Consider the following 57443-nt stretch of genomic DNA (forward strand, 5'->3'; position numbering starts at 1 on the left):
GCGGATCCAGCGCGGACCAATCGTTTCCGTAATCAACGCCGACAGCTCGGGGTTGGCTTTTAAGAGCCAGCGCCGGTGCGTCACGCCGTTCGTCTTATTGTTGAACTTGTGCGGCGCCCATTCGTAAAACAGGCGCATTTCCCGCTGTTTCAAAATGTCGGTATGCAGTTTCGCCACGCCGTTGACGCTATGGCTTGCCACGACGGCCAAGTGAGCCATTTTCACCATTCCGTGGGCGATGATGGCCATTTGTTCAATCCGCCCCCAATCGCCAGGGTAGCGTTCCCACAGCTCGCGGCAAAACCGTTCGTTGATTTCATCGACGATCATATAAATGCGCGGCAACAGCGGCTGAAACAGACGAATCGGCCATTTCTCGAGCGCTTCCGCCAGAGTCGTATGATTCGTGTACGCGATCGTATGGGTCGTAATGTGCCAAGCCTCTTCCCAGCTCATCCCTTCCTCATCGAGCAAAATGCGCATCAACTCCGGAATCGCAAGCGCGGGGTGCGTGTCGTTGATATGAATGGCGACATATTCATGGAGGCGGCGCAAGCTCCCGTGCTGGCGGCGATGGGCGCGAGTGATGCTGCCGAGGCTGGCGGCGACGAGAAAATACTGCTGCTTCAGCCGCAAAATTTTTCCTTCGTCATGCGTATCGTCCGGGTACAAAAACTCGGAAATGGCTTCGGTCTCCCGTTTGTATTGCATGACATCTTTATGGAGCGGGAAGGTCTTCGCCGGTTCGGCGCTCCAAAGCCGGAGCGTGTTGACCGTGTTCGTCCCGTAGCCGATGACCGGCACGTCGTACGGCACCGCCATCACGTTTTCGCTGTCGACATGGCGGAAGACAAGGCGGCCGTTTTGCTCCGACACCTCAACCCGCCCACAAAACCGGACTTCGACCGCCAGCTCTTCTTTCCGGATTTCCCAAACGTTCCCGTTTCGCAGCCATTGCTCCGGCAGTTCGACTTGATAACCGTCGACGATCTTTTGGTCAAACAGCCCATGCTTGTAGCGGATGCCGTGCCCGTGGCCCGGCAAATTCAATGTGGCGAGCGAGTCAAGAAAACAGGCGGCGAGCCGCCCCAGCCCGCCGTTGCCAAGCCCGGCGTCCGCCTCACATTCCTCGACATCTTCGAGGCGAATGCCGAGCTCGCGCAATCCTTCCTCGACGACCGAGCGGACGCCGAGGTTTAACAAATTGTTGCCGAGCAGGCGACCCAACAAAAACTCAATCGACAAATAATACACTTGCTTCCGCCGCTCCGCCCGGCAGCGCTCGTTCGTCGCGATCCAATGGCGGCTGATATGTTCGCGCACCATATGGCCAAGGACATGATAATGATCGCGCGCCGTCGACTCCGCAAACGGTTTGCCGCACAACTCCTCGACCCGCGTCACAAACGCCCGTTGAAACGTTTCTTTATCCGCGAACAAGCGCGTCTTCCCCCTTTTTGTTCAGCTGTTCGTACGCTTTTCGATACTCCCTCGCCGACCGGCGCCAGCTGTAATCGCCGCGCATCGCCCGCTCCATGAGCCGCTCCCAGACAGACGGCTGGCGGTAAAACGACAGCGCCCGGCGGATCGTGTACAACATGTCGTGGGCGTTAAAGTTCGTAAAGCTGAACCCGTTCCCTTCTCCTGTGAATTCATTGTACGATTGCACCGTATCGTTCAGCCCGCCCGTTTCCCGAACGATCGGAATCGTCCCATACCGAAGCGCGATCATTTGGCTCAGCCCGCACGGTTCAAACAACGACGGCATTAAAAACAAGTCCGCGCCCGCATAGATTTGATGGGCGAGCGGTTCGTGAAAGCCGATGTACACCCCGACTTTGTCCGGATAGGCCGCCGCCATTTGCGAGAAAAACTGTTCAAAGCGCCAATCCCCGGTGCCGAGCACGACGAGCTGCATGTCTTCCTGCATGAGGTCATGAAAGACGCACGTCACCAAATCGAGCCCTTTTTGCGCCGTCATTCGCGTCACCATGGCGACGATGGGCGCATCATCCCGCTCTGGCAGACCGAACCGCCGCTGCAAAGCGCGCTTGTTGAGTTTTTTTCTTTCCCGCGTATGTACGCTATAGGTCGCCGCCAAAAACGGATCGGTTTGCGGGTTGTAAAACTCGTCGTCAATGCCGTTTAAGATGCCGAGCAAATCGGCCCGCCGCGCCCGCAGCAAGCCGTCCAACCGCTCGCCGTAATAGGCGGTTTGAATCTCTTCTTTGTACGTCGGGCTGACCGTCGTGATCAAATCGGAGGCGACAAGCGCCCCTTTCATAAAGCTGACGCTTCCGTAAAACTCGAGCTGGTCGACAGTAAAATACCGTCCGTCCAAATTCAACAAATCCTCTAAAATCCCGCGCGGAAACAGCCCTTGAAACTGCAAGTTGTGAATCGTAAACATCGTGCGGATATCCGCATAAAACGGATCATGGTGGTATTGCTCGCGCAGCAAAAATGGAATCATGCCGGTGTGCCAGTCATGGCAATGAATGATGTCGGGCTGAAACCCGATCTCCGGCAGCGCGTCCAGCACCGCCCGGCAAAAATAAGAAAACCGCTCGCCGTCGTCATCATGGCCGTACAGCTGCGGCCGTTTGAAGTAATACTCGTTGTCGATGAAGTAATAGATGACCCCGTCGTGCTCGAGCTCCTCCACGCCGGCATATTGGCGGCGCCACCCGACCGGCACGGTGAACTCCGCCGTTTTGTTCATCTTCTCTTTCCATTCGCGGGCGATCGTCTCATATTTCGGCAGCATGACACGGGCGTCAACGCCGAGCCGGCGCAGCTCTTTCGGCAGCGCGCCGGCAACGTCGGCCAATCCCCCCGATTTGGCGAACGGGGCGCATTCGGAAACGGCAAATAGCACGTTCATCGGCTGGCGACCTCCCCCTGCACCGTTCCTTTGCGGACGACAAACGGTTGATCAGCCGTTCCTTTCAACACCACGCCCGGTTCGACCTTGGCGTCTTTATCGATAATGACGCCATCGAGGACGCAGCCGTCGCCGATTTGGCACTTTTGCATAATAATGCTGTTTTTCACGACCGCTCCTTTGCCGATCTTCACAGAGCGGAACAAGACGCTGTTTTCCACCGTCCCGTCAATGACGCAGCCGTTGGCGATCATCGAGCGCTTTACGATCCCTTCCCGCCCGTACTTCGTCGGCGGCTCGTCTTTCACTTTCGTATAAATCGGCCGCTCCGCGAGAAAGAGTTGTTCCCAGACGTTCCGATCCAATAGTTCCATGCTTGAGCGGAAATATTGTCCCACCGAATCGATGACCGCCGCATACCCCGTGTATTCGTAATCGCAAATCGACAGTGAATGGCGGTCATCGCGGACGACGTCGACGATGCTTCGGTAGCCGCGGTTTTTGTAATCGGCGATTAAATCAAGCAGCAGCGACGTGTCTAGCAAATACATCTCAAGCGACCGACCGCGATGACGGATTTCGGTCACATCGCAGCCATTTTCGATATGGCGCTTCAAGACGGCGGCAAAATCGATGTTGCACACCGTATAGCTGTTCGCGATGACGGCATATTTTTGCCGGCTCCGCAAAAAATAGTCGATGTGCTGCTCGAAGTGGGCAAATGCCCCGACGCGGCGCTCGCCGGAAAACAGCAAATCCGGCGATGGGAAGAAAAACAGTCCGTCCCGCTTTCGGTTTAAGTCCCAGTTTTTCCCTGACCCTAAATGGTCCATGAGCGAACGGTACTGATATTTCGAAAAAATCGCAACACTCTCAATGCCGGAGTTAACCATGCTTGAGAGCACGAAATCAATGAGCCGATACCGGCCGGCAAACGGCACCGCGGCGATCGAGCGCTGTTCGATAAGCGGCGCTAACGCCTCCATATACATCGTCGCGTCAATGACGCCTAACATCTTGTTGTTCATCACGCTTCATCCTTCCTCGCGGTTTCCTCATTCCATTGCGCAAGCCATTCGGCGGTCACAAGCACCACCTCGCCGTCTTCGTCCGGGGCAATCGAGGCATGCGTCGGGATGACGCAATCCGGCGTGACGATCGCCCGCTCGACATACGCTCCTTCGCTGACTGTCGTTCCTGGCATAATGACCGATTCTTTCACGACCGCCCCTTTGCCGATACGGACGCCTTGAAACAGCACTGAACGCTTGACCGTCCCTTCGACGACGCACCCTTCATTGACGAGTGAGTCCGCCACTTCCGCCTCCTGGGAAATGTATTGCGGCGGCTGATTCGGATTGACGGAATAAATGCGCCATGAGCGGTCGAACAAGTCGAGCTCGTTGTCCTCATCCAACAAGTCCATGTTCGCTTCCCACAAGCTTTTCACCGTGCCAACATCTTTCCAGTAGCCTTGGAACGGGTAGGCAAACAACCGCTTGCGTTCGCGAAGCAAAAGCGGGATGATGTCTTTGCCGAAATCGTGCGACGAATGCGGGTCAGCGTTGTCGATTTTCAAGTATTCTTTCAACAGCGGCCAATTGAAAATGTAAATGCCCATCGACGCCAAATTGCTCTTTGGCTCCGCCGGTTTTTCGGCAAACTCGACAATTTGCATCTCGTCATTCGTATTCATAATGCCAAACCGGCTCGCTTCTTCCCATGGCACTTCAATAACGGAAATCGTCACATCGGCCTGTTTGGCGATATGGTAGTCGAGCATCTGCCGATAGTCCATTTTGTAAATGTGGTCGCCAGACAGCACGAGCACGTAGTCCGGGTCGTACTGTTCAATATAATTCATATTTTGATAAATCGCGTTGGCGGTGCCTTCATACCATTTCACGCCGGACGAGACGGAATAGGGCGGCAGGACGGTGACCCCGCCGTTTCGCCGGTCCAAATCCCACGCGCTTCCGATGCCGATGTACGAGTGAAGAAAGAGCGGCTGGTACTGCGTCAGCACGCCGACCGTATCGATGCCGGAATTCGTGCAGTTGCTCAATGTAAAATCAATGATCCGATACTTCCCGCCGAACGGCACGGCCGGTTTCGCGATGTTTGTCGTCAGCGAGCGAAGCCGGCTTCCTTGCCCGCCGGCCAATAACATGGCGATGCACGTCTTCTTCATTTTGCTTTCTCTCCTCTCGTTTTTGCACTGGGCGCAAGATTGAAATGCCAAATGGCGGAATCGTCATGCGCACATGGTACGGCTTTCCATGAAACGGTTCATTGAACGCCGGAAGCCGCTTCGAATTGACATGCCCTGATCCACCAAAGTCCACCGCATCGCTGTTCAGCACTTCCCGATACGGGGCCAAAAGCGGCACGCCGACTTTGTAGTCGTCGTACGCTTGATTTGTGAAATTGCAAACAATTACCAACAGATCACCGTCTTTTTTCCCGCGGCGGACGAACGAGAAAATGCTTTGTTCGGCATTATGAACGTCGATCCATTCAAACCCCTGCGGGTCGTGGTCGAGCTCGTAAAACGGCTTATACCGCTTGTAGCAGGCGATCAATTGCTTGACATACTCATCCATCTTCCGGTGCAAGTCAAAATCAAACAGCACCCAGTCGAGCTCTCCCTCAAACTTCCATTCGTCAAACTGGGCGAATTCGTTGCCCATAAACAACAACTTTTTCCCGGGGTGGGCCATCATGTAGCCGTACAACAGCCGCAGCTGGGCGAACTTCTCCTCGTACGACCCCGGCATTTTGTTGAGCAGCGACTTTTTGCCATGCACAACTTCATCATGAGAAAACGGCAAAATGAAATTTTCTGAATACGCATAAAGGAGGGAAAAGGTGACTTGATTGTGTGCATGCTTCCGCTCATGCGGCGGCGTTTCCATATACTTCAGCATGTCGTTCATCCAGCCCATGTTCCACTTGTAGTTAAAGCCAAGCCCGCCGTCATACGTCGGCGCCGTCACCCGCGGCCAATCGGTCGAATCTTCAGCGATCATCAAGACGTTGGAGTCATAGGCAAACACCGCTTCGTTTAACTTGCGCAAAAACTCGACCGCATACGGGTTTTCATAGAGCTGGTCGTTGTTCGGCCAATACAGCATGTTCGCGACCGCATCGACGCGGAATCCGTCGACGTGGTAATACTCGAGCCAAAACAAGGCGTTGGAGATGAGAAAACTGCGCACTTCCGGTTTGCCTAAGTCAAAATTCGCCGTCCCCCAGACGTAATTTTCCCGGTCTTTTTCGTTCGCATATTCGTACGTCGGGGCGCCGTCAAATATATATAACCCGTGGGCGTCCTTGCAAAAATGCCCCGGCACCCAATCGAGAATGACCCCGATTCCTGCCTGATGGCAGCGGTCGACGAAATACATGAAATCATGCGGCGCACCGTAGCGGCTTGTCACCGCATAATAGCCGGTCCCTTGATACCCCCACGAACGGTCGAGCGGATGCTCGACAAGCGGAAGCAGCTCAATGTGCGTAAATCCACGCTCTAGCACGTACGGGATAAGTTCATCGGCCATCTCACGGTACGTCAAAAAACGACCTTCCTTTTTCTTCCACGAACCGAAATGGAGCTCATAAATGACCATCGGCTGCTCGTAAATCCGCTTTCGCCGCTTCTTCCGCTGCCAAGACTGATCGTTCCACTGGTATCCTTTCAGATCGTAGACAATCGAGGCGGTGTGGGGGCGCAATTCGGAGCAAAACGCGTACGGGTCCGCTTTCAGCAGCACCCGCCCATCCGGCGTGACGATCTCATACTTATACAAATGCCCTTCCAAGTTTTCCGGGACAACGATCGTCCATACTCCTTCATCGTTCACTTTGGTGAGGCGGAACTTCGCCCCGTCCCAGCCGTTAAAGCTGCCGACCAGGCGCACGTCGCGCGCATGCGGCGCCCAGACGCAAAAGCGGGTGGCGGCCCTTCCGCCCTCATCGATCACGTGGGCGCCAAACAGCTCGTAGCTTTTATGCAAGCTGCCTTCATGAAACAAATACACTTCCAAATCCGTCGGATTCGCCGCAATCAAGTTCGATCGCATCCTTTCTGAAGCAAGATGATGGCCATACACAATATTGACTCCTATTCGCCAGCAGCAGGATTCATTCCTTGAATTGTTCGTCTATATTTTTAGACAAATTCCAACAACCGCTCTTTCTCGCTGTCGAAATTTCATTTGCACACAAGCGGATTTTTATATTATAATATATATAAGTTGATAATTATTATAAATAACGGAGGTGCATTATGGCTCCAACACTGTACGATTTTCACCACCTCCCGCACGTCAAAACGCAACATGAATCAAAAAAAGCGCTCTGGGTGACGCTTTTGTTGACCATGTTTTTCACCGCCGTTGAAATCATTGGCGGACTGATTTCCAACTCACTCGCCCTCTTGTCCGATTCGGTCCATATGGCATCCGATGTATTGGCGCTTGGATTGAGCATGGTCGCCCTCTACATGGCAACGCGCCCGCCGAACCGCCGCTTTACGTTCGGTTTTTTGCGATTTGAAATCATCACATCGTTTTTGAACGGGCTGACGTTGGCCGTCATTGCGCTGTGGATTTTATGGGAAGGCATTCAGCGTTTTCTTCATCCTGAACCGATCAACTTTCGTCTTATGCTCGGAATCGCGGCGATCGGCCTCATCGTTAACTTGACGTTGACCATCGTCTTAAGCCGGAGCACGAAAGAAGAAGACAACTTGAACGTTCAGAGCGCCCTTTGGCATTTCATCGGCGACTTAATCAGCTCGATCGGCGTCATCGTGTCCGCGCTGCTCATTTACTTCACCGGCTGGACGATTTTCGATCCGATCATCAGCCTCGTGATCGCCGCCATCATTTTCACAGGCGGGGCGAAAATTATGCGTGAATCGTATCTCATCTTAATGGAAGCCGTACCTGATGGGTTCGATCTCGAACAAATCCGCACCGACATTCGACAGATCGAAGGGGTCGAAGACGTGCACGACATGCATTTATGGGCCATCTCCACCGACCATTACTCGCTGTCGGCCCATGTGTTTGTCAGCGAGCACATCCAGCCGCTTTGTGTCATTTTGGCGGTGAATGAAATGCTGAAGGAAAAATACGGCATTGAGCATGCCACGATCCAAGTCGAGCACGCCATGCTCCATGACCATGGCCAATATGGCCGGTCGTTTTTGGAGAAAAAAGCTTCCCATGAATAGGAAATGCCGCCTCTGCTTTGAATGGCATGGGCGGCTTTTTCGTTTGTCCATTTTCCCTTTCAAACAAAAAGGAATCAATACGATCCGCGGCGAACATATAGAGTCATCATGCCGAAGGAAGGGATGCCTCATGGGAATCGGAACGATCTTCTCGTTTTTCAGCGTCGCCATATTGCTTACATTGGCGCCGGGCCCGGACATTTTATTCGTCATCGCCCAAAGCGTGTCGCAAGGCAAACACGCAGGCATCGCCACCGCGCTCGGGCTGTGCACCGGCCTGCTTGTCCATATCAGCGCGGCGGTGCTCGGCGTCTCGGCCGTCATTTACCAATCCGCCTTGGCCTTTTCCGTCGTCAAATATGCAGGAGCTGTGTATTTGCTGTACCTGGCCTGGCAGGCGTTCCGTGAACGAGACGAGGGCCTCTCCTTTGGGCGGCAGAAGCCAATGGCATACGCCTCGCTGTACAAAAAAGGCATTGTCATGAACGTGCTCAATCCGAAAGTGTCGCTCTTCTTTTTGGCGCTCCTGCCGCAGTTCGTTGATCCGTCAGCGGGCCAGATCCCGCAGCAAATGCTCGTATTAGGCGTCATCTTTCTCGTTCAAGCTCTCGCTGTCTTCACCTTAGTGAGCATCGGTGCGGAAAAACTGCGCCACTGGCTGCTGTCGAACGAACGAATCGCTCGGCGGATCAACTGGCTAAAAGGGATCCTTTTCGCCGCCATCGGCATCCAAATCGCCTTCAGCGAGCGGTCGTAGCGGAAGAAAAAGAGGGCGGCTGCCCTCTTTTCTGCTCATCTCCACAACAGTGCCGCGCCTCCCAATATGAGGAGCAGGGAGAGAAATAGCACCCATGTTGACCAAAGATCGATCATTTCAAAAAACAAGACTATTCTCCGCTCACGCCCCTCCTTCTTCTTGTATTCTTCCCACTGCTGCTTAATGATCACGATCCCAAACGGAAACACCCCGATTCCCGCCACAAGGAGAATCACCGCTATTCCTTTGTCATCCGTCCCCATTCCTCTAGCCAACCTCCGCACCGAATCACCGCCCGCGCTTTCAGGCAGGTGAGGATCATGCTTTCTGACGCCGTTCGCCCTCGCTCACGACGCTTTCGTTTGCAGCAGCTTCACACCAAGCCCGATAAACACGATCCCTGTCAATCGATTGACAAGAAGCGCCATTTTCGCGTTTTGACGCATCCGTTTCGTCGCCAGCGCGGCGACATAGACGACGCCAAGCCCCCACAGCGTGCTCGTCACCACGAACGAAACGCCGAGCAGCAGAAACGGAAGCGGGCCGTATGGCTGGGCCGTTTCGATGAATTGCGGCAAAAACGAAAGGAAAAACAACGCCACTTTCGGATTCAACACATTCGTCGTCACGCCGTGCCAATAAATCTTGTTCAGCTTTATCGGCGCCAACTCCCCCGACTCCAACGCGGGCGGCGCCGGCTGCCGCATCATTTTGATGCCAAGATACACCAAATACGCCGCGCCAGCGATTTTCACAGCCGTAAATAAGACAACCGACTGCTGCAAAATCACCGCCAAACCAAACGCAGCGAGCAACGTATGAATGAACACCCCCGTCGAAATGCCCAACACCGAATACACGCCCGCTTTTCTCCCTTGCGCCACACTGCGCCCCATAATATACATCGTATCCACTCCCGGAGTGGCATGCATCAAAATCGACGCCAGCAAATACATCCCGTAACTTGTAATGCCTAACACATGTCTCCCTCCTGACCAAGCTAGCAAACAATCATCCATGGACAGCGGCACTGCTTTCGGGCAATGTTACAAAAGGTGGGTGGCTTCACCACCGATACAGTGACAAAATCGTTCCGTTTTCCAAAACGAATGATCCCAAAAACCTCGATGTCCACCGGCCTTCGAAAAAAGCAGATGATGGGTAGCGCCCGGTCGGACAAGCAGCGCTTCCCCAATCGAACATCTTTTTTCCTTCCATGACCGCCCGCTCAACGAAAGCGGCTGTTTTTCACTGTCCTTGTTAGAAGTGAACTGCCCACCACCTACGCTTCGCTTAGAGGCAGGGGCTTCAAGCGACTTGTGCGTGTTCGCTGAACGGTAAGCCACAAACAAGAACCCTTTATTTACGCTTCCCTTCGTTCCAAAGGTGTCGGTTTGAACCCTAGACGATCATATTCATCGGCGATGGCCAACCGAAATTCATCTCCCACCTACTCATTGATCGATCGCTCTTCACATTCCTTGAGGTGGGAGACTTCTTTCGGAAATGACGTTAACGTAAAAGATCTTCTTCTCATCGTCAGTCAAAAAGGCGATATTTTCGAAATGGAAAAAATGGCAGTAGCGCCAGAAATACTTTTAGTCACATTTTCGTGTCACCTAAAAGGCCGGTAAAAAACGGCTGTCACGAGCAAATCAGCGGCATTTCGCCGAAAAAGAAGATTGATTCCGCAAGGTTGTTCTAATTAAGAAACAGCTGGAACTAGCAGTATTTTATACGAAATCACCTGCTATTTTTCCAACCTCTTCTTAACGTCCAGATTTTTCTAGCTCTTTCGAATGGTTTGTTTTCGTTTCTTTCCAAGACAACAGCGTAAGTTCGTATTGGGCAAACCCGTTGGACAATGTCGCCACATAGCGGATGCGGCTGTCTGGCGGCAAATATTTTTGTGCTTCCGGTGACGATTCAAAGGAAACGGTCACCGATGCTTTCCCTTTCACTGGCGCAAAGGTCCAGTTGCCGTCCGCGGACGGGTTGATCGTTCCGTTTTCGCGAATATAATCGATGATCACTTGCCGGTTTTCATCCGGCGCAGCCAAAATCGTGTTTTTCCCGCCCGGATTGATGATCCGGTTCGTCGTCGCCCGATAGTTGTTCGTCGCAACGATAAATTCCATCTTCGGCGTCACCGGTTTGCCTTGGAATCGCAAGTTTTTAATGCGGTTTGCTTTCGGGTTGATCACATTTTGATTTTTGTCGTATTTCGCCGGCTCGGTGACATCGATCTCATACGTCACTCCATCAATAATGTCGAAGTTGTACGTCGGGAAGTCGTTGTTGATAAGCGGCTGAATGCCTGTCTTGTTCGGGTCGATTTGGTTGAATTGCCCCGCCGACCACTCAAGCCATTCTTTCAACTCGGCTCCCGTAATTTTCAGCGCATACACCGTGTTTGGATACAAGTACAAATCGGCGACGTTTTTAATGGCGATTTCCCCTGCCGGAATATCCGTGTAATAGCTCGGTCCACCGCGCCCGCCGGCCTTGAACGGAGCGCCGGCTGACAGCACCGGAAGGCCTTCATACTGCGTCCCTTTTAACATTTTTTCCACATACCACTTTTGGGCGTTCGTGACGATTTGCACGGACGGATCATCTTGAACGAGTGCAAAATAGCTGTTGATCGGGCTCGTAGTTTTTCCAACCGGGCTGCGGACGTACTGGATCGTCGCTTCGTGCTCCGCCTGAATGGCCTGCTCGACGGCCGAATCGCTGTCAACCAACGGCGTTTTCGTCGCCTTGTCATACACTGGACGGAGTTGGGCTTTCGCTTGCGTCACTTTCCATTTTCCGTCGACTTGCTCGACCGTCAAGTCGATCACGCCGAGCGTATCGCCCCATGAACCCGGCATCGTCACCGGAACGCCACTAAAATGCGCAGCTTGACGACGTCCCGCTCCTCCGCGCCTACCGCCGTCGGCCCAAACGAAGGGGCCAGCAGCCCCAACGCCAACACCACGCTCGCCGCCGCGTATTTCTTCCGTTTTTTCAATGTCCATCCCCCACTCATCAAATCATTGTCATCTGTATTATACTATAAAGATACAAAATTTTCGTAAAACGTTTCGCTGAAAATCTAGCAAAGGGGGATATAAATGGTCCGTCAAGGACATATAAATTTTATGCAGAGGGGTGGAGCAAAATGGATCACTTCATCGAGCAGATCCAGACACTATCGAAAAGGGTGAACAGATTAAAAAATACTATAGCGACAGAGGAAGCTACGAAAACATCGATCATTATGCCTTTCTTTCAAGTTCTAGGGTACGATATTTTCAATCCGGAAGAGTTTTTACCGGAGTTTACAGCTGACGTGGGAATCAAAAAAGGGGAAAAAGTCGACTACGCCATTATGATCGATGGAAAACCGGTTATTCTCATTGAAGCTAAGGCCGCCAATCAAAAGCTGGATAAACACGATTCGCAGCTGTTTAGATATTTTGGTGCAACCTCAGCTAAGTTCGCTATTTTGACTAACGGCATCTTATACAGATTTTATACCGATCTCGATGAACAAAACAAAATGGATTCAGTGCCATTTTTCGAGTTTAACCTCGCTGAACCGAGAGAAAATCAAATTGTCGAGCTGGCGAAATTCCGAAAAAGCAGTTTCGATGTCGACAGCATTTTCAGCGCCGCATCCGAATTAAAATACCTAAATGAAATTAAACAGTTCCTGAATAATCAGTGGGAAAACCCGTCCGATGAGTTTGTTGCATTCATCATCAGCGATATTTATCCCGGAAAGAAAACTAAAAACGTGATCGAAAAGTTTCAAGGACTTGTGAAAAAGGCACTGAAACAGTTTCTAAACGACCAAGTCAACGATAAACTTAAGGCTGCCTTAGCCAACAGTGACGAAGAAGAGACCGCCCAAGCGAAAGAAGAGAAAGCGCCAGATGTTCCCGAAGATCCAAAAGAGGAACACAATGCGCCGCAGATCGTCACTACAGAGGAGGAGCTTGAGGGGTATGTATTAGTGCGGCTGCTCCTAAGGGAGATTCTCGATCCCGAACGTATCTATTATCGCGATAACTTGAGCTACTTCAATGTTTTACTGGACAATAACATCCGAAGATGGATTTGCCGTCTCGGACTCAATACAAGCAACAAGTACATTCAGTTCAATGATGAAGGGAGAACAACAGTATATATCGAAACGGTGGCCGATATTGAAAAACATAGGGATAAACTAATAAAAGTAGCACAGAAATTCCTCTAAACATTGGAAATCCTTGCTCCATAACAAAGAAGGAACACCCATGTTTCAAAGGAGGATCTCCAAACCTCCAAGGTGGCTATTTCCACTTTCTGCGCCCGCATAGCGCGCTCGAAGGCCGGGTGCCGGTCGTCATCCCGGAGCTCGCCGAGCTATCGCATATGTCGGCCCAGTGAACGAAGCTGATCGCCATGGCACAAGCGTTTCTCCAACAAGAGACAGCCTGACCTTTTTGTCCTCCCGAGCCCGTCGAAGAGAAAACCTGCCGGGTTCGGCGAAGCGAACCCTTGACCAACCGAACGCCGCCAAAGGTAACATTCGATAAAGGCAAGGGCGGTTTTTCGATTGCCTTCTTTTTGTCCCCGTCGCCCTTGATGACTCTTTCCCACCTTTGGCGGGTGTTGGCCAAAGGCGAATCCAGCCTTGAGCATCCCTTCGATGCTCAATGGGATGGTCTGTGTGGAGTTTTCATAACACTTTTGATGCCACCCCGTCCCCCTATTTGACAAAGCGGGCCATCACGATCAAATCCCAGTACGTGTTGTCATCGATTTTGACGGCGTTTTTCTTCACCCCTTCTTCGACAAACCCAAACATTTGATACAAGCGAAGCGCATTCGTATTGTCAGCCACAACCTCGAGGCACACTTTCTCAATGAACGGATGTTCCGTTGCCCAATCAAGAAGCGCCGCAAGCAGCGCCTTGCCGACCCCTTGGCCCCGAAAATCGCTTTTCACGCTCATGCCGAAGGACCCTTGGTGTCTGGTTCGCTGCTTATGGCCGTTATGAAAATCTAAAAGCCCGATTATTTCCCCGTCATGCTCGGCGACAATCGCCAACTTTCCCGGATCATCCATAATTTGTTGCAGCCATTGTTTTTGCCGCTCGCTCGTAGTCACCACTTCTGCCTCCGTCGTCAGCAAATACGGCGCTTCCGCCGCCACCGCCTTCACAAACGCAACGACACGCTCGGCATCCTCAGGTGATGCCGTCCGTACGACAATCGGCCGGCCGCTTGCCGTCATCAACCGCCTTGGTTGAATGTTCCCCATAGCCATCCTCCCTCTAGAAATGTTGATGTATCAAGGCTTTTCGGCCTCTCAGGGGTGTCCAAAAAATATTTTTCGACAAAACCCCTTACATCCTTTTTCAGTTTTGTGGATATCTTACAGACCTAGGGTGCGCTTCGCGGTCACGGATGGGTATATTTTCATTCCGTGGCGGAAGCATATTCGATGCACCCTTTGGATCTCCGCGTCGCTGATGAGGACGAACCCTCCCATGTCTCCGGGCGTCTTCGCGCCAACATTCCCTCGTTCGGTCTCGTCATCAGGCGGAGGCCGGCCAAGCTCCTTTAGGGACTCAAGGTCGAATGGATGAAATCACGCCAGCTTCTCCGGTGTCATCTCGTTGTCCAACGATTCTTCCGTTCGCAGGGGGGAGGCCTTAGGCCGCCCGTTGCACTTGGGACAAGACGTCCTGTTTCATTCGCTCCGCGTCAAACGCTTGTTTCTTCGTACAAATCGCAAACAGCACATTCAACAGCTTCCGGCACAAGGCGACGATGGACTGCTTTCCGGTCAGCGGGTTGACGGGGCGGGTCGTGTAATATTCATGCAGCTCGCGAAACGCCTCGTTGTGCCGAATCAGCGGAATCATCGCCCGAAACAGCACCGAGCGCAACCGTTTCCGTCCCCGTTTGGAGATGTGCTTTTGCCCTTTGCGCTGGCCGGAGGAGTTCTCCTTGAGCGTCAGGCCCGCCAACTTCACCAATTGGCGCGGGTCCCGATAATGGGCGAAGCTGCCGATCTCCGCCAGCAGATCGATGATCGTGGCGTCTCCCAACCCGTCGACCGTTTTCAACCATTGGTACTCCATCGTCGTTTGAACCAATGCCTTCAACTCGGCGTCCAGTGCAGCGATCTCCGCCTCCAATTGGCGGTATCGGCGGACGAGCGCGGCGATCTCAAACCGGGCCATCGCTGTCCCTTCCGTCACCCCAATCGAGTCCTTCGCGGTGTTGATCAACGCCTGAATTTTGGCCTTCTGCGGGCATTTCATCCCTTCGCTTTGCCGGTACACCTCAAGAAGCTCCTCCACCGTCCGGCCGGCCATATCAGCCGGAAGCGGCGTCCACTCCAACACCGAAAGCGCCGTTTTCCCCAAGTCACGAAACACGGTCCAAAACTCTGGAAAATACCGATCCGTCCAGCGGACGATCGCGTTTTTCACCGCCGTCTGTTCCTTGCGGAGCTTCTCTTTGAGCGTGCTCCCCACGCGCAAATCGGCTTCAATCTCGTACAGCAGCCGGGGAACGAGGAATCGTCCGTCTTTTGCCAGTCTGGCAATGACCAGGGCGTCTTTGGCGTCGTGTTTCGTCGGCAGGTTGTCATCTTTCGACCGGCACACATGCGCCGGGTTGACCATGACCAACGGGATCCCGTGCTCCTCGAGGAAGTAGGCCAGGTTCAACCAGTAGTGCCCGGTCGGCTCCACGGCGACGATCACCTGCGGCTTTCCGAACGTGTTTATTGCAAAATAAAAATGCAGAGATCTGCAGAGAATTTGGCTTAGGCCAACTTTACATGGAGAGGGGGGCGTGATAGCCTTTTTAGGCATAGCCAGCCCTTGATATTGCTGGCTTCCTGGCTTTTTCATCACGCCCCCAGAGGCTCCATGTCAAGTTGTAATTCTCTGCACTTTTCGTTGCGAAACTCTGTATTTTTTCTTTGCAGAAAACACGAACGCTTGCATCGCCTCCTGAATCGCTTCATACAGCTGTTGAAACCCCTCTTTCGACTGGAAGATCGGGAACGATTTGCGAAGCACGCGCCCCCGGTCATCCACGAAGCAGGCGTAGTGGGTTCGTTTCGCGATATCAATACCCACGACAAGCGTTTGTTCGGGTACTTGATCAATTTTATAGTTTTGTGTACAATTCATCTGAAGTCCTCCTTGGTATGGTGAGTGATGTGGTTGACACCCCTGCATCATACCAAGAGGGCTTTTTTTGATCAAGTCCCCGGAAAAGCTCCTAACGGGAATGCTCCTTTGAACAGGATCAGCCATATACCGATTCGTTTTATCCGGCGTGCTTGGCGAAAAATTCGAGAGACCGTTCAATAATCATCGGTTGGTCGTAATCGAGCGTCGCCACATGGTAGCTGTTTCGGAGGCGGACGATCTCTTTCTCCGTCGATGAAATGCCTTGAAAGATGATGTCGGCGTTTCCCGGCGGCACGACGTGATCTTCGTCGGAGACAAAAATCAACGCCGGACAGACGATGCGATCGAGTTTCGCTTTTGTCTGTGCCATCAACCTAGCCAGCTGAAGAAGCGAAGCGGTCGGCGTTTTCTCGTATGCCAGCTCTTTCACATCCGGATTTTTCAAGTCCGAACCGATCGAATCCAGATACCTCGGCAGCTCGCCCCCGCCCGTCATCCCGGCGGCGATGGCCGGGATGTCGACAGCGGCGTTAATCGGCACGATGCCGCAGATGTCTGGGTGATGTTCCGCCAAATAAAGCGTGAGCGTCCCGCCCATCGACAGCCCGGTGACAAAAATGGTTTGGCATCGTTGTTTCAGCCATCCATATCCTTCTTCGACCGAGGCGACCCAATCGTGGAACGTCGTCCGTTCCATGTCTTCGTAATGCGTTCCGTGCCCTTTTAAGCGCGGCAGGCAAACGGTATAGCCGGCTTTCGCATACGCTTCAGCGAGCGGGCGCATGCTGTGGGGCGTGCCGGTGAATCCGTGCACGAGCAGCACCCCGACCGGCCCGTTTTCGGCGTAAAATGGCTCGGCGCCCGAGAGCACCGGATATTGTTCGCTCATCTTCCTCTCCCCCTTATCTAGTCAAATCCGTTCCTCTCACTATATTCGCCGCCGCACCTCTTTTTTCCTCCTTTTTAATGGTTGGTTGCACTTTCATTTTAAGGGGATCCTCATGCAAGGGCTATTTTTATGCTTGTTTGAGTTTATCTAGCACCACGGGTTAATTCATATGTATCTCCCTTTTTATATGGCAAAAGAAGCTATTAGCCTTAGAGGAGCAAAATGATTTTTATCATTTAAGCTGAGACTCTGTTAAATAATGTTGTTGATTTTCTTGTTCGACTAACAGACAGTAATGTTCAAAAAAGGATTTTTTCTACCACTTGCATAATATATAAAAGTAGTTTGTTAATCTAACGACTCGGTAGGGGGAGTATTATGGACATAAAAATACATAGTGATTTTTCTAATGTAAATCTTGATGAAATGAGAGAAGTTTATTGTTCTGTCGGTTGGACAAAGCATACAAACGAGATTATTAAGCAGGTTTTTGAAGCAAGTAATGTTATAGCATTGGCTACTGTAAATGGTCGAATTATTGGATTTGGAAGAGCGATTTCAGATGGTGTTTTTAATGCTGCAATCTATGATGTTGTGGTCCATCGAGATTTTCAAAAGCAAGGGATAGCTAAAAAAATTATGGAGTTTTTATTGGATAAACTAAGTAGTGTTTCTTGTGTGCATTTAATCTCAACAACTGGAAATGAAGAGTTTTATCGGAAACTTGGATTAAAAAGGGTTAAAACAGGAATGGCAAGGTATTTAAATCCTGAGCTAAGTAACGAGTATTTAGAGTAAGAACTGTAGATGAGCAATTTTCATAACAATAATTATGTAAAAAGAAACAAACAGGGTACCCCTTATGCCACGTGGAGCTGTTTTTTCACGGTATCAATGGGAATATTTTGTTTCGCTGCACAGTAAATGAACTCCACGAGGCTATGTCCTTTTCTCTTGCGCAAGAGATCGAGCCCATCAGAAAAATCGCTGTTCGACTCGAACGTAAGCAAGCTGCACCAAGATCCAGCAGCGTTTCACCGCCCGAACCTGACGAACACGGTACCCATCGAGCTTCAGCTGGTCTTTCGCTTGTCGAAAAAAGCATTCGATCGACCAGCGTTGGGCATAGTGGCGCAAGATGTCTTCATCGCTTAGTTCCCGGTCGGTGCTCAAGACGCAGTGAAGATGTTCCGATGTCATCGGCTGATCGGCTTTCCAAGCGAGCAGCACCACCGCATGGTCGAGACCGTTGAGCGCTCCTTCGTAACGATAGACGCGATAATGCTCTTCTCCCACCGTGACGAGGTGAGTGTCATTCGGTTCGATGGAGCGGGCCGACTGCTTCGCTTGGACGGCAACGCCGTTCGGATAGAGAATCCGGTTCGTCTTGAGCATCGCGATGACGTGGAATCCTTTTTTCAGACAAGCTTCCACGAGCGCTTTCGATGGATATCACGAATCCATCAGCACATAAACGGGACGGCGTACATCCAACGAAGAAAGCATCTCGATCGCAAGTTCCCCTTTGCTTTTTCCCGCCGTCTTGTCATAGAGGCGGAAGGCAAAGGGAAACGCCTGGGTTGCAGTATGAACCATGAACCAAACAAGAGAATGGCCCCAAATCGATTTTTTCTCTGAGTGAGAGTAGTGCCAATCACATCCCTGAATCGCGTGTGTTGCCCGTGACGAAGGCTTGGTTTTTTGGCAAATCGTATCATCGATCGAAACAAACAAGGGTTGATTCTCCTGTTTGGCGATGCGTTCGACACAAGGATCCACTGCTGGAGTTTGCGAAGCAGTGTCTCTTCCTCCCACGGACTTTTCGTGAAAAAATGGCTGAGTGTCGTGCGGTGGTTCGGATGAAAGCTCCCATCATGAAGATCGGTCAATGTTCCCGAAAAGCCCTTCGTGATCATCGCATCCACGATATGAACGAGATGCTTCATAACAGGTTTTGAAAAATAAAGGGCCAACCCCAACATCGTGAAAAACTTGTGAATTCCTTGATGATGTGCTAATCTATTCATGAGACATGAACCTCCTTGTGAATAGTTTGGTAGCACATCTATTCTAACCAAGGAATCGGGTTCATGTCTCCTTTTTTGTTTCGATGTAAATTTATGTTAGTGATTTTGCTCATCTACAGTAAATAATAAAGATTTATGGAGGAATTCAATATGAAAGTATTGGATTTAATTATCGATTTTGTTAACCGTCAGGATACATTTATTAGAATAGGATTTTATGTAGGGGCATCTTTTATTATTTTATTAGCAGGGTATTTAGTAGGAGGATTTATTGCTAGAATAACGGGGTAGGGGAAAGAAAGCTGATTTGGGTTGTTGGTTTGATTTTTTTATTGTTACTGTATTAAGTATTATCTTTTATTTTGGCTCTTTTCTAAAAAATTGTTGCTAATAACCTCAATAAATGTTTACCAAATTTTTTCAAAAATAATGGTATAATAAATCTGGGAGTGATGATTATATTAAGGTTAATATCGGTAATCATAACGATACCCTTAGTAGCCATTCATTTCGCCATTCTATACTTTTGGGTTTTCGATTGGCGAAAATTGGTTACACAAGTAGGCTTAATAAGTTGGATTGCCTCAATTATATTGGGTATTCTCGTCTATTTTGCTTATCAAAAGTTCATTAGAAACCAAAAATTTACTGTTTTCAGTAGAAAAGTATTATTCAGTTCAACTTTAATGACCATCGTTTTAGCTGTTCTTACGTTAGTCATTGAAGTAATTACAAGGTCAATGCCTTAGAAGGGGATTGATTTATGCACTCCTTCTAATTGTTTCGACAGTTGTAAAATTTACTTGTTGGCAAGAGGCAAGGAACATTTCTTTCGCTTGTTTGTAAATTAGCACATTATTTCAGAATCCCTTTTTCAAATTATTTCGGACGGATTCGGAAATAATGTGCAAAATTTTTGCGGATTGTTCCGGATTTTGCACATTCTTTCGGAACGTTTGCACGCTCTTTCAGATGAAGATTTCCAGCGCGCCTGATGGACCTATGGAAAAGAGAAAGCACAAAAGAGGCCGATCCGGCCCCTTTCATGCTAATACCCCATTTTCCTCTGCGGCCATGCGCACCATTTCTTCGTCAATGGCGTCCTTTTTCAGCTGATACCCGTATAACAGGCACGTCGTGGCCAACGTGTTGATCACCCGAGGCCATCCCCGCGACTGCAGGGCAATCGCCTCTAACGCCGATGGGGTGAAGATCGGATGCTTCGCCCCGGCCTGTTTCATCCGATGTTCGATGTAGCCCGCCACCTCTTCCTTCTCCAGCGGCCCCATCCGGTATCGCATGATGATCCGCTGGTCGAGAGGGCGGTGCTGATTGAGCCGCAGCTTCCCCTGTAAATGGGGCAGCCCGGCCAAAATCAAGACAAATGGGTTGGTCGAATCCATCTCAAAGTTGAATAAGATCGCGATGTCCTGTAAAAATGCATCCTTCGCTAAATGCATCTCATCCAAAATGAACACCGGCGTGATCCGCCGTTCATGATACAATCGCTCGATCGCCTGCTGGATTTGGCGGAAGAGGTCTACCTTGCGGTACTTCGGTTCCTCTCCTAATCCCAAGGCCAGTCCACGGTAAAAATCCATCACGCCTCCGGTGGATAACGGAAAGTAGACGACATGATACAATGATGGATTCAATGACTCTTTCAGCGCCCGAAGGGCGAACGTCTTGCCCGCCCCCGGCTCTCCGATCAACAGCCCGATCCCCCGGGTTCGTTTCACGTACTCCAGCGCCCGCAACGCTTCCTGAAATGACGCCCCTTGATACGCCTCGGACGGGTCTGTTTCTTTCGCAAACGGCTCCCGCGAAAGGGGGTAAAACGATTTATACACCGTGTTCTCCCTCCTTCGCCGGAATCGCCGCAAACGGGGACCGATGGCGTTTTACATAGGCATTGTCCTCCAAACGCACCCGAATGGCTTCCGCCACCCGTTTGCCATCTTCGTACACATAGACGCCTCGTTCGTCATAGCGGAGCTCAATCGATTGCCCAATGAACCGAGGCGGCACTTCGTATAGCTGTTTATTCAGGGTGATCGTGCCATCGGCTTTCACCTTGATGATACTCCTCTTCAAGCCACTTCCAAAAACGCTCGTTCAACTCGTCAAGCGATTTCGGCGGATTCAGCTCCAACAGTGGATCAGGCGTGTTGATTATCCAATAAAATCCAAAGGGTATAGAAAAAAGAGCACCTTTCCTGTAGAATGTGAGTAGCGACACAAACAAACCCAGGAGGTGCTCTCTATGAACAAGCATACCACACTCCCGAATTTGATGCAAAAACTTGTTTCGGATGAAGAGATTCAACTGATTGCCGAAGCGGTTGGGTATCGTGATTCGTCTCGAACCTTTACGTTGCGCGAGTTGATTCACTTCTTCCTGCTGGCCGCCATGCATCAATGGAAAAGCTTTCGCCACGGAGCCGATGTGGGGCCTCTGTATGGATTGCCGCGATTCCATTATTCCACAGTATCCAAGAAAGCGAAAGAAGTTCCCTATGACATCATGAAACGCTTGTTGGCGTTGATCATTTCCAAGTGCAACCGCCAAACCCGCCGTTCGCTTCGGTTTCCCAAACCGCTTCGGGTGGTGGATTCGACGACCGTCACGGTCGGGAAAAACCGCCTGCCATGGGCACCGTATCACGGCGAACGCGCCGGAGTGAAGCTGCACGTCGCGTATTCGCCGGAATCCTCGTTGCCGGCAGACATGGTGGAAACGACCGGACTGCGTCACGATGGCCCAGTGGGAGAACAGTTGACGAACGCTCAACAAGTGCTGGTGGAAGACCGGGCGTATGTCAAAATCGAACGCCTCGATCGATTTGTAGAGCAGCATCAGCTGTTTGTCATTCGGATGAAGGACAACATCGAACTTCATCAGAAAAAAAGCTTGAACCGCCTTTCCAGCACATCCTCATCGGTTCAAGCCGACTTCACGTGCCAGTTGGGAACGAAACAATACCGCTCCACCAAACGTCACCGGGTGGTGATCTTTCGAGATGCGAATGGCCGCGACATTCGGGTCGTGACGAACCTCTTCCATGCGTCTGCGGAAACCATTGCCGACATGTACCAACAACGTTGGACTGTTGAGGTCTTTTTCCGTTGGGTGAAGCAATATTCTGAATGTCCCGACCTTGTTTGGCACGACGGAAAATGCGGTATACAACCAACTGTTTGCGGCATTCATCGCGTATGTGCTGTTGCGATGGCTGTATGATCAAACCAAAAAACGGACGAACCGCTCTCTTTCCTTCATTTCGTTTGTTCGCCGTTTTTTCTCTGGGCAGCTTCCTCTCGATTGGAAATCGGGGAGGGCCGCTGCTTTGTTTGAGTATGCCCAAATTGATGGAAGGCGTATGTATAATTTTGGATAATCAACACTCGTGATTAGATTCATGATTAACTTCTCAAACTTGCTTACTCCATCGCCTTACGAATATGCTCTGGAATCATCACTACTTCTGTCGTGATCACAGGTTCGTTATATTCCTCATCAATACACTCATACCAGAACGCCAAATGTTTTTTATCAATTTCGTGTTCGGACTCTTCTACGGAAATCCCGCCTTCTCCCTGAACAGAGAACCAGTAAAGAAACTCTCCTTCCTCATTTCGCTCGCGGAAGATCGCTTCGACATGCATTTTTTCATCTTTGAGCGTCAACAGCACCTCGTTCATATGTGTGTTTAATAATTCCATCCATTCATCCACCCGCTTCGATTTTCCTTCCTTTACGCGAAATTTGCTTAATTCTACTTTCATCTCATGCTTCCACCTTTCTATTTATTGATGAGCTTCAAAATATAGAAAGAAAGCAGTATATCTTGTATGCCATGCCGAAAACGGTGGAGATAAGCGTCGCATAATAGTCATCAATGTGACCGTGCGCCACATGCCAGACAACTAACAGAAAAATGATATAGCATACTACATCGAGCAGCATCCCTTGCTTAGACGTTCGTTTTGTAACTATTCACCCCAGTGCTAGTGTATAAAAAAGCCCAGCACAAATAGGGCATTTCGGTCATAGAAAATGCCCTAGGTAGCGGAAAGAACTCGATCGATCGTTTCGCCTGCCAACAGAAGACATAACGAATCCCACACGTTTTTTTCGTGTTTCGTCAGTGTGGAAACGATGCTTCTTGCGATGCAAAACGACTGCGCGAATGTTTCTTCGCGAAACGTACCCGAAATGTTCTCTTTGACTTTGACCATGCGAAGATCGCGTTCGGCTTGGTTGTTGTCAAAGGGAACATGTACTTCACGTAAGAAACGCAGCGCTTCTTCCTTTCGTTTTTGAAGGCGTCGAACAAAAGCGAGTGCTTTTTTCGGAAGAGGCGTCATCGTTTCTAATCGGTGTTGTGCTCTTTCTAGGATGCGATCATACACTCGTTCCCACCGTCTCGCTTCTTCTTCGGAAAGTGCACCGTGATGGGCTTCGACGGCTTGCTTGGCGGCTAACAGAAACGTGGTCATGCGCATCGCCCACGTATGCCCTTGTTCGATGAATCCTTTTAACTCACGCAAATGATGGGCGTGACAAAGGGCATGGGTGGCATGTGTGTATTTCGGATATGTACCGAACGCATCGTGCATCATCGTCCCTTCATATCGGGGAAGAATCCCGATATCATCGGTCGCTTTTTTTCCACGAGAAGCGTGAGGAGCCAAGTATGTATATCTCGATGTACACGCGACATGCACCCATGCGAGTTTCCCATTGATGCGCAAACTCGTTTCATCGACATGCAGGATGTTGGATTCAAGTAAGGCGTCTTCGATGATGTCCATATTTGATTCCAGCGCTTCGCGTCCTCGTTTCACCATATTGGCAAGGGTTCCTGTACTAATCGAGTGTTGATATAACGCTTCGATTGTATCACTTAAACGCTTGTACGGGATCAATTGGATATGATGTAAATAAACAACGAGCGCCGTGAGCCGTGGACCGTATTGCACATGATTCGTGACATGGGATGGGAATTCGGCTTGTTGCACGCATCGACAATGTGGACACGATTTCACTTCACGTTCATGTTGTGTCACCTCGATCGCCACACGAGGGACATCAAACACTTGACGGATATCGACTTTGAACGGTTTGACTTCACACAAAGAAGCTCCACATCCTTGACACGTATGCACACGGTGGACGACACGATGATGTGGATGTTCCACTTGACGGAGCGTCTTCCCCTCATGTCCCTCTTGCCCACCAGGCTTTTTGCCAGACGGCTCGCGGGAGGAACGCTTTTTCTCAAAACGGTCAGAAGATGGGGGCAAATGGCTATTGGAGCTGTTTTTTTTCGTGCGTGCTTCCAGCTCTTGAACACGGTACTTCAGTTGTTCATTTTCTTTGCGTAGTTGTTTGTTTTCGTGACGCAAATGTTCATTTTCTTGAATGAGTTGATGAATGAGCTGTTTTTGTTGTTGAACTTTGCCGATTAAGCTCTCAACTGTAAATACAGCTTGTTGTACCGTCAACATGCGATTCACCTCCTTGTCTATCAGTATTCACATCATAGACAAGGAAAGAAGAAAATATTCAGCTCACTTTATGATGTGGCTGAATAGTTACTTCGTTTTTCACCTTATCTTTCTACTCTATTTCGCTTCCTATCTATATAATTCCTTCTATAATTTTACACTTAACTATATAAATGCACCTTGAAAAGTTAACCTTTGCATCACGCTGCACACCCCAAGCGTCGAAGCACCTCTTCCGGTTGTTGATCTATATATTCCATAAACCGGGCAATGGCTTGGTCAATATCCATTTGATCTTTGTGAAACACATTGGCAATGACCGCATCCTTGAGCCATTTCCACAAGCGTTCGATGGGATTCAGCTGTGGGGAATAAGGAGGTAAAAAGATCAAGTGAAACGATTCCCCTTCTTGGCGCAAGAAATCTCTCACCATTTTGGCATGGTGGATGCGGGCATTGTCGAGCACGAGCACGATCAGCTGGTCTGGATAACGGATCTTCAAGATCTTTAAAAAATCCAAAAACGTCGTCGCATTCGCAGCGACTGCTCGATGAAGAACGGTGTCCCCATTGAGCACATTCAACGCCCCAAATACAGAAACGTGGGCATGATGGCCGCACGTAGGCACTTTCCATTTCACCTCACCGAACACGATTGTACGCACACGATTTTCTTTTCTCGAATCGTATTCGGTAAATAAAAAACAAGGGATTCCACTTACGTGAAACCCCTTGTCTCTAAAACCTTCTCCCTATTTTCGATGCCGATGGTGGGAGTCGAACCCACACGGGGGGCTACCCCACACGATTTTGAGTCGTGCGCGTCTGCCAATTCCGCCACATCGGCGCGACATGCATTATTTTATCACATTACTTCATGTCTGTCAACACTTTTTATATTCATTAGATGGAGGCGGCACCCGGATTCGAACCGGGGGTAAAGGTTTTGCAGACCTCTGCCTTACCACTTGGCTATGCCGCCTTGATCGAGAGCGGAAGACGGGACTCGAACCCGCGACCCCCACCTTGGCAAGGTGGTGTTCTACCACTGAACTACTTCCGCATCATTGGCTGGGGTAGCTGGATTCGAACCAACGCATCACGGAGTCAAAGTCCGTTGCCTTACCGCTTGGCTATACCCCAACGCTGTAAAAGTGAAGGGCGACTAGTGGGAATCGAACCCACGCATGCCAGAGCCACAATCTGGTGCGTTAACCACTTCGCCATAGTCGCCATAATGATAATCAAAATGGCAGGGGCAGTAGGAATCGAACCCACACCGGAGGTTTTGGAGACCTCTGTTCTACCATTAAACTATGCCCCTTCAATCATGGTGGAGGGGGACGGATTCGAACCGCCGAACCCAAAGGGAGCGGATTTACAGTCCGCCGCGTTTAGCCACTTCGCTACCCCTCCAAGGAATGGTGCCGACTGCAGGACTTGAACCCGCAACCTACTGATTACGATTCAGTTGCTCTACCAATTGAGCTAAGTCGGCATAATTATGATATAAATCGCGGCTCATTGTTCATTTGTTGTGTCCCTTCCTCTACCAGCCAACTCGAAGAAGCGGGATGCGTCGGGACAACTCGCAGCCGATTCGAGGAAGCGGATGCTCGTCTCTACCAATTGAGCTAAGTCGGCATACATATGATGCACATTATGTTATATGGTGGCTCGGGACGGAATCGAACCGCCGACACAAGGATTTTCAGTCCTTTGCTCTACCGACTGAGCTACCGAGCCATATTAAGTTTTTCATTACTTTGCTTGTACTGCACCGTGTCTCTTCCTCTACAAGCTGATTCGAGGAAGCCAGAATGCGTTGAGGCAACTCCAACTGAACTGCTGAGCTGTCTCTTTCCATAATTTTGAAACAATGGCGGTCCCGACGGGACTCGAACCCGCGATCTCCTGCGTGACAGGCAGGCATGTTAACCACTACACTACGGGACCAATTTGGTTGCGGGGGCAGGATTTGAACCTGCGACCTTCGGGTTATGAGCCCGACGAGCTACCGGACTGCTCCACCCCGCGACGATAGGAAAGTAAATTAATTTGCACAATGTTCTTAGCGTTGTTATCCGTTACCTCTTCCTCTACAAGCTGATTCAAAGATGCCAGATGCGTCGAGGCAACTCGAAGTGAATTCGATGAAGCAAAGGCTCGTCGCTCCACTCCACAACGATTGAAAATGGTGGAGGATGACGGGATCGAACCGCCGACCCCTTGCTTGTAAGGCAAGTGCTCTCCCAGCTGAGCTAATCCTCCACGAAGAAGTGACCCGTACGGGATTCGAACCCGTGTTACCGCCGTGAAAGGGCGGTGTCTTAACCACTTGACCAACGGGCCATGTTGATGAATCATGGCGGAGAGCAAGGGATTCGAACCCTTGAGGCGCTATTCACGCCTACACGATTTCCAATCGTGCTCCTTCGACCACTCGGACAGCTCTCCACGATGGCTCCGCAGGCAGGATTCGAACCTGCGACCAATCGGTTAACAGCCGATTGCTCTACCACTGAGCTACTGCGGAATGACATCACTTTAGACATTTATTATTATAATGATTCGCGTTGAGCTGTCAAGGACTTTTTTTCATTCCTTCAAAACTAGATAACCGTTTCGGGAAGAAGCCGCGGCGCCTCCACTTTTCATTGTCTAGCTCCGGCTCGCCGCCGCTCGGGGTCAAATAACCTTCCCCCTCGGGGTGCTAGCACCCCTGCGGGTGAAGAACATTTGCCCGTCGCGGCGAACCGCTCGCCTGCGCTTTTCTAGGTTAAGCCCTCGATCGATTAGTATCCGTCAGCTCCACGTGTCGCCACGCTTCCACCTCGGACCTATCGACCTCGTCATCTTCGAGGGATCTTACCCGCCTGACGCGGTGGGAAATCTCATCTTGAGGGGGGCTTCACGCTTAGATGCTTTCAGCGCTTATCCCGTCCGCACATAGCTACCCAGCGGTGCCCCTGGCGGGACAACTGGTACACCAGCGGTGCGTCCATCCCGGTCCTCTCGTACTAAGGACAGCTCCTCTCAAATTTCCTGCGCCCGCGACGGATAGGGACCGAACTGTCTCACGACGTTCTGAACCCAGCTCGCGTACCGCTTTAATGGGCGAACAGCCCAACCCTTGGGACCGACTACAGCCCCAGGATGCGATGAGCCGACATCGAGGTGCCAAACCTCCCCGTCGATGTGGACTCTTGGGGGAGATCAGCCTGTTATCCCCGGGGTAGCTTTTATCCGTTGAGCGATGGCCCTTCCATGCGGAACCACCGGATCACTAAGCCCGACTTTCGTCCCTGCTCGACCTGTCCGTCTCGCAGTCAAGCTCCCTTGTGCCTTTGCACTCTCCGAATGATTTCCAACCATTCTGAGGGAACCTTTGGGCGCCTCCGTTACCTTTTGGGAGGCGACCGCCCCAGTCAAACTGCCCACCTGACACTGTCTCCCACCCCGCTAAGGGGTGCGGGTTAGAATTTCAATATCGCCAGGGTGGTATCCCACCGCCGCCTCCACCGAAGCTGGCGCTCCGGCTTCCCAGGCTCCCACCTATCCTGTACAAGCGATACCAAAATTCCATATCAGGCTGCAGTAAAGCTCCACGGGGTCTTTCCGTCCTGTCGCGGGTAACCTGCATCTTCACAGGTAGTATAATTTCACCGGGTCTCTCGTTGAGACAGCGCCCAAGTCGTTACACCTTTCGTGCGGGTCGGAACTTACCCGACAAGGAATTTCGCTACCTTAGGACCGTTATAGTTACGGCCGCCGTTTACTGGGGCTTCGGTTCGCACCTTCGCTTCCGCTAAGCGCTCCCCTTAACCTTCCAGCACCGGGCAGGTGTCAGCCCCTATACGTCGCCTTTCGGCTTCGCAGAGACCTGTGTTTTTGATAAACAGTCGCTTGGGCCTTTTCACTGCGGCTCGTTCGGGCTCTTCACCCAAACGAGCACCCCTTCTCCCGAAGTTACGGGGTCATTTTGCCGAGTTCCTTAACGAGAGTTCTCCCGCGCGCCTTAGGATTCTCTCCTCGCCTACCTGTGTCGGTTTGCGGTACGGGCACCTCTTCCCTCGCTAGAGGCTTTTCTTGGCAGTGTGAAATCGGGGACTTCCGGATGACTCCGTCGCCATCACCGCTTGGCCTTACAATCCGCGGATTTGCCTACGGATCAGCCTTGCGGCTTGGACAGGCTCTTCCAGCCGCCTGCTCGCCCTATCCTCCTGCGTCCCCCCATCGCTCAAACGGGAAGGAGGTGGTACAGGAATCTCAACCTGTTGTCCATCACCTACGCCTTTCGGCCTCGGCTTAGGTCCCGACTAACCCTGAGCGGACGAACCTTCCTCAGGAACCCTTAGGCTTTCGGCGCAGAGGATTCTCACCTCTGTTTTCGCTACTCATACCGGCATTCTCACTTCTAAGCGCTCCACCAGTCCTTCCGGTCTGGCTTCAACGCCCTTAGAACGCTCCCCTACCGATGACCAACGGTCATCCCGCAGCTTCGGCGGCACGTTTAGCCCCGGTACATTTTCGGCGCAGAGTCACTCGACCAGTGAGCTATTACGCACTCTTTAAATGGTGGCTGCTTCTAAGCCAACATCCTGGTTGTCTTTGCAACTCCACATCCTTTTCCACTGAACGTGCACTTTGGGGCCTTAGCTGGCGATCTGGGCTGTTTCCCTCTCGACCACGGATCTTATCACTCGCAGTCTGACTCCCGGGCATAAGTCGTTGGCATTCGGAGTTTGACTGGGTTCGGTAACCCGATGAGGGCCCCTAGCCCAATCAGTGCTCTACCTCCAACACTCTCCATCCCGAGGCTAGCCCTAAAGCTATTTCGGGGAGAACCAGCTATCTCCAAGTTCGATTGGCATTTCACCCCTACCCACACCTCATCCCCGCACTTTTCAACGTGCGTGGGTTCGGGCCTCCAGCCGGTGTTACCCGGCCTTCACCCTGGACATGGGTAGATCACCTGGTTTCGGGTCGACGACGACGTACTTTTCGCCCTGTTCAGACTCGCTTTCGCTGCGGCTCCGCCTCTTCGGCTTAACCTCGCACGCCATCGTCACTCGCCGGTTCATTCTACAAAAGGCACGCCATCACGCATGAACGCGCTCTGACTACTTGTAGGCACACGGTTTCAGGTTCTCTTTCACTCCCCTTCCGGGGTGCTTTTCACCTTTCCCTCACGGTACTGGTGCACTATCGGTCACTAGGGAGTATTTAGCCTTGGGAGATGGTCCTCCCTGCTTCCGACGGGATTTCCCGTGTCCCGCCGTACTCAGGATCCGCTCGGGAGGGAACGAAGTTTCGACTACAGGGCTGTCACCTTCTCTGGCCGGCCGTTCCAGACCGGTTCGTCTACCCCGTTCCTTTCTCACTCCCACAATGAGCGGTCCTACAACCCCAAGAGGCACGCCTCTTGGTTTGGGCTGTTCCCGTTTCGCTCGCCGCTACTCAGGGAATCGCGTTTGCTTTCTTCTCCTCCGGGTACTAAGATGTTTCAGTTCCCCGGGTGTGCCCTCCATGCCCTATGGATTCAGGCATGGATACTGCCCCATTACGGACAGTGGGTTCCCCCATTCGGACATCTCCGGATCAACGCTTGCTTACAGCTCCCCGGAGCGTTTCGGCGTTTGCCCCGTCCTTCATCGGCTCCTAGTGCCAAGGCATCCACCGTGCGCCCTTTCTAGCTTAACCTACAGCGCTCTCGGCTTCTTCCTTTGTGTTTCCGGTTATCTAGTTTTCAAGGAACGAGACTGCTTCTTGAATTTGCTTCTCTGCAGTCTTGCGTCGAGGAATTCGGCTTCTCCGAATCCGCTTGTAGACGCAGACGCAAACGAAGCTACTTCCCCGAACCTGCTAGCAGACGCAGGCACAGGCGCTTTTGAAGGAATTTCTCATCCCTTCAAAACTGAACGAAGCGACTGCCTTGAGTCTGCTTCCTTGCAGCTTTGCGCCGAGGAATCCATCTTCCTTGAATCTGCTAGAAGACGCAGGCGCAAAACAAGTGAAGGAATTTCTCATTCCCTCAAAACTGAACGAAACGAAAGCGCTGTGTATCGACAGTTGGCCATTGCGGCCTCCGCTTTTCGTCCTTAGAAAGGAGGTGATCCAGCCGCACCTTCCGGTACGGCTACCTTGTTACGACTTCACCCCAATCACTTGCCCCACCTTCGGCGGCTGGCTCCCTTGCGGGTTACCTCACCGACTTCGGGTGTTGCAAGCTCTCGTGGTGTGACGGGCGGTGTGTACAAGGCCCGGGAACGTATTCACCGCGGCATGCTGATCCGCGATTACTAGCGATTCCGGCTTCATGCAGGCGAGTTGCAGCCTGCAATCCGAACTGAGAGCGGCTTTTTGGGATTCGCTCCCCCTCGCGGGTTCGCAGCCCTTTGTACCGCCCATTGTAGCACGTGTGTAGCCCAGGTCATAAGGGGCATGATGATTTGACGTCATCCCCACCTTCCTCCGACTTGTCGCCGGCAGTCCCTCTAGAGTGCCCAACTGAATGCTGGCAACTAGAGGCGAGGGTTGCGCTCGTTGCGGGACTTAACCCAACATCTCACGACACGAGCTGACGACAACCATGCACCACCTGTCACCCTGTCCCCCCGAAGGGGGAACGCCCAATCTCTTGGGTTGTCAGGGGATGTCAAGACCTGGTAAGGTTCTTCGCGTTGCTTCGAATTAAACCACATGCTCCACCGCTTGTGCGGGCCCCCGTCAATTCCTTTGAGTTTCAGCCTTGCGGCCGTACTCCCCAGGCGGAGTGCTTATCGCGTTAGCTGCAGCACTAAAGGGTGTGACCCCTCTAACACTTAGCACTCATCGTTTACGGCGTGGACTACCAGGGTATCTAATCCTGTTTGCTCCCCACGCTTTCGCGCCTCAGCGTCAGGTACAGGCCAGAGAGCCGCCTTCGCCACTGGTGTTCCTCCACATCTCTACGCATTTCACCGCTACACGTGGAATTCCGCTCTCCTCTCCTGCCCTCAAGTCCCCCAGTTTCCAATGACCCTCCACGGTTGAGCCGTGGGCTTTCACATCAGACTTAAGGAACCGCCTGCGCGCGCTTTACGCCCAATAATTCCGGACAACGCTCGCCCCCTACGTATTACCGCGGCTGCTGGCACGTAGTTAGCCGGGGCTTTCTCGTGAGGTACCGTCACCGCGCCGCCCTCTTCGAACGGCGCTCCTTCGTCCCTCACAACAGAGCTTTACGACCCGAAGGCCTTCTTCGCTCACGCGGCGTCGCTCCGTCAGGCTTTCGCCCATTGCGGAAGATTCCCTACTGCTGCCTCCCGTAGGAGTCTGGGCCGTGTCTCAGTCCCAGTGTGGCCGGTCACCCTCTCAGGCCGGCTACGCATCGTCGCCTTGGTGAGCCGTTACCTCACCAACTAGCTAATGCGCCGCGGGCCCATCCGCAAGTGACAGCCCAAAGGCCGCCTTTCAACCGAAGACCATGCGGTCTTCGGTGTTATCCGGTATTAGCTCCGGTTTCCCGGAGTTATCCCGGTCTTGCGGGCAGGTTGCCCACGTGTTACTCACCCGTCCGCCGCTGACCGAATCAAGGCAAGCCCCAATCCGGTCCGCTCGACTTGCATGTATTAGGCACGCCGCCAGCGTTCGTCCTGAGCCAGGATCAAACTCTCCAAAGAAAGTTGATTGGCTTGTTCAGCGCCAAAACCAATGGTCATGGCGCACGCGCTTCGTTTCGTTCAGTTTTCAAGGAACGATCGCACTGCTTGGATGCAAGGAATTTCACTTCCTCATCAACCCGTTGTCTCTCGCAAGCAGCTTCTTTATATTAACATAACATCTTTTCGTTGTCAACTGTTTTTCTTGCCCGTCGCGTCCGAACTGTTCGTTCTAGCAACGACGCTATTTAATATATCACCTCAAAAACAAAAATGCAATACCTTTTTTTATTTTTTTTGCGACGCTGCTGCCCCCTTCTTCCTTTATATCATGTTGGAATACGGCGCCCGCTGCCTTGGCAACTTGTCCGCCTAAGACAGACGAATATGCGGAGCGGCGGGCGCATACATTTTCAATAATATATCTATCATCACTTACTTGATTTTTACTTTCTTGAAGGAGGCATCTTGGCGTTGATTCGCATCTTGTCATCTCCGTCCGGTTTTCACGTTTCCGGCTCGTCCTCGCTTCCGCCGAATGAACAGCGCATTTTGCACGCCCTTGTGTCTTCCCCTGAACTATATACGTATCCGAACGAACAGCAACTGCTGTTTGAAATCAAGCTTCGCAGCCAGATCGTTCAAGCCTCGGTGGACTTGGCGAAAAGCCGGGCGCAGTTTGCCATTTTCCGTTTTTCGCGCTGCAACAGCCAGTTCTGGCTGCGGGATGAGCGCGGGGGGTTTCAGCTTCGGCCAGACGTTCTTCCATCGGACGCCATCAATGATATTTTTGTCAACAGCGAACTGTACGCCTTTGAGTGCGCGACGGCGATCGTCATCGTTTTTTATAAAGCGGTGCTTGAAGGGATTGACGTGTCGGCGTTCAATCGTTTGTTTGCCCATTTGCTGCTGTATGACTGGCATACGGACAAAGACCTCGGTATCGAAACGAAAAAGGGAGAACACTTTCTCCCCGGGGACTGCCTTTATTTTAAAAACCCGGACGTTGATCCGCTGACGCCGCAATGGCAAGGGGAGAACACGATCTATTTGGGCGATGGCTTGTTTTACGGACACGGAATCGGCATCGAGACAGCGGACGGCATCATCGCCGCCCTCAACCGGAGGCGGAAGCAGTGGGCGACGAAATCCGCCTATCTTCTTCCTCATATTACACAAATGAACTTCGCTTATTTATCCCAATTCGCCCGCCGCTTCGACGAACTCCGCCTGCCGCTCGGCCGTCTGCCATGGATCGCCGGGACGTTAGGGTCCGCTGCTTTCTTGTATCGTTAGCGGGCCTTTTTCGTTTTTCTCCCACAAATACAGCCCGATTCCTGTTAAAATAAAAATGCCGCCGATCCATTGAAACAGGCGGATCGGTTCATCGAGCAGCCAGTACGCCAACGCCGAAGCGCCGACCGGTTCAAACAAAATCGCCATCGACACCGTCGAGGCGCTCACCCATTTGACGGCCCAGTTCATCACCGAGTGGCCGAGCAGCGTTGGAATGACGGCAAGGGCGAGAAAACAAAGCCAATCCGTCAGCTGATACGCCGCCAGCGAAAGGCGAAACAGCATCGCGTACAGCCACAACACCGCCGCACTGATGCCATAGACGATATATGTATACGTCATGAGCGACAACCGTTGGCGCACTTCTTGGCCGAACAGCCAGTACGCCGTCACCATCGCGCACGCCACCAACGCCAACATGTCCCCATAGAGCGCTTCGCCGCTGACGCGAAAATCGCCCCAGCTGATCAAGACGCTTCCCGCAATCGCCAAAACAGCGCTTGCGAGCGCGCCCGCCGTCAGCCGCTCACGGAAAAAGAGCGCCCCGCCCGCAAAGGCGAACAGCGGCTGCAGCGTCACAAGCACGACCGAGCTGGCGACGGAAGTATAGTCGAGCGATTCAAACCAAAGAATAAAATGAAACGCAAGCAGCACGCCGGAACAAATCGAAAACCACCAGTCGCGTCGGGAAATACGCTTCAGTTCGCGGATATGGCGAAGAAAAAACGGCGTCATGATGACGACCGCGAAAAAAAGCCGGTAAAACGCGATAACGGCCGACGGCGCCTCCGACCATTTGACGAAAATGGCCGATGTCGACACAGCAAGCGCGCCGATCAATAACGCAGCATACGATTTCGCTACGCTTGGCGGCTTCATGTTTCCATCTCCTCACCAACATTTTTTTACATTCATTATACCATGAACGAGGTGAGAAAAAATGATGTTTGATCCGTTTCTCAAATTAGGGATTTCCGCCATCCTCGGGCTGATTATCGGGTTGGAACGGGAATTGAAGCGAAAACCGGTCGGCTTGAAAACGTGCCTTGTCATTTCCATTTCCAGTTGCCTGCTTACGATCGTTTCGATCGAATCGGCGTACGTCTTTCCTCTTAAAGACCATATCACAATGGACCCGCTCCGCCTTGCCGCGCAAATCGTATCCGGGGTTGGGTTCCTGGGAGCGGGCGTCATTTTGCGCCGCGGCAACGACAGCATTACCGGGCTGACGACCGCCGCGATCATTTGGGGGGCGGCAGGGATTGGCGTGGCGGTTGGCGCGGGCTTTTATTGGGAATCGGCGTTCGGTGTGGCGCTGCTCATTGTCAGCGTCGAACTCATTCCATTTTTAATCAACTTTTTCGGGCCGAAGCAGCTGCGCGAAAAAGAGGTGATGCTGCAAATTACGGTCGATGAGGCGAAAAACATCACCAAAGTGATTGATCATTTAAAACAGCAGCGCATCAATATTAAAACGATCCGCATTAAAGACGTTGAGGAACATGAGCATTTGCTGAAACTAAGAGCCGTCATTGACCAAAAGCGCTCGACCGCCGAGCTTTACTACATCATTCGCTCCATCGACGCCGTCGTCCATGTCGATATTGAAAGCGGCTGATGAAAAAAGGATTGCAAACAGCCGACAAACTATATATAATGGAACATGGGCAGATGATCCATACCGTTTGGGGCATTAGCTCAGTTGGGAGAGCGTCGTGCTGGCAGCGCGAAGGTCACCGGTTCGAGCCCGGTATGCTCCATCCGTCAAACCCTTGCGTGGCAAGGGTTTTTTGTTTTCTGATTTCGCGGAGAGGGGATCACGATGAAGCGAATGATGATCATGATCGTTTGTTTGGTGCTGATGGCCCCGATATATGCAGCCGCCCATCGTGGCGAACTAGATGAATTGGGCGGACATTTTCGCAACAGCGACTGCACGTACTTGCTGCATGAACCGACTGCGCTCGCGAAACAGGCGAAAACGAAAGAAGAGCTTGTCCAACTTATTCAGAAATACAACGGCAATGAACGATGCAAGCGAAACCTCACTCCTGACCGCATTGACCTCGACGGCCATGCGCTCGGGGGAAAAGAGGGCGATGCTTCGCTGCGGCTGGGCCGGACATACAAAGCGGCATTGGTAGGGTGCGTGGACGGTGACACGGCCAAATTCCGTGTGAACGGCCATGTGTATACAACCCGCTTTTTGTTCATTGACACCCCGGAAAGCACGATCGAAGTCGAGCCATATGGAAAAGAAGCGAGCCAGTTCACGTGCTCCCGCCTGCAAAAAGGGGACATTGTGCTTGAAACAGACGGGAATACGTTGTTCGACAAATACCAGCGGCTGCTCTCCTGGGTGTGGGTGGACGGTCGCCTGTTGCAAGAGGAGATTGCCAAAGCGGGATTGGTGGAAGACTTTTATGACTATGGCGATTACAAATACGAAGACCGTGTCCGCGCCGCGTTGAACGAGGCAAAACGGACGGGGACGGGCATGTACGGAAGGGGAGCGGCGGATGAAAAGCCAACGCCAAACGGGGCGGACCATCCGCCTGATGGCAACACGCCGTCAAACGAGAAGCCCGCTGGCAGCCCGGCCGCCGATCAACCGTCTGCTTCCGATCAAGAGGCGGCGCCGAAAAACCGCGCGGGTCATCCCGTTGTTTATGCGTTGCTTGGTTTGCTGGCGGCGGCCGCGCTCTATTGGTTCGTCCGCCGGGGGACATGACCGGTGCGGGCGGATGATGGCAGCTCGAAACGCCCGGCTGCCCGCATCTTGACGCCCTGCCAATGAAACAGCCTGTCCGGTGCGGACAGGCTGTTTTGGTGCGGGCTGCAGGACAACCCGCTGCTATTGTTTCGGGAGCAGTTCTTCAATGCCGCCTTCGTGGGCGGCCGTTCGCCCGGACGCCGCCTCGAGCCGGCGGAATCCGTATTCCTCCAAGCGCGCAATTTGCCAGTCTGTGAGATCGGTGTACGCGATGACAGACGGCGTGCCGGACGATTTATAAATCAAATTGCCGGTCACCGGGCATTGAAAGGCGTCGGCGACAAATCCTTCGCCGTCTTGAATCGTAAACAGCCGAATCGGCATAACGTTCATGTCATTCCCTCTTTCTTGGCATTGTCATGATTATCCGTGCCCCATCGGACGCCATTCTATACAAGCCGTTTGCCGACGATGACCAAATCGCGTTCCACCCCATCCAGTTCCGCCACGCGCGGAAAATATCCCCACCGTTCAAATCCGAAGCGGGAGAAAAGCCGTAAACTTGGTTCATTATGCGCAAAAATAAAGCCGAGCAGCGTCTTTATTTCAAGCGCTGGCGCCTTGTCGACCGCTTGCTTCAGCAACTTCGTCCCCAATCCTTGACCGCGGTGCGATTCGGCAATATAAATGCTCACCTCCGCCGTATGGCGGTACGCCGGGCGGCCGTAAAACGATTGGAAACTGAGCCAGGCACAAATATCGCCGCCATCTTCCACCACCCAAAGCGGCCGATGGTGAGGATCATGCGCTTCAAACCACGCCTTTCGGCTTTCCACCGACACCGGTTCCAAATCCGCTGTCACCATTCGGCTTGGGATCGTTTCGTTGTAAATGCGGACGATGTGCGGCAAATCGGCCGCCGTCGCATCGCGAATCAACCATCGCTCCATTTGGCATCCCCCTTTTTCCATCAGCCTTTCATTTCAAAAATCAGAAACATCACTATGTACAGCGAAAGAACACGAAACGCCAGCTCGTTTTGTATCATGTCGCTTGCGGCGTTTCTCAGCCCGTGTTCCCAAATGACGCGCACTCCTATTTTATCAGAAATGGGGGATGTTCGCGCCTTCTTCATATGTTCACCTGTGCCTCGCTTGTTATTGACGGCGCGCCCGCACCGCAAAGCGACTGTCCCCCGCCCAATCACCCGTGTCCCCCATTTAGGACGGCTGGCCGTTTCTTTCTCCAAGACGCAGCCCGCTCTCCCACGAAGGCCCCGCCTTCCTCCGACAAAGGCAAAAAAACGGCGTGAGTTCGGTCATCCCAGACTCACGGGGCTGACCCAAAACGCGAATGCGTTTTGGGATCAGCCCCCACTTTTTTGCCTCAAATATAGAAGAATCGCCCTTTTTTCTGGTAGAATAGAGTCACCAAAACCACTACCACCGAAAGAAGGGCGATTCTTTTATGAAACATGATCATATTTCCTTTAAAGAGTATACCATGGACAACCTCTCTTTGCCAAGCAACATCGCCGATCTCATTCCACGGGATAACATGGCCCACGTGGTTCATGAGATGGTTGAACGCATCCCGATGGAGACGTTTCTTGCTTACTACAAAGGAGGGGGCGCCTCCGCCTATCATCCGAAAATGATGACCAAAATTCTCCTTTACGCTTACACCCAAAAAATGTATCATGGCCGTGAGATTGCACGGCAGCTCGAAGTCCACCTTCCCCTCATGTGGCTAAGTGGATTTCAAAAGCCGGACTTCCGCTCCATCAATCGGTTTCGTTCGGAGCGGATGAAAGACCTGATTGACGACCTGTTCCGGGAAATGATCACGCTGCTCGTGGCCGACGGCTATGTCAAGATGGAAGATTATTTTGTGGATGGAACGAAAATTGAAGCGAATGCCAACCGGTACACCTTCGTTTGGCGCAAATCGGCTGAGAAGTACCAGGAGAAACTCCAAGCCAATGTCGATCGGCTGATTGCCCAGATCGAGGCGATCGTGGAAGAAGAAAAGGCGGAAGACATCGACCCTTCGCCGGCCTTTACGTCAGAAGAAATCCGAAAGAAAACCGAGGAGTGGGAAAAACGGTTGGAGGCCGAGCCGGACAACCAACCGTTGAAGAAGGCCATCAAGAAGATGAAGGAGGACTACTTGCCCCGCAGTGAAAAGTATGAACACCAACTCCATGTATGCGGGGATCGCAACAGCTATTCCAAGACCGATGTGGATGCCACCTTCATGCGGTTGAAGGAGGATCACATGCGAAACGGCCAGCTCAAGCCGGCCTATAACGTACAGGTGGGTTCTTCCGGCCAATTTATTTTGGGGTATTCCCTTCATCAGAGGCCGGGCGACACTCGTTGTCTTCTCCCGCATTTGGAGACCGTTCGAGAGAAGTACGGCGTGGAACCCGAACGTTTGATCGCTGACGCGGCTTATGGCTCGGAAGAGAACTACGTGAAGCTGGAAGAGAAGCACATATCGGCCTTGATCAAGTACCATACGTATGAGAAGGAGAACACGCGCAAGGTCAAGAAAAATCCGCATCATCAGCAGAATTGGACCTATGTGGAAGAAGAAGACGTTTGGATTTGCGCCAATGGGAAAAAGCTGGTTCGCACCGGAACTTCGAAACAGACCACGGAATCAGGATACACCTCGGTCACCCGACACTACCAATGCCATGAATGCGAAGGATGTCCGTTCCGTTCGGCCTGCACGACTTCCAAGTATGGACGAACCACGCAATGGAACCCCGTCTATCATGAACAAAAACAGAAAGCCCGCGAACGGTTGGAGAGTGAAGAAGGGCAAGCCCGATACCGCCAACGCCAAACCGACATTGAGAGTGTATTTGGGCAAATCAAACAAAATCGCGGGTTTCGTCGCTTTGTCCTGCGAGGCCTCCAAAAAGTTTCCATCGAATGGGGGCTGGTTTGTGCTGCCCACAATCTTCTCAAAAAAGCCGCTAGGGACAAGCAATTGTCCTTGGTGGCGTAAATGAGGGGGAGAACAGAGTCGGAATTTTGTTCCGTTTGGTAAAATATACAAAAACCAGAGAGGGCTGACTCCAAAAGTCCGCTTTTTGGCGGACTTTTGGGTCAGCCCCAACGCCCATCTGCAAAACAACACAACCGTCTTCTCTTACGTCACCCCAATGAAGCGACAACGTCGAATGACGAAGGCATGAACATTTCTTCCTCTAACGCAGCGACAAAGCGGCGTCCAACGATCGGCGAGCATCCCCGCCTATCGAAGTCAAGACGCGAGCACTCGTCACTCGCTTGCGGAAGCGCCTTTTTTCTTCCACTTCATCAAGGTCTCATAAACGATCGGGACAATGATCAGGGTCAAAAGTGTAGAGCTCGTCAATCCACCGATGACGGTCACACCGAGTCCTTTCGAAATCAACGCCCCGCCTTCCATTCCAAACGCAAGCGGAAGCAACGCGCCGACGGTCGCAATGGCCGTCATTAAAATCGGGCGCAAGCGCGTTCCGGCCGCTTCCAAGAGAGCGTCGCGCACCGGCAACCCCTCCCGTTCCTTCTGGATGACGCGGTCGATCAAGACGATCGCATTCGTCACGACGATCCCAATCAACATCAACATGCCGATCATCGCCGATATGCTGATGGTTTCGTCAGCAATAAACAGAGCCAGCAGCGCACCAATGACGGTAAACGGCAGCGAGAACAAAATCGCAAACGGCGCCAGACCGCCGCCAAATGTAACGACAAGCACGAAATAGACGATGGCGACAGCCGCAAGCATCGCCAATCCGAGCTGGGTGAACGCCTCTTCGATATCTTCGGTGACTCCTCCCATGTGGACATCGACATTGGACGGAACGCGCAGCTTGTCGATGGCCTTTTGCACGTCTGCCGACACAGCGGCGACGTCTTTCGTTTTCACTTCCGCCGACACGCTCGCGTATACCCGGCCGTCATAGCGCTGAACCTCACTGTACGTATGTCCTTTTTTCAACTCGGCCACATCTTCAATCAGCACTTGAATACCGATCGGCGACACGATCGTTTTCTTCATCAAATCACGAATATCGTCGTATTGCTCTTTTTCCGTTGCAATGTAGACGTTGAGATCTTCACCATCTTGCTTAACCGTCGCAATCGCTTGGCGCTCGCCATTCTCGGACAACGCTGCGGCGATTTGTGCAACAGTCAGCCCGAATTCACTTAATTTTTTCTGGTCGGCGACAAGCGTATATTCTTCAAACCGGGCGGACATGCTTGTTTTCACATTGGTCAACTCATCATGATCGCGCAAAATGTCCGCTACTTTCTCAACAATCGGCTCGATTTCTTCCATTTGATCCCCGTACACGTTAAGCTCAATCACATTGGATGTCCCGGTGCCCGAAACGTCCTGGCTTTGCCATTCCCCTTTGTCTCCGCGCTCATCAAGCGCCTTCATCACTTTTTCCTTCTCTTCGGCAAAGTTTTTCACATCGGGGTCATACTCGACATAAAACAGCGCTGCATTGTCCTGACCCGGGTTCATCGGGTTGCCCCCGCCGACAGACAGTTGAATGTTCTTTACTCCGTCGCGCTTCTCGAAAAACGCCTCCACTTCTTTAGCAATGCGTTCCACTTGATCCACCGTTTGCCCCGGAGCAGGACTGTACGTAGCAACAATCATTTTTTGCTCATCAGATGGCAAGAAGCTGACCCCAACATACGGGACGAGGAACAAACTTGCAACAAGCAGCAACACGGCTGCGCCGCTCACGATGAGTTTATGATCCAACGACCAACGGAGCACCGTTTTATACCAAGACGCCAAGAGGCTTTTTCTTTCCTTTGCCCGGACGCGTTTCGCTGCCACGCCATTGCGGAACAGCCAGTGAGCCAACGCCGGAACAACGGTAACCGCAACAATTAGCGAAGCGAGCAACGCAAACACAATCGTTAGCGCAAACGGCAAAAACAGCTCGCCAACCATCCCTTTGACCAATCCGAGCGGCAAAAAGACGGCCACCGTTACAATCGTCGACGACGCGATCGGGATAAACATTTCTTTCGTTGCCGAGACGATCAGTTCTTTTCCAGTGAGCGGTTCATCCGGCAATGTCATGCGCCGGTAAATGTTTTCCACAACAACGATCGAATCGTCAATGACGCGGCCGATCGCCACCGTCATGGCGCCAAGCGTCATGAGATTGAGCGTAATATCCATCTCATACAGCAGCAAAATCGCAATCAACAGCGACAGCGGAATCGACACGACGGAAATCAACGTCGTGCGGATGTTGCGCAAAAATAGGAAAATGACAATGACCGCAAACAGTGCGCCAAACACTGCTTTGTCCACCATCGTGTTCACCGAATCTTCAATCGGCTGCCCTTGGTCAAACACAGTGATAATGCGCAACCCGTCATAGCGCTTCTCGAGATCTTTGATTTTTTCCTTGACGGCGTTGACGACAGTGACCGTATTAGCGTCTTGCGCTTTCACGATTTGCACGCCGATTGACGGTTCACCGTTCGTCCGCGAAATCGATTCTGCTTTAGCGACGACTTCCACTTCAGCCAGATCGCTCAACGAAACAGAAGGAATCGAAGGAGATGTACCTGCTTGGCCAGAAGCGGCGCCTTGCGTTTGGGCCGCTGCTCCTTGACCTGCCGCCATTCCTTGCATCTGACCGGCCGCTCCCATTCCTTCGCCGCCTGCCATCGGTGACTGCGCTGCTCCATTAGCAGGGGCGATCGGAATGCGGAGCGCTTTTAAGTCATCGACCGTGACGATGCGTCCGTCGATGACGACCGATTTTTCCGTATCTCCAAACGTGTACAGACCGAGCGGAAGTGAAACAGCGGAAGCTTGAATGACGTTGATGACCGATTGTTCAGTCAGCCCATACTGCTTCAACTTCTGTTCATCGAATCGAATGTTCACTTCTTGCATTTGCTGGCCAGCGACTTCAACCGAATCAACGCCGTCGATGCCCTCCAATTCCGGGACGACATGACGCTCAACCGTTTCTGTCAGCTCAGCTAACGATTCGTCCGGATTGGTCACGCTTAATGAGATGACCGGAAAAGCGGAAAAGCTAATCCGGGAAACGTCCGGCTCCTGCGCCCCATCAGGCAGCTTCAAATGACTAAGCGCCTCTTTCACTTCATTTTGCGCTTTTTCCATATCTTTGTCGAAATCATATTCAATTTGTACAAACGATGCATGTTGAAAGGAAGAGGAACGGACAACCGTGACACCGTCCAAATGTTCGATCCGCTGTTCAATCGGCTCCGTCACCTTCTTGGCCACTTCTTCCGGCGTAGCCCCCGGATAGACCGTCGAGACGGAAATGAACGGAACGTTAATGTTCGGGATCGTTTCGAGTTTCATGTTCATTCCCGAATACAACCCTGCCACAGCAACAATAATCGTCAAAATCCAAATGGCGAGCTTATTATTGAGCGAAAACTGAATGACTTTCCTCACGCGCTTCTCCCCTTTAAATCCATGATCATATTGGTTCCACTTTCCTATGACTATACGGTCACAAGTTATATACTAATTGACCAAATGGTCATTTGTCAAAATTGGAAACCCACCTCATCTGATTGCTGAACATCGATCCGACATGCTGCTATGTATTCGAGCCCATTTCTAGGTCAACCATCCCGTCTTTTCTTCATTCAGGTTCCACCTTATCACACACCTCCCATCTTTTGTTATGCTCTAGCGACATATTTTTAGTTACGACTCAAGACGTATTTTGGATTCAACTGTGTAAAAAAGACATGGATGATCTTGTTTCTGCGGTTGGCTTTTGTTTTTTGACCGTTAAAATTGCGTGAACAGCCACGCGGCGAATACATCCGGTTGGGACAATCCGGCAATCGCCACGTAGATAAGCAAAACAAAGGATATAAGAAAAGCAAGATGGAGGATATGTGCAGTTACCGTATGGAGCTTGAAAAAGTGTCAGGCTCATGCTCCTTTTTCACTTGATTAGATGACTCATCGGCAGGAAATAAAAAGTCCTTGAAAGAGCGCCCGCTCCATCAAGTCCCCAAACCATTTCCTAACTATGTTGGTTTAATAGCTTCTTTTCATTGTTTGACTACATGTACGAGGTCCTTCCCGAGAATTTTACACTGATGAGAAAAACATAGTCAGATTTGTGATTTTGAACTGAAATAATTGGAAAAAGACAGTTCAAAATAATGTGCTAGTTACATTCTCATTTTTAATCTTAGCTTTTGTAAGATGTCTTTTTCAACATAATATACACCTTGACCGTCGGTATTACTTCCATACATCATTTGCCCATTAAAACACCAACAAAAATCCGCCCTCATTCAATGAGAGGGCGGTTCATTCGGGTGGAAATCGACACAAAGGCCCCGACGTCTTTTATGACAAGAAGGCGGTAAACGGTGGGGGAACGATTGCTGTCTTGCATCTACACAGGACCGAAACAAAGGCTGTCTTGGCTCATTCGGTTAGTGGGCGGCTTCTCCCTTTTCCTCCAGTTCGGCCACCGGCACGTCCCGACGCTCATTGAGCCGGCCGTCGCGCAAATGGACAGTTGCCATTTGGTTTTCTTCGTCATACCCGTCAATCCAAACCGATACCCCGTTGTAATACACAGGAATATCGGCAGGTGATGAAACGATTTGTTTTACACGGTTCATGTCCATAACCCACTATCCCCTTTCACTGACGTTTCGTTTCCTAGTATGGAAAAGAACAGGAATGTTTATGCAAAAACCGTCCACACTAAAGAAGGAATCAACCAAAAGAGGGATAGATGATGAAAATGAGGAACTTGCTTGTTTCCTATTGGCGGATGTCAACCGTTCTCCGTCTGTTCGCTATCGCGAGCGCCATTATCGTCTTGTTTGGTGCACTGATGCATGTGATTGAGCCGGAGACATTCCGCACCATCTTTGATGGCATTTGGTGGGCGATTGTGACCGCGGCCACGATCGGCTACGGCGACATCGTGCCCAAAACAGTCGCTGGAAAGATGGCGGCCATCGTGCTCATCGCACTGGGCACCGGCATTCTCACCGCCTATTTCGCTTCCGTCTCCGCGGCGGCCGCCGCCCAAGAAACGGCGCGCACAAGCGGGCGCCTTGAGTATCGGGACCAGGATCACGCCATCGTGGTCGGCTGGAACGAACGGGCGCGGGAAGTGCTGCTTCGCCTCGCCCGGCGCGAGCCGTCGCTCCGTTTTGTGCTGATCGACGCAACCGTGCCGTCCCACCCACTCCCTGATGTTCCCGTTCATTTCATTAAAGGGGCAGCCGGCGATGATGCGGTGTTGGAGAAGGCGAACATTCAAAAAGCGCGGTTTTTGCTCATTACTGCGAATCCGCACAAAGCCGAGGCAGAAGCGGACAAAGACGCGATCGTGACGCTGCTGGCAGCCAAAAGCCTCAACCCGTCGGTGTACGCCATCGTCGAAATCTTAACGGCGCGCAACGTCGCAAACGCCTTCCGCGCCGGCGCCGACGAGGTGATTGAGACGAACTTGCTGGCGAGTTTCGCCATGGCCGCCAGCCTCCGCTCCCCGGGCGTCGCCGGCGCGCTTACGGCGATGCTCAGCCGCTCGGGCACGCAGACGCTCTCCTTGCTTGAGCCGGATGTCGAATGCATCGGACAGACGTTTCATGACGTGCAGCAACGGCTGCTTGGGCGCCACATCACCGCGCTTGCCGTCGTCTGCGCCGACAACCGGACCGTTTCCGTTTCGCCGCAGCGCCTCATTGAAGAAGGAGACCGCCTGTTCGCGATCGTTCCTTAATCGAGCAGGCGGCGCTCCAACTCTTGAACGAGCGCTTTACCGACGGAAATATACCGCTCGGGAACGGTCGCATCCGGGTCTTGCGGTTCGGCAAACTGGTTGAACGCCGCCCCCACATTGCCCACATCGGCGAAATCATCAATTCCTTGTTGATATTTATGCGCAAGCAAAAACGGCCGCCCAAGCTCCACCGTCGTTCCGTGCGAATCAAGCTGCCCGTCGACCGCCCGAAACGGCACGCGCAAAAACTGATAGCCCGCGTCATCGGCGATTTTGTAGTCGAAATAGCCGTGATCGTAGTCCCACCCGCCGCCGATTGTATATCCCATTGGTTTTAATTGCTCTTCCAAATGGTACAGTTGAAATTGTTTCCCTTCCAAACGCGATGGCATTTCAATCATGCACAATCCCTCCTTTCTTTTATCGTTTCCCGTTCGGCGGGGATTATTTGTCCGCGGCAGCTTCAGACGCTTGGCGAAAAACGGCAGGGGGCGATATAGCCGCGCCCGGGCGTTGTGCGGCCGAACGACCCGGTTCATGTATAACAAAACACCTCTTCCCCCGCAAAAGGGAAGAGGCGCTTTTTCCGTCGTTCCGTCCGCCATTTTGGGCGCGACTCGGGTCGAGCCGCGAGTCATCTCCCCCGAGAAAACAGCGGCTTGGCGATGGAACACGTTGTTATTTCAACCGTTTCTCCAGTTCTTCCTTCAACTGCTCATAGCCTGGTTTGCCGAGGAGGGCGAACATATTCTTTTTGTATGCTTCCACTCCCGGTTGGTCAAATGGATTCACCCCGAGCAAGTAGCCGCTCATGGCGCATGCTTTTTCAAAGAAGTAGACAAGGTAGCCGAACGTATATTCATCAAGCTTCGGCAACGTGATGACCAAGTTCGGCACGCCGCCGTCCGTATGGGCGAGCAGCGTCCCTTCGAACGCTTTTGTGTTGACGAAATCAACCGTTTTTCCCGCCAAATAGTTGAGTCCGTCAAGGTCGTTGTCTTCCGCTTCGATGACCAATTCATGGCGCGGTTCTTCCAGCTTCAACACTGTTTCAAACAAATCGCGGCGCCCTTCTTGAATGTATTGGCCGAGCGAATGCAAATCGGTCGAGAAATCAGCGGAAGCCGGGTAAATGCCTTTTTGATCCTTCCCTTCGCTTTCGCCGAACAGCTGCTTCCACCATTCGGCGAAATAGTGCAGCGCTGGTTCGTAGTTGACGAGCAGCTCGATCGTTTTCCCTTTGTTGTACAAAATGTTGCGGATGGCGGCGTATTGGTAAGCGGCGTTTTCCTCAAGCTCCGAGGAGCTAAAATCGTCACGCGCTTTGGCCGCTCCTTCCATCATGGCGTTAATGTCCGCGCCGCTTGCGGCAATCGGCAGCAACCCGACCGCCGTCAGCACCGAGTAGCGGCCGCCGATGTCATCCGGAATGACAAACGTTTCGTACCCTTCCTCATTGGCGAGCGTCCGAAGCGCGCCGCGCTTGCTGTCCGTCGTCGCGTAAATGCGGCGGCGCGCTTCCTCTTTGCCGTATTTCTCCTCAAGCAGCTTGCGGAAAATGCGGAAGGCGATCGCCGGCTCGGTCGTCGTCCCCGATTTGGAAATGACGTTGATCGAGAAGTCTTTCCCTTCCAAGAAATCGATGACGTCTTTCATATACGTCGAGCTGATGTTGTTGCCGACAAAAATGATTTGCGGCGTTTTCCGCTTTTCTTTTGGCAAGGCGTTGTAAAACGAATGGTGCAGCATCTCGATCGCCGCCCGCGCGCCAAGGTACGAGCCGCCGATGCCGATGACAACAAGAACATCAGAGTCCGATTGGATTTTTTTCGCCGCCTCCTTGATGCGGGCGAATTCTTCTTTGTCATAGTCGACCGGCCAGTCAAGCCAGCCTAAAAAGTCGCTTCCAACACCGGTTTTTTCATGAAGCGAATGATGCGCGACTTTCACGGCATCACGCAAGTATGTAAGCTCATGTTCGCCAAAAAAGGCGAGCGCTTTGGAATAGTCAAAGCGAATGTGGGTCATCGATTTCCGCCTCCCCTTCAAGAATCATTGTCTTCTTTCACTTTAGCGGAATAAACAAGGGAAATCAAGCAGCCCACCTTTTTTGGAAACGGATTCATTTTTCGCCATGTTCGCCGTGCCGATTTCCTTGCGTGACACCTGGAGGGATGGTGATGCAACGAAAAAGACAGCTTATCCCAACCATTTTTCAATTAGAGAAACCTTGTGAAGTTCGTCTTCTTTCCTGATGAAACGTCGCCGATTTGGGAACAAAACTCGTTTTTCACCAGCCTTCTAGGGGCTCAGGCTGCTCGCCTCAAGAAACGTAATCAACGTTGTGCTTTTTCCTCATTCGAGAACCATGGATTCGGGCGAGGCGGCTGTTTTTCGCGCCCTCCTCCCTTTCCGCCGTCCTGCGGGATTGGGAGCGCACCCAGGCAAACCAAGAAAATAGGAAAAGCGCCAGCTCAGGCAGATTCCGTCGCCGAGCCGGCGCCATCATCGATTGATTCGCGAAACCGCCGCATCGCCTCATTACAGGGAAGCGCGCAAAATGGCGAGCACATCATCGCGGTTCAATGTTTTGAAACGGCCGAACTCGCCAAACGCCATCGCTTTATCGGCCATCAGCTCCAAGTTTTCCTCGCCGATGCCATAGTCCGCAAGCCGCGACGGCGCCCCGAGGCTCGACCAGAACTCGCGCAGCCGCTCGATGCCTTCAAGCGCCACATCCCGCTCCGATTTGCCCGCCGGATCGACATCAAAGACGCGCACCGCGAGCTGGGCGAAACGGCTGACATTTTCATCGAGCACATGCTTCATCCAGTTCGGGAACAAAATCGCCAATCCCCCGGCGTGCGGGATGTCATACACGGCGGAAACGGCATGCTCAATATTGTGCGTCGCCCAGTCGCCGCGGACGCCCATTTGCAAGAAGCCGTTTAAGGCGATCGTGCCCGAGTACATGATCGTCTCGCGCAGCTCGTAGTTTTCCAAATCGTTGATCAGTTTGGGCGCCGTTTCGATCACGGTTTTCAACACCGCTTCACACATCCGGTCTTGCAATGGCGTGTTCGGCGTATGGTGGAAATATTGCTCAAACACATGCGACATCATATCGACAATGCCGTAAACCGTATGGTCTTTCGGAACGGTCATCGTATACGTCGGATCCAAAATCGAAAATTGCGGGAACGTAAACGGGCTGCCCCAGCCGTATTTTTCTTTCGTCTCCCAGTTTGTGATCACCGAACCAGAATTCATCTCCGACCCGGTCGCCGCCAGCGTCAAGACGACGCCAAACGGCAGGGCGCCGGTGACGGGCGCTTTTTTCGTGATAAACTCCCACGGATCGCCATCGAATTTCGCCCCGGCGGCGATCGCTTTCGTGCAGTCGATGACGCTGCCGCCGCCAACCGCCAGCAAAAATTCGACGCCTTCCCGCTTGCAAATGTCCACCCCTTTTCTTACGGTCGAGACGCGCGGGTTCGGTTCGACGCCTGGCAGTTCGATGACCTCGGCGCCAATATTCCCCAATATCTTCATGACTTCCTCATACAATCCGTTTCGTTTGATGCTGCCGCCGCCATACACGAGCAGCACTTTCTTGCCGTAGCGCGGCACTTCTTCTTTGAGCCGTTCGAGCTGCCCTTTTCCGAAAATCAGTTTCGTCGGGTTGCGGAAAATAAACTCTTGCATATGGATGCCCTCCTTTTCCTGAATCTATTATGGCAGCGCCTGCCACCGGTTGTAAAGCCAACTGCTTTGGCGGCAAACGATGCATATTTTTCACGACTGCGATTCATCTTATAAGTTGAAAAGAAATTTTCCAAAGGAGGCAAACAAGATGGGAGCATTGCAGCGCATTGCGCTATTGTTGACCATTATCGGCGCCATTAACTGGGGACTGATCGGCTTTTTCCAATTTGACTTAGTCGCCGCCATTTTCGGCGGCCAGGACGCCGTTTGGTCGCGCATCATTTACAGCCTTGTCGGCATCGCCGGCTTGATCAACCTGGCGTTGTTGTTCAAACCGGCCGAAGAGCTCGAGCGCACTGAACCGAAACCGACCCGCACCTGAACGGGGCGGGACACCGCAGTTTGCGGGCGAAACCGGACACTCACCGCTTGGCGGTGAGTGTTTTATTGTTTTGGCAAATCTTCCTTCTTCGACTGCTCGATCCATTCACGCAGCTTTTCTTTTAGCGGGCGGAATCCCGGCTCAAGCGGCATTTTGATGCGCGCCTGGCGCTTCTCCGCGCCTGGTTCAAGCGCCTTCAAGGACAAGCTCGCCCGCTTCATCTTCCAGTCGACATCAAGCACTTTGACGGTCACGTCATCGCCGACATTGACATAATCGCGCACATCTTTGACAAATCGGTGCGAAATCTCGGAAATATGGATGAGCCCCTGCATGCCGCCCTCAAGCTGGACGAACGCGCCGTACGGCTGAATACCTGTCACCTTCCCTTTCACAATGGCTCCTCGTTTGATCGTTGGCAAGCAAAACACTCCTATTGGTGAATTTCATCGTTTCTGTATTATAACATAAGGGGAAGGCAAAACCCAAAAATGAGGGGATAGGCCCAAGCGATTGTTTTTCTTGCACGAATGTGCTTGCTCCGTGGCGCGCGGCTCGCCGCCAACTGCCGACCCGATGGATTTTTTCCTAAACCGGCCGCCCCCCGGTCGTGTCCTTGCCGCTCTTTCGCGCGTATAGGCGTCAAGAAAAAGCCGGCGCAAACAGCGGTTCCGAACCAAGCCGCCATTACCGCTCCGTATGGATGAGGGCGTGTGCATGCGAAAACGGAAAAAGGCGCCCCACTTCCGCGTGGGCGCCTTGGCCGCCGGCTACAAACGCGCCAAAAACCGTTTTATTCGTTTGACGGCTTCCTGCAGCTGTTCAAGCGACGACGCGTACGAACAGCGAACATGTCCTTCTCCGCTTTGGCCAAAGACGCTGCCGGGGACGACCGCCACTTTTTCTTCGATGAGCAGCCGCTCGGCGAACTGCTCTGACGTCATGCCGGTATGCCGAATGGATGGAAACGCGTAAAACGCGCCACCTGGCATATGGCATGGCAAGCCGATTTCATTGAGCGACGACACGAAATAATTGCGCCGCCGCCGGTAGCTGCTGCGCATCTCGGCGACATCGCGCTCCCCGCTGCGAAGCGCCTCAAGCGCCCCGTATTGCGCCATCGTCGGCGCGCACATGATCGCATACTGATGGATTTTCAACATCGCCTGCAAAATGTCTTCCGGCGCCGCAGCAAATCCGAGCCGCCAGCCGGTCATCGCGAACCCTTTCGAAAACCCGGAAATCAAAATCGTCCGCTCGCGCATGCCGCTGACGGCGGCCATGCTCATATAGCCGTCGTCATACGTCAGTTCGGCGTAAATTTCGTCGGCGATGACAAGCAAATCGTGCTCTTTCGCCAGGCGGGCGAGCGCTTCAAGTTCAGCCGGATGGAGAACCGTGCCGGTCGGGTTGTTCGGCGAGCAAATGATGATCGCTTTCGTCCGCGCGGTGAGCGCCTGCTCCAGCTGCGCCACATGGAGTTGAAACCCGTCGGCGCCCGTTGTCTGCACCGCCACCGGCGTCCCGCCGGCAAGCACGACAAGCGGCTCATACGCCACGAAGCTTGGCTCGACGACGATCACTTCATCGCCCGGGTCGAGAATCGCCCTCAGCGCCAAATCGATCGCCTGGCTCGCCCCGACCGTCACCAAAATTTCCGTCTCCGGCCGGTAGTCGACGTGAAACTTGCGGCGCAAATAGGCGGCGATCTCTTGGCGGAGCTCCAAAAGCCCGGCGTTTGGGGTATAGGACGTATAGCCTTGCTCAAGCGACAAAATGCTCGCTTCGCGGACGCTCCAGGACGTGACAAAATCCGGTTCGCCGACGCCGAGCGAAATGACACCCTCCATGCCGGAAGCGAGATCGAAAAAGCGGCGGATGCCGGACGGCTTCAAGGCGGCGACCGTCTTCGACACGTATGTGTTTCGCATTTGCGGCTTCATGGCGACACCACGATGCGGCGATCTTGATCTCCTTGACCAAAGACGATGCCGTCATGTTTGTATTTTTTCAAAATGAAATGGGTCGTCGTTGAAATGACAGAATCGAGCGTCGACAACTTTTCCGATACAAACTGGGCAATTTCTGACATTGACCGCCCTTCAATGACGACCGACAAGTCGTAGGCGCCGGACATCAAATAGACGGATGTCACTTCCGGAAAGCGGTAAATGCGCTCCGCCACCTCGTCAAAGCCGACGCCGCGCTTCGGGGTCACTTTCACATCGATCATCGCCGTCACCCCTTCATGACCGTCCACCTTCCGCCAGTCGACGAGCGCGGTATATTGGACGATCACTTTCGCCTCTTCCAGCTTTTTGACGAGTGCCTCCGTTTCCGCAACTGGCAGGCCGACCATTTTCGCCAACATATCAAGCGGCGTACGCGCATCTTTTTCTAATATTTTGACAATTTCTAGTTCTTTTTCACTCAGTTTCACTTTGTCTTCCTCCCTTTCATCCATTTCCGCAAACCGGCCGCCGGATGCCGTCACGGGGGCGAACAAGATGCGGCGTGTTTCAGTTTGAGAAGCCGGCGGGCGAGTTTTTGACAGTCGCGGACAGGAATCGTTTTGTCAAACGCGAATTCATATATGGACTGAATACGGGCGGCCAGCGTGCGGGGATCATCCGTATCGTACACCGCCTGAAGCACGTCGACCGCTTCCACCTCGTAGGCGCCGTTTCCGAGGCCGAACGGGTCCCAGGCGCCGACGGTCTCAAGAAGCAGCCGGTTCAACTGCTGTCCGTCCATGCTGTCCATCCACCTTTCTTGCTGCTATGATATAACCAATTATAAGCCATCGATTCGAAAAAAAGAAGGGAGAAGATGCAACAATGTTTCCGTCCGATGAGGGAAAAAGCCATGCCCAAAACGGGGAAGGCACGGCCGCGTCCCTGTTCGACCGCGTGATTGACCGCCGGGGCACGCTGTCCGTGAAATGGGATGATACAAAGCGCGTATTCGGGCATGAAGACGTCTGGCCGATGTGGGTCGCCGATATGGATTTTCCGGCGCCGCCCGAAGTGCAGGAAGCGCTGCGGCGGCGGGTTGAACACGGCGTGTTTGGCTACACCGTCATTCCCGATTCACTCAAAGAAGCGGTGTGCCAATGGCTTGAACGCCGTCATGACTGGACGATCGATCCGTCTTGGCTCGTGTTTGCCCCTGGCGTTGTGCCGGCGGTCGCCGCTGCCATTGAGGCGTTTTCGCAGCCGGGGGATGGCGTCGTCGTGTTCTCGCCCGTCTATCGGCCTCTGTTTGATCTCGTCCGCCGCCACGGACGCACGCTCATATTCAGCCCGCTCCGGCTGGCGGAAGAGAACTACGTCATCGACTGGAACGACTTGGAAGCCAAACTGCCCGGGGCAAAGCTGCTCATCCTTTGCCATCCGCACAATCCCGGAGGCAAATCGTGGACGGCCGCCGAGCTCGAGCGGCTCGGGGAGCTGTGCCTCAAACACGGCGTCTTCGTCTTATCGGACGAAATTCACGCCGATTTGACGCTTCCGCCGCACCAGCATGTGCCGTTCGCCGCGCTTCGTCCCGAGTTTGCGGCGCAAAGCGCCACATTCCGCGCGCCGACGAAAACGTTCAACCTGGCCGGCTTGCAGGCGGCCGAAGCGGTCATTCCCGACGATTCGCGGCGCCGGGCGTTCCGCCGCATCCAGCAGCGTCACGGCTTTTTTACGTTGAATGCGTTCGCCGTTGTCGGGGCGGAGGCCGCGTACCGATGCGGCGGGTCGTGGCTCGACGCCTTGCTTGCCTACTTGCAGGAAAACATCGAGGCGGCCGCCGCCTATTTGGCCGACCGTCTGCCGGCGCTTCACCTCATCCGGCCGCAGGCAACGTATCTCATCTGGATCGACTGCCGCGGCCTCGGCCTTTCCGAGGAGGAGCTGAAACGGCGGCTGTTGGAAAGTGGAAAACTGGCTGTTGAATTCGGCAGCAAATTCGGTCCCGAAGGCGCCGGCTTCATCCGCTTAAACGCCGCCTGCCCACGCCCGACGCTCGAAGAAGGGCTGCGGCGGCTGGGGGCGGCGCTAGGCTAGCTTTGCGCCAAAGAAGTGCGGCCAAGCGAATGGCGAAACGGAAACGAAACAGCACCAAATCCGTTGCGGGATTCCTCTATCCATGTCAATCAAAAAGGAAAAGGAAGCCAAACGATCGTTCCTTCCCGTTCTCTGTTCTGCCAACCATGTGCCGCAGAGGCCGTGCAACCGTCGCTTTCGCGCATTTGCCATGCGAAGAGCTGTCCCGGCAACGTGAAACAGGGGCCCGCACGCGAGCCCCTGTTTCATGACGACTTGATTTCCCCGCAGGCGATCCGCCTGCCGGCGTCGCCGGCCGGCTGGGTCATGCCGTCGTCTTTCTTGGCGTGAATGACGATCGATGTTCCGTCTTTCGTCAAGAGCGTCCCTTTTTCCCCTTCCCGGAGCGTCACATTCGGCGCCGTCAGCTCGACGTTGACCGTTCCGTCCTCCTTCACAATGATGTTCGGCAAATCGCCGGCGTGCGCCCCTTCCGGATGGAGAAGGCCGTGCTTTTTCCCGTCCGGGTTGTAATGCCCGCCCGCCGACTGAAAATCAGGCGGCTGGCAACTTCCTTTTTCATGAATATGAATGGCATGCTCCCCCGGCGGGAGCCCTTCCAAATCGAGCTTCAACCGCACTCCTTCGGCTAGCTCCGTCAATTCCACCGTACCGATCCGATCGCCGTCCGCATTGATCATCTCCACCGTCCGGCTCGTTCCTTCATCTTGCCCGCAGCCGGACAACACGAGCAGCACGGCGGACATGATCGCATATGATCCACGCAACACAAACTCCCCCCAGCTTCACATCCGTTATCCGCCATTATTGCCGGGGAAGCGCCGGTTTATACATGCGGCGGCTGTTTTTGTCTGTCCTGTTTGCCGAGCAGCTGTTCTTCCAGCTGCTTCGCCTCCTTCTCCTGACGCCGGGAAATGACGACGATGAGCCGCATGGTAAACACCGCCATCAAGAAAAAGACGGCAAAGGAAATCGCCGCCGGAATGTATTCACGCTTGTCTTCCGGAAAGTACAAAAACAAGTTCAACACCCATGGCCACATCGCAAACAACCTTTCTGCCGTAAAATCATCTATCATTATAGCATAAAAAAGCCGCTGCCAACGCAGCCGGCTATAGCGCAAACTTTTTCCTCAGCTGGGTGAAATCGATCCGCTCGCCGAGCGTCGGCGGCTTCGTCTTCGCCAAATACTTTTTGTCGTTTTCGATGAGCCGGAAGATCGTGTAGGCGGTAAACGCATCATCGAGCGCACAATGGGCTTTTCCAACTGCTTCGTTTCCATACTCTTGCACCGCTTTGCGCAAGGCGGTTTGGTTTTTGTTGCCGAAAAACCGTTTATACTCCAAAGCCAAATCGCGGTGTTCGCCGGTGAATGGAAATGCGACTTGCGCCGACTGACAGTTTTCCCGGAGCACTTTCATGTCCATGCCGCCCCATGTAATGACGGTCGTCGGGCGCTCTCGGTCATACCGCCGGAGCAAGGAAACGAGATCAAAAAAGCTCATGCCGCCATCAATTTGCGCTTGGGTGATGTTGAGGAACGATTTGCACCGGTCGGTGAGTTGCGGAAAACGGAGCGGTTTCACATAGGAGGAAAATTGGCTCACGATTTGCTCCTCAACAACCGCAACAAGGCCGACTTCGATAATTTCCGGGCAAAACCCGCTCGGATTCGTTTTCGTCTCCGGCATCGTAAATTCGAAATCGAGAAACAAATATTGCGGGTCATCCATCGCCGCTTCCCCCCTTTCTTCCATACAGCCGTAATGGGTCTTACTTATTATTATATCACGTAGAAGCCATTGTTTATTTCTTTTTTCAGAAAAGGGCGAAAAAGAGGCGGATGCCGTGAAAGCGGAGTGGTCTGGAGAAACCCAAAGGATATCCCGCTATTTCTTCTCTACTTTGCGCTTTTCGTTATACGTTCTCTCCGTTCGGCTAAATCATCGCGAACCGTCCCTTCCCACGGGCGAACACCGGAGTAGTACGCCGCACGGCTGATCAAATGAGCTGACACCGGAGATGTTAAAAAAAGAAAGACAATAGCCAACAACAAACGGGAATTGAAATGATCGTGCTTCAACCAAAAGTAAAATAACGTCCCCATTAAGATAAAAATCATCCCTAGAGTAGTGCTTTTGCTAATGGCATGGCTTCTCGTATAGACGTCAGGGAGGCGGAGGGCGCCGATGGCCGAAATCAACGTTAACAGCGCGCCAACCATGACGAGCAACATGATCACCCCATCAATGATTTCCGTCACGTTCAATCACAACCCCCTTTTGCAAAAACTTAGCAAACGCCGCCGTTCCAAGAAATGCCAAAATTCCAATCAGCAAAATAATTTCTAAAAACACGCTCGTCTCCAATATGATGGACAGCACCGCCACAATGCCTGCCAGACAAATCCCAATCGCATCAAGCGCAATGACCCGGTCCGCCACAGTCGGGCCCTTGACAACCCGATACAGAAAGCAGATGACAGCAAGCGACAACAACGTCAGCGCGACATTGAACACCACCATCACCGGCTCACCTCCAAAATCATTTTTTCAAATGATGTCTTGATTTGTCGGATGACTTCATCCACATCCGGAGCATCAATCGTATGAATATAAATCTCTTTCTTATCATCAGAGACGTCGATCACAAACGTTCCGGGCGTCAATGTAATCAAGCTCGACAACAGCGTAATTTCCCAGTTCCTTCTCACCTCAAGAGGAAGAGCGAAAATGCAAGGTTTCATGTCCAGCGACGGGGAAAGAACAATCTTCAAAACAGCCCAGTTGGCCAACAACAACTCTTTGATGAAAATGAGCGCCAGCTTTCCAATCACAAACAACGGTACGGCATAAAACGTCGTCGAGAAATATCTTCGCAACACAAAAATGATGCCGAAACCAAGAAGATATCCAATGACAAACGATGATCCACTAAACGAATCAGCAAGAAACATCCAAACGAATGCCAATATCACATTGAGCAGCAATTGTTGCGCCATTTGCCTCTACTCCTTCAGCACGGACTCAATATATATTGACGGATCCGCCAACGTCGCCGCCGCCTGGGCGATATATGGACGAACAAATTCGGCCCCGACGCCGTATAAAACGGCCAAGGAAAGAAGCGCGACAATCGGCACATACAGCGGGGCGACTCGTTTTTGCTCATACCCGCGCGCTTCTCCCCAACAAGATTGAATAAAAATTTTCATCACCGAATAAAGCACAAGCAAGCTGGATAATAACACAACCAGCGCAAACAGAAGCTGTCCTTTTTCAAACGCCGCCCGAATAATGAGCGCTTTTCCGATAAACCCGCTGAACGGAGGAATGCCGCTTAGCGCAAGAGCGGAAAGGAATACGGTCCAGCTAAGCAGTGGATACGAACCGAGCAGTCCGCTGAACTGCCCGAGTTGATTCGTTCCCGCGACATACGCAATCGCCCCGATAATGAAAAAGAGCGCCGTTTTCATGACCATGTCTTGCAGCAAGTAAAAGATCGTGCCTTCCATACTTTCTTCTGTCATTAAAGAAATGCCAAACGCCATCACACCGATGGCCGCCACAATGTTATAAATGGCGATTTGCCGCATATCGCGGTAAGCCACGGCGCCAATGACGCCAAATACAACGGTCGCGATCGCCAACCACGCTAAAATCGTATGCGTATAGCCGACATCTTGACGGAAAATGAGCGAGAAAGTGCGCAAGATCGAATACACACCGACTTTTGTCAACAAGCCGCCAAACAACGCAAGCACAGCTGACGGCGGAGCGGAATAAGCCCCCGGCATCCAAACATAAAACGGAAACAACGCCCCCTTTAACCCAAAGACAATGAGAAAAAGCAAGCAAATGACCGTCAATACAGCAGTGTTGTCTGCTTGAGAAATCCGTACGGCTAAGTGCGCCATATTCAATGTGCCGGTCACGGCGTACAAATAGCCGACGGCGATGACAAACAACGCTGATGAAAACACATTGATCACCATATATTTCATCGTTTCCTGAAGCTGGATTTTCGTGCCGCCATGAACGAGAAGCGCATACGATGACATAAGCATCACTTCATAAAACACGAATAAATTAAAAATATCCCCTGTGGTAAACGCCCCGTTCACTCCGACAATGAGAAACTGAAAAAAAACATAGTAGTACATAGACGCCAGTTTCGAATCAATCGTGAAAAATGAATACAGCAGGCAAGCGAACGCGATCATGCTCGTTGTCAACACCAGGAGCGCTGAAAGCATGTCAGAGACGAGCGTAATCCCAAACGGTGCCGGCCAGTTTCCAACGTCCAGCTTCTGCATCCCTTCATGGTCGACAAGGCGCACAAGCCAAGCGCCCGCAGCGATGAGCACC

General features: G+C 52.3%; 46 protein-coding genes, 16 tRNA genes, 2 rRNA genes and 6 pseudogenes (2 of these 70 cut by a window edge). 14 read left to right on the forward strand and 56 right to left on the reverse strand.

Annotated features, from left to right (window positions below):
- The 5 genes in view from ACR1UW_RS15345 to glgB are tightly spaced (each overlapping or abutting the next) and all read right to left on the reverse strand, a layout consistent with a single transcriptional unit that may run on beyond the window.
- On the reverse strand, positions 1 to 1440 hold the 5' portion of the coding sequence (locus tag ACR1UW_RS15345; RefSeq protein WP_498933982.1) for a glycogen/starch/alpha-glucan phosphorylase. It extends 960 nt beyond the left edge of the window; only the first 1440 of its 2400 coding nucleotides appear in the window; its start codon is at positions 1438 to 1440; its stop codon lies beyond the left edge, outside the window.
- Complete coding sequence (gene glgA, locus ACR1UW_RS15350) at positions 1427 to 2884, reverse strand: glycogen synthase GlgA (protein WP_498933984.1); 1458 nt, start codon at positions 2882 to 2884, stop codon at positions 1427 to 1429. The genes ACR1UW_RS15345 and glgA overlap by 14 nt, the downstream gene beginning before the upstream one ends.
- Positions 2881 to 3912 carry a GlgC family sugar phosphate nucleotidyltransferase gene (locus tag ACR1UW_RS15355; RefSeq protein ID WP_100659625.1) on the reverse strand — a complete coding sequence of 344 codons (1032 nt, stop codon included), beginning with the start codon at positions 3910 to 3912 and terminating at the stop codon, positions 2881 to 2883. Before ACR1UW_RS15355 ends, glgA begins: the two co-directional genes overlap by 4 nt.
- Positions 3912 to 5075: a glucose-1-phosphate adenylyltransferase gene (locus tag ACR1UW_RS15360; protein ID WP_237420754.1), complete on the reverse strand. Its 1164-nt coding sequence runs from the start codon at positions 5073 to 5075 to the stop codon at positions 3912 to 3914. Before ACR1UW_RS15360 ends, ACR1UW_RS15355 begins: the two co-directional genes overlap by 1 nt.
- A complete protein-coding gene (gene glgB, locus ACR1UW_RS15365; protein WP_498935330.1) occupies positions 4957 to 6966 on the reverse strand; it encodes a 1,4-alpha-glucan branching enzyme in 2010 nt (669 codons plus the stop codon). The genes ACR1UW_RS15360 and glgB overlap by 119 nt, the downstream gene beginning before the upstream one ends.
- Positions 6967 to 7172: 206 nt before the next feature.
- On the opposite strand from glgB, the gene ACR1UW_RS15370 reads away from it, so the two are divergent.
- Together ACR1UW_RS15370 and ACR1UW_RS15375 are read left to right on the forward strand one after the other, a co-directional pair.
- Positions 7173 to 8123: a cation diffusion facilitator family transporter gene (locus ACR1UW_RS15370; protein ID WP_498933987.1), complete on the forward strand. Its 951-nt coding sequence runs from the start codon at positions 7173 to 7175 to the stop codon at positions 8121 to 8123.
- 130 nt (positions 8124 to 8253) lie between these two features.
- On the forward strand, positions 8254 to 8880 hold the full coding sequence (locus ACR1UW_RS15375; RefSeq protein WP_498933989.1) for a LysE family translocator: 627 nt from the start codon (positions 8254 to 8256) through the stop codon (positions 8878 to 8880).
- A gap of 35 nt (positions 8881 to 8915) precedes the next feature.
- Here the strand turns inward: ACR1UW_RS15375 and ACR1UW_RS15380 are convergent, their stop codons facing one another.
- From ACR1UW_RS15380 to ACR1UW_RS15395, 4 genes and pseudogenes are all read right to left on the reverse strand, one after another.
- Positions 8916 to 9143, reverse strand: coding sequence for a hypothetical protein (locus tag ACR1UW_RS15380; protein WP_033016373.1), 228 nt, complete (start codon positions 9141 to 9143; stop codon positions 8916 to 8918).
- Between the two features lie 84 nt (positions 9144 to 9227).
- Entirely contained in the window at positions 9228 to 9860 is a 633-nt protein-coding gene (locus ACR1UW_RS15385) for a LysE family translocator (RefSeq protein ID WP_498933990.1), read from the reverse strand.
- Between the two features lie 801 nt (positions 9861 to 10661).
- Positions 10662 to 11771 (reverse strand): annotated as a pseudogene (locus tag ACR1UW_RS15390) (bifunctional 2',3'-cyclic-nucleotide 2'-phosphodiesterase/3'-nucleotidase); the annotation flags it as partial.
- The gene (locus tag ACR1UW_RS15395; RefSeq protein WP_162489996.1) at positions 11756 to 11893 is read right to left on the reverse strand and encodes a hypothetical protein; all 138 of its coding nucleotides are present in this window, start codon (positions 11891 to 11893) and stop codon (positions 11756 to 11758) included. The pseudogene ACR1UW_RS15390 and the gene ACR1UW_RS15395, both read right to left, overlap by 16 nt.
- 150 nt (positions 11894 to 12043) lie before the next feature.
- Here ACR1UW_RS15395 and ACR1UW_RS15400 point away from each other — a divergent pair, with 150 nt between their 5' ends.
- Complete coding sequence (locus ACR1UW_RS15400) at positions 12044 to 13123, forward strand: type I restriction endonuclease (RefSeq protein ID WP_063329723.1); 1080 nt, start codon at positions 12044 to 12046, stop codon at positions 13121 to 13123.
- A 495-nt stretch (positions 13124 to 13618) separates the two neighbouring features.
- Here the strand turns inward: ACR1UW_RS15400 and ACR1UW_RS15405 are convergent, their stop codons facing one another.
- The 4 genes and pseudogenes from ACR1UW_RS15405 to ACR1UW_RS15420 form a co-directional block, all read right to left on the reverse strand.
- A complete protein-coding gene (locus tag ACR1UW_RS15405; protein WP_498933992.1) occupies positions 13619 to 14173 on the reverse strand; it encodes a GNAT family N-acetyltransferase in 555 nt (184 codons plus the stop codon).
- 394 nt (positions 14174 to 14567) lie between these two features.
- A pseudogene (locus ACR1UW_RS15410) lies at positions 14568 to 15656 on the reverse strand (IS110 family RNA-guided transposase); the annotation flags it as partial.
- Positions 15657 to 15866: 210 nt separating this feature from the next.
- Positions 15867 to 16064: pseudogene (locus ACR1UW_RS15415) on the reverse strand (IS110 family transposase); the annotation flags it as partial.
- 139 nt (positions 16065 to 16203) lie between these two features.
- On the reverse strand, positions 16204 to 16956 hold the full coding sequence (locus ACR1UW_RS15420) for an alpha/beta hydrolase (RefSeq protein ID WP_014195917.1): 753 nt from the start codon (positions 16954 to 16956) through the stop codon (positions 16204 to 16206).
- A 378-nt stretch (positions 16957 to 17334) separates the two neighbouring features.
- On the opposite strand from ACR1UW_RS15420, the gene ACR1UW_RS15425 reads away from it, so the two are divergent.
- The gene (locus ACR1UW_RS15425) at positions 17335 to 17754 is read left to right on the forward strand and encodes a GNAT family N-acetyltransferase (RefSeq protein WP_108430521.1); all 420 of its coding nucleotides are present in this window, start codon (positions 17335 to 17337) and stop codon (positions 17752 to 17754) included.
- A gap of 62 nt (positions 17755 to 17816) precedes the next feature.
- On the opposite strand, the pseudogene ACR1UW_RS15430 reads toward ACR1UW_RS15425, so the two are convergent.
- Positions 17817 to 18983, reverse strand: a pseudogene (locus ACR1UW_RS15430) (IS701 family transposase).
- Between the two features lie 150 nt (positions 18984 to 19133).
- Here ACR1UW_RS15430 and ACR1UW_RS15435 point away from each other — a divergent pair.
- On the forward strand, positions 19134 to 19274 hold the full coding sequence (locus ACR1UW_RS15435) for a hypothetical protein (RefSeq protein WP_012749540.1): 141 nt from the start codon (positions 19134 to 19136) through the stop codon (positions 19272 to 19274).
- A 752-nt stretch (positions 19275 to 20026) separates the two neighbouring features.
- Here the strand turns inward: ACR1UW_RS15435 and ACR1UW_RS15440 are convergent.
- Positions 20027 to 20833 (reverse strand): ExeA family protein, encoded by an 807-nt coding sequence (locus tag ACR1UW_RS15440; RefSeq protein ID WP_498933995.1) that lies wholly within the window; start codon positions 20831 to 20833, stop codon positions 20027 to 20029.
- A pseudogene (locus ACR1UW_RS15445) lies at positions 20826 to 21141 on the reverse strand (Mu transposase domain-containing protein); the annotation flags it as partial. The pseudogene ACR1UW_RS15445 and the gene ACR1UW_RS15440, both read right to left, overlap by 8 nt.
- Positions 21142 to 21246: 105 nt before the next feature.
- Between ACR1UW_RS15445 and ACR1UW_RS15450 the strand changes: the two are divergent.
- A pseudogene (locus ACR1UW_RS15450) lies at positions 21247 to 22381 on the forward strand (IS4 family transposase).
- A gap of 43 nt (positions 22382 to 22424) precedes the next feature.
- Here the strand turns inward: ACR1UW_RS15450 and ACR1UW_RS15455 are convergent.
- From ACR1UW_RS15455 to ACR1UW_RS15550, 20 genes are all read right to left on the reverse strand, one after another.
- On the reverse strand, positions 22425 to 22769 hold the full coding sequence (locus ACR1UW_RS15455; RefSeq protein WP_012749497.1) for a DUF6176 family protein: 345 nt from the start codon (positions 22767 to 22769) through the stop codon (positions 22425 to 22427).
- A gap of 276 nt (positions 22770 to 23045) precedes the next feature.
- Entirely contained in the window at positions 23046 to 24494 is a 1449-nt protein-coding gene (locus ACR1UW_RS15460) for an IS66-like element ISBst12 family transposase (RefSeq protein ID WP_498932894.1), read from the reverse strand.
- Between the two features lie 200 nt (positions 24495 to 24694).
- Entirely contained in the window at positions 24695 to 25159 is a 465-nt protein-coding gene (locus tag ACR1UW_RS15465) for an IS630 family transposase (RefSeq protein ID WP_498933997.1), read from the reverse strand.
- Between the two features lie 97 nt (positions 25160 to 25256).
- Positions 25257 to 25341 (reverse strand) — tRNA-Leu (locus ACR1UW_RS15470).
- 61 nt (positions 25342 to 25402) lie between these two features.
- Positions 25403 to 25476 (reverse strand) — tRNA-Cys (locus ACR1UW_RS15475).
- A 9-nt stretch (positions 25477 to 25485) separates the two neighbouring features.
- A tRNA-Gly gene (locus ACR1UW_RS15480) sits at positions 25486 to 25557 on the reverse strand.
- A gap of 5 nt (positions 25558 to 25562) precedes the next feature.
- Positions 25563 to 25637, reverse strand: a tRNA-Gln gene (locus ACR1UW_RS15485).
- Between the two features lie 17 nt (positions 25638 to 25654).
- Positions 25655 to 25727: transfer RNA gene (locus tag ACR1UW_RS15490), tRNA-His, on the reverse strand.
- A 17-nt stretch (positions 25728 to 25744) separates the two neighbouring features.
- Positions 25745 to 25818: transfer RNA gene (locus tag ACR1UW_RS15495), tRNA-Trp, on the reverse strand.
- Positions 25819 to 25825: 7 nt separating this feature from the next.
- Positions 25826 to 25910: transfer RNA gene (locus ACR1UW_RS15500), tRNA-Tyr, on the reverse strand.
- A 6-nt stretch (positions 25911 to 25916) separates the two neighbouring features.
- Positions 25917 to 25992: transfer RNA gene (locus ACR1UW_RS15505), tRNA-Thr, on the reverse strand.
- A gap of 172 nt (positions 25993 to 26164) precedes the next feature.
- Positions 26165 to 26240 (reverse strand) — tRNA-Phe (locus tag ACR1UW_RS15510).
- 134 nt (positions 26241 to 26374) lie between these two features.
- Positions 26375 to 26450, reverse strand: a tRNA-Asp gene (locus ACR1UW_RS15515).
- A 4-nt stretch (positions 26451 to 26454) separates the two neighbouring features.
- Positions 26455 to 26531: transfer RNA gene (locus ACR1UW_RS15520), tRNA-Met, on the reverse strand.
- 158 nt (positions 26532 to 26689) lie between these two features.
- Positions 26690 to 26765 (reverse strand) — tRNA-Val (locus tag ACR1UW_RS15525).
- Positions 26766 to 26774: 9 nt separating this feature from the next.
- Positions 26775 to 26846 (reverse strand) — tRNA-Glu (locus ACR1UW_RS15530).
- Between the two features lie 14 nt (positions 26847 to 26860).
- Positions 26861 to 26951, reverse strand: a tRNA-Ser gene (locus ACR1UW_RS15535).
- Between the two features lie 4 nt (positions 26952 to 26955).
- A tRNA-Asn gene (locus ACR1UW_RS15540) sits at positions 26956 to 27030 on the reverse strand.
- 239 nt (positions 27031 to 27269) lie between these two features.
- Positions 27270 to 30197, reverse strand: a 23S ribosomal RNA gene (locus tag ACR1UW_RS15545).
- 402 nt (positions 30198 to 30599) lie between these two features.
- A 16S ribosomal RNA gene (locus tag ACR1UW_RS15550) occupies positions 30600 to 32158 on the reverse strand.
- Together the 16S and 23S rRNA genes with 15 tRNA genes alongside form the textbook arrangement of a ribosomal RNA operon.
- Positions 32159 to 32611: 453 nt before the next feature.
- On the opposite strand from ACR1UW_RS15550, the gene ACR1UW_RS15555 reads away from it, so the two are divergent.
- The gene (locus tag ACR1UW_RS15555) at positions 32612 to 33433 is read left to right on the forward strand and encodes a protein-glutamine gamma-glutamyltransferase (protein ID WP_033010740.1); all 822 of its coding nucleotides are present in this window, start codon (positions 32612 to 32614) and stop codon (positions 33431 to 33433) included.
- Here the strand turns inward: ACR1UW_RS15555 and ACR1UW_RS15560 are convergent.
- Positions 33404 to 34312 (reverse strand): DMT family transporter, encoded by a 909-nt coding sequence (locus tag ACR1UW_RS15560; protein ID WP_055358307.1) that lies wholly within the window; start codon positions 34310 to 34312, stop codon positions 33404 to 33406. The two genes, ACR1UW_RS15555 and ACR1UW_RS15560, sit on opposite strands and share 30 nt — an antisense overlap.
- Before the next feature lie 61 nt (positions 34313 to 34373).
- On the opposite strand from ACR1UW_RS15560, the gene ACR1UW_RS15565 reads away from it, so the two are divergent.
- The 3 genes from ACR1UW_RS15565 (at position 34374) to ACR1UW_RS15575 (ending at position 36164) form a co-directional block, all read left to right on the forward strand.
- Complete coding sequence (locus tag ACR1UW_RS15565; protein WP_033016277.1) at positions 34374 to 35051, forward strand: MgtC/SapB family protein; 678 nt, start codon at positions 34374 to 34376, stop codon at positions 35049 to 35051.
- 69 nt (positions 35052 to 35120) lie between these two features.
- Positions 35121 to 35193, forward strand: a tRNA-Ala gene (locus ACR1UW_RS15570).
- Positions 35194 to 35255: 62 nt separating this feature from the next.
- Positions 35256 to 36164 (forward strand): thermonuclease family protein, encoded by a 909-nt coding sequence (locus ACR1UW_RS15575; RefSeq protein ID WP_237420762.1) that lies wholly within the window; start codon positions 35256 to 35258, stop codon positions 36162 to 36164.
- Between the two features lie 123 nt (positions 36165 to 36287).
- Here ACR1UW_RS15575 and ACR1UW_RS15580 read toward each other — a convergent pair whose 3' ends face one another.
- The 3 genes from ACR1UW_RS15580 to ACR1UW_RS15590 are packed head-to-tail and all read right to left on the reverse strand — an operon-like array spanning position 36288 to position 37395.
- Positions 36288 to 36539 (reverse strand): hypothetical protein, encoded by a 252-nt coding sequence (locus tag ACR1UW_RS15580; RefSeq protein ID WP_033016279.1) that lies wholly within the window; start codon positions 36537 to 36539, stop codon positions 36288 to 36290.
- Positions 36540 to 36595: 56 nt separating this feature from the next.
- Positions 36596 to 37096, reverse strand: coding sequence for a GNAT family N-acetyltransferase (locus tag ACR1UW_RS15585; protein WP_082063613.1), 501 nt, complete (start codon positions 37094 to 37096; stop codon positions 36596 to 36598).
- A 20-nt stretch (positions 37097 to 37116) separates the two neighbouring features.
- Positions 37117 to 37395, reverse strand: a complete 279-nt coding sequence (locus ACR1UW_RS15590) for a hypothetical protein (protein ID WP_011888101.1) — start codon at positions 37393 to 37395, stop codon at positions 37117 to 37119.
- A 218-nt stretch (positions 37396 to 37613) separates the two neighbouring features.
- Between ACR1UW_RS15590 and ACR1UW_RS15595 the strand changes: the two genes are divergently transcribed.
- Complete coding sequence (locus ACR1UW_RS15595; protein ID WP_171698435.1) at positions 37614 to 39164, forward strand: IS1182 family transposase; 1551 nt, start codon at positions 37614 to 37616, stop codon at positions 39162 to 39164.
- A 276-nt stretch (positions 39165 to 39440) separates the two neighbouring features.
- Here the strand turns inward: ACR1UW_RS15595 and ACR1UW_RS15600 are convergent, their stop codons facing one another.
- Together ACR1UW_RS15600 and ACR1UW_RS15605 are read right to left on the reverse strand one after the other, a co-directional pair.
- On the reverse strand, positions 39441 to 42623 hold the full coding sequence (locus tag ACR1UW_RS15600; RefSeq protein ID WP_498934001.1) for an efflux RND transporter permease subunit: 3183 nt from the start codon (positions 42621 to 42623) through the stop codon (positions 39441 to 39443).
- Between the two features lie 1007 nt (positions 42624 to 43630).
- Positions 43631 to 43828 carry an H-type small acid-soluble spore protein gene (locus ACR1UW_RS15605; RefSeq protein ID WP_008881789.1) on the reverse strand — a complete coding sequence of 66 codons (198 nt, stop codon included), beginning with the start codon at positions 43826 to 43828 and terminating at the stop codon, positions 43631 to 43633.
- A 113-nt stretch (positions 43829 to 43941) separates the two neighbouring features.
- On the opposite strand from ACR1UW_RS15605, the gene ACR1UW_RS15610 reads away from it, so the two are divergent.
- Positions 43942 to 44937 carry a potassium channel family protein gene (locus ACR1UW_RS15610; RefSeq protein ID WP_498935332.1) on the forward strand — a complete coding sequence of 332 codons (996 nt, stop codon included), beginning with the start codon at positions 43942 to 43944 and terminating at the stop codon, positions 44935 to 44937.
- Here ACR1UW_RS15610 and ACR1UW_RS15615 read toward each other — a convergent pair.
- The 3 genes from ACR1UW_RS15615 to ACR1UW_RS15625 form a co-directional block, all read right to left on the reverse strand.
- On the reverse strand, positions 44934 to 45338 hold the full coding sequence (locus ACR1UW_RS15615) for a YugN-like family protein (RefSeq protein WP_498934003.1): 405 nt from the start codon (positions 45336 to 45338) through the stop codon (positions 44934 to 44936). The two genes, ACR1UW_RS15610 and ACR1UW_RS15615, sit on opposite strands and share 4 nt — an antisense overlap.
- 277 nt (positions 45339 to 45615) lie before the next feature.
- Entirely contained in the window at positions 45616 to 46965 is a 1350-nt protein-coding gene (locus ACR1UW_RS15620; RefSeq protein WP_096224649.1) for a glucose-6-phosphate isomerase, read from the reverse strand.
- Between the two features lie 513 nt (positions 46966 to 47478).
- A complete protein-coding gene (locus ACR1UW_RS15625) occupies positions 47479 to 48642 on the reverse strand; it encodes an iron-containing alcohol dehydrogenase (protein ID WP_011232396.1) in 1164 nt (387 codons plus the stop codon).
- A 148-nt stretch (positions 48643 to 48790) separates the two neighbouring features.
- Between ACR1UW_RS15625 and ACR1UW_RS15630 the strand changes: the two genes are divergently transcribed.
- On the forward strand, positions 48791 to 49024 hold the full coding sequence (locus ACR1UW_RS15630; protein ID WP_498934006.1) for a DUF378 domain-containing protein: 234 nt from the start codon (positions 48791 to 48793) through the stop codon (positions 49022 to 49024).
- A 62-nt stretch (positions 49025 to 49086) separates the two neighbouring features.
- On the opposite strand, the gene yugI is transcribed toward ACR1UW_RS15630, so the two are convergent.
- The 4 genes from yugI to ACR1UW_RS15650 all read right to left on the reverse strand — a co-directional run bounded on the left by yugI (position 49087) and on the right by ACR1UW_RS15650 (position 51778).
- Positions 49087 to 49446, reverse strand: coding sequence for a S1 domain-containing post-transcriptional regulator GSP13 (yugI, locus tag ACR1UW_RS15635; RefSeq protein ID WP_033010720.1), 360 nt, complete (start codon positions 49444 to 49446; stop codon positions 49087 to 49089).
- 348 nt (positions 49447 to 49794) lie between these two features.
- Positions 49795 to 50967, reverse strand: coding sequence for an aminotransferase (locus tag ACR1UW_RS15640; RefSeq protein ID WP_237420764.1), 1173 nt, complete (start codon positions 50965 to 50967; stop codon positions 49795 to 49797).
- Complete coding sequence (locus ACR1UW_RS15645; RefSeq protein WP_033010737.1) at positions 50964 to 51464, reverse strand: Lrp/AsnC family transcriptional regulator; 501 nt, start codon at positions 51462 to 51464, stop codon at positions 50964 to 50966. Before ACR1UW_RS15645 ends, ACR1UW_RS15640 begins: the two co-directional genes overlap by 4 nt.
- A 50-nt stretch (positions 51465 to 51514) precedes the next feature.
- On the reverse strand, positions 51515 to 51778 hold the full coding sequence (locus tag ACR1UW_RS15650; protein ID WP_498934010.1) for a DUF1871 family protein: 264 nt from the start codon (positions 51776 to 51778) through the stop codon (positions 51515 to 51517).
- Positions 51779 to 51861: 83 nt separating this feature from the next.
- On the opposite strand from ACR1UW_RS15650, the gene ACR1UW_RS15655 reads away from it, so the two are divergent.
- Complete coding sequence (locus ACR1UW_RS15655; RefSeq protein ID WP_498934012.1) at positions 51862 to 53076, forward strand: MalY/PatB family protein; 1215 nt, start codon at positions 51862 to 51864, stop codon at positions 53074 to 53076.
- 245 nt (positions 53077 to 53321) lie between these two features.
- Here ACR1UW_RS15655 and ACR1UW_RS15660 read toward each other — a convergent pair whose 3' ends face one another.
- From ACR1UW_RS15660 to ACR1UW_RS15690, 7 genes are all read right to left on the reverse strand, one after another.
- On the reverse strand, positions 53322 to 53822 hold the full coding sequence (locus ACR1UW_RS15660) for a superoxide dismutase family protein (RefSeq protein ID WP_276521925.1): 501 nt from the start codon (positions 53820 to 53822) through the stop codon (positions 53322 to 53324).
- 80 nt (positions 53823 to 53902) lie between these two features.
- Positions 53903 to 54118, reverse strand: a complete 216-nt coding sequence (locus ACR1UW_RS15665) for a hypothetical protein (protein WP_033010715.1) — start codon at positions 54116 to 54118, stop codon at positions 53903 to 53905.
- Between the two features lie 70 nt (positions 54119 to 54188).
- On the reverse strand, positions 54189 to 54809 hold the full coding sequence (kapD, locus tag ACR1UW_RS15670; protein ID WP_033016292.1) for a 3'-5' exonuclease KapD: 621 nt from the start codon (positions 54807 to 54809) through the stop codon (positions 54189 to 54191).
- A gap of 167 nt (positions 54810 to 54976) precedes the next feature.
- Entirely contained in the window at positions 54977 to 55312 is a 336-nt protein-coding gene (gene mnhG / locus ACR1UW_RS15675; protein WP_049624271.1) for a monovalent cation/H(+) antiporter subunit G, read from the reverse strand.
- 10 nt (positions 55313 to 55322) lie between these two features.
- Positions 55323 to 55601: a Na(+)/H(+) antiporter subunit F1 gene (locus tag ACR1UW_RS15680; RefSeq protein WP_183084033.1), complete on the reverse strand. Its 279-nt coding sequence runs from the start codon at positions 55599 to 55601 to the stop codon at positions 55323 to 55325.
- Positions 55601 to 56077: a Na+/H+ antiporter subunit E gene (locus ACR1UW_RS15685; protein WP_498934014.1), complete on the reverse strand. Its 477-nt coding sequence runs from the start codon at positions 56075 to 56077 to the stop codon at positions 55601 to 55603. Before ACR1UW_RS15685 ends, ACR1UW_RS15680 begins: the two co-directional genes overlap by 1 nt.
- Positions 56078 to 56083: 6 nt before the next feature.
- Positions 56084 to 57443: the 3' portion of a Na+/H+ antiporter subunit D gene (locus ACR1UW_RS15690; RefSeq protein WP_498934016.1), read on the reverse strand. The gene runs 113 nt beyond the window's last position; 1360 of the gene's 1473 nt are visible here — the last part of the coding sequence; the start codon falls outside the window, past its right edge; it ends in the stop codon at positions 56084 to 56086.

Origin of the sequence: Geobacillus lituanicus (assembly GCF_050994965.1) — a bacterium.
Classification (GTDB): domain Bacteria; phylum Bacillota; class Bacilli; order Bacillales; family Anoxybacillaceae; genus Geobacillus; species Geobacillus stearothermophilus.

Coding starts and splice junctions, on each gene's coding strand:
- glgA (WP_498933984.1), bottom strand. CDS start 2,884: ATGAACGTGCTATTTGCCGTTTCCGAATGCGCCCCGTTCGCCAAATCG.
- ACR1UW_RS15355 (WP_100659625.1), bottom strand. CDS start 3,912: ATGAACAACAAGATGTTAGGCGTCATTGACGCGACGATGTATATGGAG.
- ACR1UW_RS15360 (WP_237420754.1), bottom strand. CDS start 5,075: ATGAAGAAGACGTGCATCGCCATGTTATTGGCCGGCGGGCAAGGAAGC.
- glgB (WP_498935330.1), bottom strand. CDS start 6,966: ATGCGATCGAACTTGATTGCGGCGAATCCGACGGATTTGGAAGTGTAT.
- ACR1UW_RS15370 (WP_498933987.1), top strand. CDS start 7,173: ATGGCTCCAACACTGTACGATTTTCACCACCTCCCGCACGTCAAAACG.
- ACR1UW_RS15375 (WP_498933989.1), top strand. CDS start 8,254: ATGGGAATCGGAACGATCTTCTCGTTTTTCAGCGTCGCCATATTGCTT.
- ACR1UW_RS15380 (WP_033016373.1), bottom strand. CDS start 9,143: ATGGGGACGGATGACAAAGGAATAGCGGTGATTCTCCTTGTGGCGGGA.
- ACR1UW_RS15400 (WP_063329723.1), top strand. CDS start 12,044: ATGGATCACTTCATCGAGCAGATCCAGACACTATCGAAAAGGGTGAAC.
- ACR1UW_RS15405 (WP_498933992.1), bottom strand. CDS start 14,173: ATGGGGAACATTCAACCAAGGCGGTTGATGACGGCAAGCGGCCGGCCG.
- ACR1UW_RS15420 (WP_014195917.1), bottom strand. CDS start 16,956: ATGAGCGAACAATATCCGGTGCTCTCGGGCGCCGAGCCATTTTACGCC.
- ACR1UW_RS15425 (WP_108430521.1), top strand. CDS start 17,335: ATGGACATAAAAATACATAGTGATTTTTCTAATGTAAATCTTGATGAA.
- ACR1UW_RS15435 (WP_012749540.1), top strand. CDS start 19,134: ATGAAAGTATTGGATTTAATTATCGATTTTGTTAACCGTCAGGATACA.
- ACR1UW_RS15455 (WP_012749497.1), bottom strand. CDS start 22,769: ATGAAAGTAGAATTAAGCAAATTTCGCGTAAAGGAAGGAAAATCGAAG.
- ACR1UW_RS15460 (WP_498932894.1), bottom strand. CDS start 24,494: ATGTTGACGGTACAACAAGCTGTATTTACAGTTGAGAGCTTAATCGGC.
- ACR1UW_RS15560 (WP_055358307.1), bottom strand. CDS start 34,312: ATGAAGCCGCCAAGCGTAGCGAAATCGTATGCTGCGTTATTGATCGGC.
- ACR1UW_RS15565 (WP_033016277.1), top strand. CDS start 34,374: ATGATGTTTGATCCGTTTCTCAAATTAGGGATTTCCGCCATCCTCGGG.
- ACR1UW_RS15575 (WP_237420762.1), top strand. CDS start 35,256: ATGAAGCGAATGATGATCATGATCGTTTGTTTGGTGCTGATGGCCCCG.
- ACR1UW_RS15580 (WP_033016279.1), bottom strand. CDS start 36,539: ATGAACGTTATGCCGATTCGGCTGTTTACGATTCAAGACGGCGAAGGA.
- ACR1UW_RS15585 (WP_082063613.1), bottom strand. CDS start 37,096: ATGGAGCGATGGTTGATTCGCGATGCGACGGCGGCCGATTTGCCGCAC.
- ACR1UW_RS15595 (WP_171698435.1), top strand. CDS start 37,614: ATGAAACATGATCATATTTCCTTTAAAGAGTATACCATGGACAACCTC.
- ACR1UW_RS15605 (WP_008881789.1), bottom strand. CDS start 43,828: ATGGACATGAACCGTGTAAAACAAATCGTTTCATCACCTGCCGATATT.
- ACR1UW_RS15610 (WP_498935332.1), top strand. CDS start 43,942: ATGAAAATGAGGAACTTGCTTGTTTCCTATTGGCGGATGTCAACCGTT.
- ACR1UW_RS15615 (WP_498934003.1), bottom strand. CDS start 45,338: ATGATTGAAATGCCATCGCGTTTGGAAGGGAAACAATTTCAACTGTAC.
- ACR1UW_RS15620 (WP_096224649.1), bottom strand. CDS start 46,965: ATGACCCACATTCGCTTTGACTATTCCAAAGCGCTCGCCTTTTTTGGC.
- ACR1UW_RS15625 (WP_011232396.1), bottom strand. CDS start 48,642: ATGCAAGAGTTTATTTTCCGCAACCCGACGAAACTGATTTTCGGAAAA.
- ACR1UW_RS15630 (WP_498934006.1), top strand. CDS start 48,791: ATGGGAGCATTGCAGCGCATTGCGCTATTGTTGACCATTATCGGCGCC.
- ACR1UW_RS15640 (WP_237420764.1), bottom strand. CDS start 50,967: ATGAAGCCGCAAATGCGAAACACATACGTGTCGAAGACGGTCGCCGCC.
- ACR1UW_RS15650 (WP_498934010.1), bottom strand. CDS start 51,778: ATGGACGGACAGCAGTTGAACCGGCTGCTTCTTGAGACCGTCGGCGCC.
- ACR1UW_RS15655 (WP_498934012.1), top strand. CDS start 51,862: ATGTTTCCGTCCGATGAGGGAAAAAGCCATGCCCAAAACGGGGAAGGC.
- ACR1UW_RS15660 (WP_276521925.1), bottom strand. CDS start 53,822: ATGTCCGCCGTGCTGCTCGTGTTGTCCGGCTGCGGGCAAGATGAAGGA.
- ACR1UW_RS15665 (WP_033010715.1), bottom strand. CDS start 54,118: ATGTGGCCATGGGTGTTGAACTTGTTTTTGTACTTTCCGGAAGACAAG.
- kapD (WP_033016292.1), bottom strand. CDS start 54,809: ATGGATGACCCGCAATATTTGTTTCTCGATTTCGAATTTACGATGCCG.
- mnhG (WP_049624271.1), bottom strand. CDS start 55,312: ATGTTGCTCGTCATGGTTGGCGCGCTGTTAACGTTGATTTCGGCCATC.
- ACR1UW_RS15680 (WP_183084033.1), bottom strand. CDS start 55,601: ATGGTGGTGTTCAATGTCGCGCTGACGTTGTTGTCGCTTGCTGTCATC.
- ACR1UW_RS15685 (WP_498934014.1), bottom strand. CDS start 56,077: ATGGCGCAACAATTGCTGCTCAATGTGATATTGGCATTCGTTTGGATG.